Origin of the sequence: Conchiformibius steedae (assembly GCF_014054725.1) — a bacterium.
GTDB lineage: Bacteria > Pseudomonadota > Gammaproteobacteria > Burkholderiales > Neisseriaceae > Conchiformibius > Conchiformibius steedae.
Genome location: NZ_CP059563.1, coordinates 456,452 through 512,523, shown reverse-complemented (window position 1 = coordinate 512,523; position 56,072 = coordinate 456,452). Strand labels below are relative to the sequence as shown.

59 protein-coding genes and 2 pseudogenes (1 of these 61 cut by a window edge) are annotated in these 56,072 nt (G+C 49.3%); 31 read left to right on the top strand and 30 right to left on the bottom strand.

Translation table 11 applies throughout. The features are described 5' to 3' along the window. Nucleotides 1–52: 52 nt before the first annotated feature. Nucleotides 53–499 (bottom strand): surface-adhesin E family protein, encoded by a 447-nt coding sequence (locus H3L98_RS02940; RefSeq protein WP_027022226.1) that lies wholly within the window; start codon nt 497–499, stop codon nt 53–55. Between the two features lie 254 nt (nt 500–753). On the opposite strand from H3L98_RS02940, the gene recQ reads away from it, so the two are divergent. Continuing rightward, nucleotides 754–2,574, top strand: coding sequence for a DNA helicase RecQ (gene recQ / locus H3L98_RS02935; RefSeq protein WP_034333670.1), 1,821 nt, complete (start codon nt 754–756; stop codon nt 2,572–2,574). A 1-nt stretch (nt 2,575) separates the two neighbouring features. Here recQ and H3L98_RS02930 read toward each other — a convergent pair whose 3' ends face one another. From H3L98_RS02930 to H3L98_RS02915, 4 genes are all read right to left on the bottom strand, one after another. After that, nucleotides 2,576–3,211: an arylesterase gene (locus H3L98_RS02930; protein ID WP_034333651.1), complete on the bottom strand. Its 636-nt coding sequence runs from the start codon at nt 3,209–3,211 to the stop codon at nt 2,576–2,578. Continuing rightward, nucleotides 3,211–4,278 (bottom strand): LPS export ABC transporter permease LptG, encoded by a 1,068-nt coding sequence (gene lptG, locus H3L98_RS02925; RefSeq protein WP_027022229.1) that lies wholly within the window; start codon nt 4,276–4,278, stop codon nt 3,211–3,213. Before lptG ends, H3L98_RS02930 begins: the two co-directional genes overlap by 1 nt. Further along, nucleotides 4,275–4,727, bottom strand: a complete 453-nt coding sequence (fabZ, locus tag H3L98_RS02920) for a 3-hydroxyacyl-ACP dehydratase FabZ (protein WP_027022230.1) — start codon at nt 4,725–4,727, stop codon at nt 4,275–4,277. The genes lptG and fabZ overlap by 4 nt, the downstream gene beginning before the upstream one ends. Nucleotides 4,728–4,844: 117 nt before the next feature. Continuing rightward, a complete protein-coding gene (locus H3L98_RS02915; protein WP_027022231.1) occupies nt 4,845–5,636 on the bottom strand; it encodes a phosphatidate cytidylyltransferase in 792 nt (263 codons plus the stop codon). A 393-nt stretch (nt 5,637–6,029) separates the two neighbouring features. On the opposite strand from H3L98_RS02915, the gene H3L98_RS02910 reads away from it, so the two are divergent. Beyond that, nucleotides 6,030–6,860: an N-acetylmuramoyl-L-alanine amidase family protein gene (locus H3L98_RS02910; RefSeq protein ID WP_027022232.1), complete on the top strand. Its 831-nt coding sequence runs from the start codon at nt 6,030–6,032 to the stop codon at nt 6,858–6,860. 117 nt (nt 6,861–6,977) lie between these two features. Beyond that, nucleotides 6,978–8,081 (top strand): LPS export ABC transporter permease LptF, encoded by a 1,104-nt coding sequence (gene lptF / locus H3L98_RS02905; protein ID WP_027022233.1) that lies wholly within the window; start codon nt 6,978–6,980, stop codon nt 8,079–8,081. Nucleotides 8,082–8,228: 147 nt separating this feature from the next. Here the strand turns inward: lptF and H3L98_RS02900 are convergent, their stop codons facing one another. Genes H3L98_RS02900 through amgK form a run of 3 tightly spaced genes read right to left on the bottom strand, consistent with a single transcriptional unit; the run spans nt 8,229 to nt 10,113 of the window. Continuing rightward, the gene (locus H3L98_RS02900; protein WP_027022234.1) at nt 8,229–8,564 is read right to left on the bottom strand and encodes a zinc ribbon domain-containing protein YjdM; all 336 of its coding nucleotides are present in this window, start codon (nt 8,562–8,564) and stop codon (nt 8,229–8,231) included. A gap of 24 nt (nt 8,565–8,588) precedes the next feature. After that, a complete protein-coding gene (locus tag H3L98_RS02895) occupies nt 8,589–9,047 on the bottom strand; it encodes a hypothetical protein (protein ID WP_027022235.1) in 459 nt (152 codons plus the stop codon). Between the two features lie 25 nt (nt 9,048–9,072). Continuing rightward, complete coding sequence (gene amgK / locus H3L98_RS02890) at nt 9,073–10,113, bottom strand: N-acetylmuramate/N-acetylglucosamine kinase AmgK (protein ID WP_027022236.1); 1,041 nt, start codon at nt 10,111–10,113, stop codon at nt 9,073–9,075. 107 nt (nt 10,114–10,220) lie between these two features. Here amgK and H3L98_RS02885 point away from each other — a divergent pair, with 107 nt between their 5' ends. The 9 genes from H3L98_RS02885 (at nt 10,221) to H3L98_RS02845 (ending at nt 22,966) form a co-directional block, all read left to right on the top strand. Next, on the top strand, nt 10,221–12,620 hold the full coding sequence (locus tag H3L98_RS02885; protein WP_246327835.1) for an LPS-assembly protein LptD: 2,400 nt from the start codon (nt 10,221–10,223) through the stop codon (nt 12,618–12,620). Continuing rightward, nucleotides 12,617–13,573, top strand: a complete 957-nt coding sequence (locus H3L98_RS02880) for a peptidylprolyl isomerase (protein ID WP_027022238.1) — start codon at nt 12,617–12,619, stop codon at nt 13,571–13,573. The genes H3L98_RS02885 and H3L98_RS02880 overlap by 4 nt, the downstream gene beginning before the upstream one ends. A 40-nt stretch (nt 13,574–13,613) precedes the next feature. After that, nucleotides 13,614–14,969: an RIP metalloprotease RseP gene (gene rseP, locus H3L98_RS02875; RefSeq protein WP_027022239.1), complete on the top strand. Its 1,356-nt coding sequence runs from the start codon at nt 13,614–13,616 to the stop codon at nt 14,967–14,969. Nucleotides 14,970–15,121: 152 nt separating this feature from the next. Beyond that, a complete protein-coding gene (gene bamA / locus H3L98_RS02870; protein WP_027022240.1) occupies nt 15,122–17,656 on the top strand; it encodes an outer membrane protein assembly factor BamA in 2,535 nt (844 codons plus the stop codon). A gap of 498 nt (nt 17,657–18,154) precedes the next feature. Continuing rightward, nucleotides 18,155–19,183 carry a UDP-3-O-(3-hydroxymyristoyl)glucosamine N-acyltransferase gene (gene lpxD / locus H3L98_RS02865; RefSeq protein ID WP_027022242.1) on the top strand — a complete coding sequence of 343 codons (1,029 nt, stop codon included), beginning with the start codon at nt 18,155–18,157 and terminating at the stop codon, nt 19,181–19,183. Between the two features lie 38 nt (nt 19,184–19,221). Continuing rightward, on the top strand, nt 19,222–19,797 hold the full coding sequence (locus H3L98_RS02860; RefSeq protein ID WP_027022243.1) for a porin family protein: 576 nt from the start codon (nt 19,222–19,224) through the stop codon (nt 19,795–19,797). Between the two features lie 222 nt (nt 19,798–20,019). Next, nucleotides 20,020–21,123 (top strand): ABC transporter ATP-binding protein, encoded by a 1,104-nt coding sequence (locus tag H3L98_RS02855; protein WP_027022244.1) that lies wholly within the window; start codon nt 20,020–20,022, stop codon nt 21,121–21,123. Between the two features lie 11 nt (nt 21,124–21,134). Further along, a complete protein-coding gene (locus H3L98_RS02850) occupies nt 21,135–22,100 on the top strand; it encodes an ABC transporter permease subunit (protein WP_156932309.1) in 966 nt (321 codons plus the stop codon). After that, nucleotides 22,100–22,966: an ABC transporter permease subunit gene (locus H3L98_RS02845; RefSeq protein ID WP_420838879.1), complete on the top strand. Its 867-nt coding sequence runs from the start codon at nt 22,100–22,102 to the stop codon at nt 22,964–22,966. The genes H3L98_RS02850 and H3L98_RS02845 overlap by 1 nt, the downstream gene beginning before the upstream one ends. Nucleotides 22,967–23,010: 44 nt before the next feature. On the opposite strand, the gene H3L98_RS02840 is transcribed toward H3L98_RS02845, so the two are convergent. The 4 genes from H3L98_RS02840 to H3L98_RS02825 form a co-directional block, all read right to left on the bottom strand. Further along, complete coding sequence (locus H3L98_RS02840; protein ID WP_027022247.1) at nt 23,011–23,496, bottom strand: DUF302 domain-containing protein; 486 nt, start codon at nt 23,494–23,496, stop codon at nt 23,011–23,013. Further along, complete coding sequence (locus tag H3L98_RS02835; protein ID WP_027022248.1) at nt 23,493–24,041, bottom strand: lipocalin family protein; 549 nt, start codon at nt 24,039–24,041, stop codon at nt 23,493–23,495. Before H3L98_RS02835 ends, H3L98_RS02840 begins: the two co-directional genes overlap by 4 nt. Nucleotides 24,042–24,132: 91 nt before the next feature. Next, nucleotides 24,133–24,741: a PAQR family membrane homeostasis protein TrhA gene (trhA, locus tag H3L98_RS02830; RefSeq protein ID WP_246327834.1), complete on the bottom strand. Its 609-nt coding sequence runs from the start codon at nt 24,739–24,741 to the stop codon at nt 24,133–24,135. A 141-nt stretch (nt 24,742–24,882) separates the two neighbouring features. Further along, the gene (locus H3L98_RS02825) at nt 24,883–25,353 is read right to left on the bottom strand and encodes a hypothetical protein (RefSeq protein ID WP_182078450.1); all 471 of its coding nucleotides are present in this window, start codon (nt 25,351–25,353) and stop codon (nt 24,883–24,885) included. A gap of 43 nt (nt 25,354–25,396) precedes the next feature. Here H3L98_RS02825 and H3L98_RS02820 point away from each other — a divergent pair, with 43 nt between their 5' ends. The 4 genes and pseudogenes from H3L98_RS02820 (at nt 25,397) to H3L98_RS10900 (ending at nt 27,273) form a co-directional block, all read left to right on the top strand. Next, nucleotides 25,397–26,137 (top strand): Fic family protein, encoded by a 741-nt coding sequence (locus H3L98_RS02820; RefSeq protein ID WP_182078449.1) that lies wholly within the window; start codon nt 25,397–25,399, stop codon nt 26,135–26,137. Nucleotides 26,138–26,184: 47 nt separating this feature from the next. Continuing rightward, nucleotides 26,185–26,433 carry a hypothetical protein gene (locus H3L98_RS02815; protein WP_182078423.1) on the top strand — a complete coding sequence of 83 codons (249 nt, stop codon included), beginning with the start codon at nt 26,185–26,187 and terminating at the stop codon, nt 26,431–26,433. A 440-nt stretch (nt 26,434–26,873) separates the two neighbouring features. After that, a pseudogene (locus H3L98_RS11045) lies at nt 26,874–27,047 on the top strand (hypothetical protein); the annotation flags it as partial. A 37-nt stretch (nt 27,048–27,084) separates the two neighbouring features. After that, nucleotides 27,085–27,273, top strand: coding sequence for a hypothetical protein (locus H3L98_RS10900; RefSeq protein ID WP_027022450.1), 189 nt, complete (start codon nt 27,085–27,087; stop codon nt 27,271–27,273). A 214-nt stretch (nt 27,274–27,487) separates the two neighbouring features. Here H3L98_RS10900 and H3L98_RS02805 read toward each other — a convergent pair whose 3' ends face one another. From H3L98_RS02805 to H3L98_RS02790, 4 genes and pseudogenes are all read right to left on the bottom strand, one after another. After that, nucleotides 27,488–27,805: a hypothetical protein gene (locus H3L98_RS02805; RefSeq protein ID WP_027022449.1), complete on the bottom strand. Its 318-nt coding sequence runs from the start codon at nt 27,803–27,805 to the stop codon at nt 27,488–27,490. After that, nucleotides 27,799–27,987, bottom strand: coding sequence for a hypothetical protein (locus H3L98_RS02800; protein WP_156932327.1), 189 nt, complete (start codon nt 27,985–27,987; stop codon nt 27,799–27,801). Before H3L98_RS02800 ends, H3L98_RS02805 begins: the two co-directional genes overlap by 7 nt. 273 nt (nt 27,988–28,260) lie before the next feature. Beyond that, nucleotides 28,261–28,626, bottom strand: coding sequence for a hypothetical protein (locus tag H3L98_RS02795; protein WP_027022448.1), 366 nt, complete (start codon nt 28,624–28,626; stop codon nt 28,261–28,263). Nucleotides 28,627–28,670: 44 nt separating this feature from the next. Further along, nucleotides 28,671–29,334 (bottom strand): annotated as a pseudogene (locus H3L98_RS02790) (IS1595 family transposase). A gap of 61 nt (nt 29,335–29,395) precedes the next feature. Between H3L98_RS02790 and H3L98_RS02785 the strand changes: the two are divergent. Continuing rightward, complete coding sequence (locus H3L98_RS02785; protein ID WP_051532128.1) at nt 29,396–29,668, top strand: nitroreductase family protein; 273 nt, start codon at nt 29,396–29,398, stop codon at nt 29,666–29,668. A 24-nt stretch (nt 29,669–29,692) separates the two neighbouring features. Further along, nucleotides 29,693–30,682: a zinc-dependent alcohol dehydrogenase family protein gene (locus H3L98_RS02780; protein WP_027022440.1), complete on the top strand. Its 990-nt coding sequence runs from the start codon at nt 29,693–29,695 to the stop codon at nt 30,680–30,682. 52 nt (nt 30,683–30,734) lie between these two features. Here the strand turns inward: H3L98_RS02780 and H3L98_RS11070 are convergent, their stop codons facing one another. The 3 genes from H3L98_RS11070 to H3L98_RS02765 form a co-directional block, all read right to left on the bottom strand. Next, nucleotides 30,735–30,854 carry an arsenical resistance-3 family transporter gene (locus tag H3L98_RS11070; RefSeq protein WP_123956071.1) on the bottom strand — a complete coding sequence of 40 codons (120 nt, stop codon included), beginning with the start codon at nt 30,852–30,854 and terminating at the stop codon, nt 30,735–30,737. A 69-nt stretch (nt 30,855–30,923) separates the two neighbouring features. Next, nucleotides 30,924–31,070: a hypothetical protein gene (locus tag H3L98_RS11065; RefSeq protein WP_021265396.1), complete on the bottom strand. Its 147-nt coding sequence runs from the start codon at nt 31,068–31,070 to the stop codon at nt 30,924–30,926. Nucleotides 31,071–31,108: 38 nt separating this feature from the next. Then, nucleotides 31,109–31,507, bottom strand: coding sequence for a Cd(II)/Pb(II)-responsive transcriptional regulator (locus H3L98_RS02765; protein ID WP_010907411.1), 399 nt, complete (start codon nt 31,505–31,507; stop codon nt 31,109–31,111). 71 nt (nt 31,508–31,578) lie between these two features. On the opposite strand from H3L98_RS02765, the gene H3L98_RS02760 reads away from it, so the two are divergent. Then, nucleotides 31,579–32,193: a cation diffusion facilitator family transporter gene (locus H3L98_RS02760; protein ID WP_010907412.1), complete on the top strand. Its 615-nt coding sequence runs from the start codon at nt 31,579–31,581 to the stop codon at nt 32,191–32,193. Nucleotides 32,194–32,276: 83 nt separating this feature from the next. On the opposite strand, the gene arsB is transcribed toward H3L98_RS02760, so the two are convergent. Continuing rightward, on the bottom strand, nt 32,277–33,026 hold the full coding sequence (arsB, locus tag H3L98_RS02755; protein WP_084481910.1) for an ACR3 family arsenite efflux transporter: 750 nt from the start codon (nt 33,024–33,026) through the stop codon (nt 32,277–32,279). Between the two features lie 48 nt (nt 33,027–33,074). Beyond that, nucleotides 33,075–33,464 carry a Cu(I)-responsive transcriptional regulator gene (gene cueR, locus H3L98_RS02750; RefSeq protein WP_027022439.1) on the bottom strand — a complete coding sequence of 130 codons (390 nt, stop codon included), beginning with the start codon at nt 33,462–33,464 and terminating at the stop codon, nt 33,075–33,077. Between the two features lie 392 nt (nt 33,465–33,856). Between cueR and copM the strand changes: the two genes are divergently transcribed. Further along, nucleotides 33,857–34,603 (top strand): CopM family metallochaperone, encoded by a 747-nt coding sequence (copM, locus tag H3L98_RS10985; RefSeq protein ID WP_027022438.1) that lies wholly within the window; start codon nt 33,857–33,859, stop codon nt 34,601–34,603. A gap of 306 nt (nt 34,604–34,909) precedes the next feature. Beyond that, on the top strand, nt 34,910–37,102 hold the full coding sequence (locus H3L98_RS02740) for a copper-transporting P-type ATPase (protein ID WP_425528222.1): 2,193 nt from the start codon (nt 34,910–34,912) through the stop codon (nt 37,100–37,102). Nucleotides 37,103–37,269: 167 nt separating this feature from the next. On the opposite strand, the gene H3L98_RS02735 is transcribed toward H3L98_RS02740, so the two are convergent. Together H3L98_RS02735 and H3L98_RS02730 are read right to left on the bottom strand one after the other, a co-directional pair. Further along, the gene (locus tag H3L98_RS02735; protein WP_027022436.1) at nt 37,270–37,593 is read right to left on the bottom strand and encodes a hypothetical protein; all 324 of its coding nucleotides are present in this window, start codon (nt 37,591–37,593) and stop codon (nt 37,270–37,272) included. Nucleotides 37,594–37,630: 37 nt separating this feature from the next. Then, entirely contained in the window at nt 37,631–38,281 is a 651-nt protein-coding gene (locus tag H3L98_RS02730) for an IS1595 family transposase (RefSeq protein ID WP_182078447.1), read from the bottom strand. A gap of 130 nt (nt 38,282–38,411) precedes the next feature. Between H3L98_RS02730 and H3L98_RS02725 the strand changes: the two genes are divergently transcribed. The 4 genes from H3L98_RS02725 (at nt 38,412) to H3L98_RS02710 (ending at nt 41,556) form a co-directional block, all read left to right on the top strand. After that, complete coding sequence (locus tag H3L98_RS02725; RefSeq protein ID WP_027022451.1) at nt 38,412–38,606, top strand: helix-turn-helix domain-containing protein; 195 nt, start codon at nt 38,412–38,414, stop codon at nt 38,604–38,606. A gap of 261 nt (nt 38,607–38,867) precedes the next feature. After that, on the top strand, nt 38,868–40,469 hold the full coding sequence (istA, locus tag H3L98_RS02720; protein WP_182078446.1) for an IS21 family transposase: 1,602 nt from the start codon (nt 38,868–38,870) through the stop codon (nt 40,467–40,469). Then, nucleotides 40,462–41,205 (top strand): IS21-like element helper ATPase IstB, encoded by a 744-nt coding sequence (gene istB, locus H3L98_RS02715; RefSeq protein ID WP_182078418.1) that lies wholly within the window; start codon nt 40,462–40,464, stop codon nt 41,203–41,205. The genes istA and istB overlap by 8 nt, the downstream gene beginning before the upstream one ends. A 123-nt stretch (nt 41,206–41,328) precedes the next feature. Then, on the top strand, nt 41,329–41,556 hold the full coding sequence (locus tag H3L98_RS02710) for a hypothetical protein (protein WP_156932315.1): 228 nt from the start codon (nt 41,329–41,331) through the stop codon (nt 41,554–41,556). A gap of 162 nt (nt 41,557–41,718) precedes the next feature. Here the strand turns inward: H3L98_RS02710 and H3L98_RS02705 are convergent, their stop codons facing one another. The 3 genes from H3L98_RS02705 to H3L98_RS02695 all read right to left on the bottom strand — a co-directional run bounded on the left by H3L98_RS02705 (nt 41,719) and on the right by H3L98_RS02695 (nt 44,616). Continuing rightward, complete coding sequence (locus H3L98_RS02705; RefSeq protein WP_027022285.1) at nt 41,719–42,321, bottom strand: class I SAM-dependent methyltransferase; 603 nt, start codon at nt 42,319–42,321, stop codon at nt 41,719–41,721. A 172-nt stretch (nt 42,322–42,493) separates the two neighbouring features. Then, a complete protein-coding gene (locus H3L98_RS02700; RefSeq protein ID WP_027022286.1) occupies nt 42,494–43,105 on the bottom strand; it encodes a hypothetical protein in 612 nt (203 codons plus the stop codon). Between the two features lie 131 nt (nt 43,106–43,236). Then, nucleotides 43,237–44,616, bottom strand: coding sequence for an MATE family efflux transporter (locus H3L98_RS02695; protein ID WP_027022287.1), 1,380 nt, complete (start codon nt 44,614–44,616; stop codon nt 43,237–43,239). Nucleotides 44,617–44,742: 126 nt separating this feature from the next. Between H3L98_RS02695 and H3L98_RS02690 the strand changes: the two genes are divergently transcribed. Both H3L98_RS02690 and gcvP read left to right on the top strand, forming a co-directional pair. Next, nucleotides 44,743–45,312, top strand: a complete 570-nt coding sequence (locus H3L98_RS02690) for a gamma carbonic anhydrase family protein (RefSeq protein WP_211247106.1) — start codon at nt 44,743–44,745, stop codon at nt 45,310–45,312. A 21-nt stretch (nt 45,313–45,333) separates the two neighbouring features. After that, a complete protein-coding gene (gene gcvP, locus H3L98_RS02685) occupies nt 45,334–48,183 on the top strand; it encodes an aminomethyl-transferring glycine dehydrogenase (protein WP_027022288.1) in 2,850 nt (949 codons plus the stop codon). A gap of 57 nt (nt 48,184–48,240) precedes the next feature. Here the strand turns inward: gcvP and H3L98_RS02680 are convergent, their stop codons facing one another. From H3L98_RS02680 to H3L98_RS02670, 3 genes are all read right to left on the bottom strand, one after another. Continuing rightward, nucleotides 48,241–49,077, bottom strand: coding sequence for a DUF72 domain-containing protein (locus H3L98_RS02680; RefSeq protein WP_027022289.1), 837 nt, complete (start codon nt 49,075–49,077; stop codon nt 48,241–48,243). Nucleotides 49,078–49,226: 149 nt separating this feature from the next. Continuing rightward, entirely contained in the window at nt 49,227–49,952 is a 726-nt protein-coding gene (locus H3L98_RS02675; RefSeq protein ID WP_084481897.1) for a tetratricopeptide repeat protein, read from the bottom strand. Between the two features lie 166 nt (nt 49,953–50,118). Further along, complete coding sequence (locus H3L98_RS02670) at nt 50,119–52,956, bottom strand: valine--tRNA ligase (protein ID WP_027022290.1); 2,838 nt, start codon at nt 52,954–52,956, stop codon at nt 50,119–50,121. Nucleotides 52,957–53,176: 220 nt separating this feature from the next. Between H3L98_RS02670 and H3L98_RS02665 the strand changes: the two genes are divergently transcribed. The 4 genes from H3L98_RS02665 (at nt 53,177) to H3L98_RS02650 (ending at nt 55,614) form a co-directional block, all read left to right on the top strand. Next, entirely contained in the window at nt 53,177–53,332 is a 156-nt protein-coding gene (locus tag H3L98_RS02665; RefSeq protein ID WP_169733472.1) for a hypothetical protein, read from the top strand. 67 nt (nt 53,333–53,399) lie between these two features. Further along, nucleotides 53,400–54,032, top strand: a complete 633-nt coding sequence (locus H3L98_RS02660; protein ID WP_027022291.1) for a helix-turn-helix domain-containing protein — start codon at nt 53,400–53,402, stop codon at nt 54,030–54,032. Between the two features lie 346 nt (nt 54,033–54,378). Beyond that, nucleotides 54,379–54,918, top strand: coding sequence for a DUF924 family protein (locus H3L98_RS02655; protein WP_027022292.1), 540 nt, complete (start codon nt 54,379–54,381; stop codon nt 54,916–54,918). A 27-nt stretch (nt 54,919–54,945) separates the two neighbouring features. Further along, on the top strand, nt 54,946–55,614 hold the full coding sequence (locus H3L98_RS02650; protein ID WP_027022293.1) for an HAD family hydrolase: 669 nt from the start codon (nt 54,946–54,948) through the stop codon (nt 55,612–55,614). A gap of 226 nt (nt 55,615–55,840) precedes the next feature. Here H3L98_RS02650 and sstT read toward each other — a convergent pair whose 3' ends face one another. Next, a protein-coding gene (sstT, locus tag H3L98_RS02645; protein ID WP_420838889.1) for a serine/threonine transporter SstT crosses the window boundary here: on the bottom strand, nt 55,841–56,072 show its 3' portion. The gene runs 1,022 nt beyond the window's last position; only the last 232 of its 1,254 coding nucleotides appear in the window; its start codon lies beyond the right edge, outside the window; its stop codon occupies nt 55,841–55,843.

The window sequence follows — 56,072 nt, the reverse complement described above, 5'->3', positions numbered from 1 at the left end:
AATTGTGCGTTTTGCATTGGCTGCGGACAAAAATTGTTGGGCAGCAGACACATTATTTACAGGCGATTTTAAACTGTTTTTCGGCTATCGTACCCACGGTAAGCGGCATGTGGCGGATGGCGGTGGCACTAAAACGGTCTTCGCGCAAATGCTTGCCGCTTTCGTCCAAATAACGCACCACGGCGATGCGGTAGCTGCGGTTTTTACAATGAAATTCCCAATCGCTTACCGCCACTTTATAACGCGGCGTGCCGATATAGGCTTCTTTGGCGGGATTGACCACGATTTTGCGGTCGCGCAAACGCGCTTGGTCGCCTGTGCGCTGCACGCTGCCCGTTTCGTACGCCACCACGATGTTGTTGTTGGCAATCGTGCCGATGTCTTTCCAAGTACCGCTCATGGCGGGCGCGGTGTAAGCAGGCATATTACTGCCCGCACAGGCAGACAGTAGCAAAACAGTAAACGCAACAGGCAGTAAACGGCTATTTTTTATCATCATCAAATCATTCCTTTTGATTGAAAACAGGAAAAACAGGATTGTAACCCAATTGCATTGCTGCTGCGCCCTTGACGGCGGTACAATCGCCGTTTTTCCCGAACACGTCCCGCCCCATCATGTTTCAACACACAGGGCAATCCATAAAGCACAGCCTTATGGGTTACCCTGATTCGGGTGGGGTAACACCCCGAACGAATAAAAAAGCTGATTTTACCGCCGTAAACAGCGGGGTTTCAAACCGAAAAGGAATTTTGATGAACGCTGCCCGCCATATTTTGCAAACCACTTTCGGCTATCCCGATTTTCGCGGCAATCAGGCGCAGATTGTGGAAACGGTGGCGGCAGGCGGCAATGCCATGGTGCTGATGCCCACAGGCGGCGGCAAATCCTTGTGTTATCAAATTCCCGCACTGCTGCGCGAAGGCGTGGCGGTGGTGGTGTCGCCGCTGATTGCGCTGATGGACGACCAAGTCGCCGCCTTGCGTTTGGCGGGGGTGGAAGCGGCGGCGGTACATTCAGGCGTACCGTCCGAACAGCTGCATCAGATTGCCGATGCCGTTCGTGTGGGGCGTTTGAAACTGCTGTACGTTGCCCCCGAACGAGCCGTATCAGAAAAATTTTTACGCTTTTTAGACCATCATTTGATTTCGCTGTTTGCCATAGACGAAGCCCACTGTGTGAGCCAGTGGGGACACGATTTCCGTCCCGAATACCGTCAATTGGGTTTGTTGGCGCAGCGTTATCCACATATTCCCCGCATTGCCCTCACCGCCACCGCCGACGCGCAAACCCGCGCCGACATTAAACATTATCTGCATTTGCAGGAAGCCGCCGAATTTACTGCCAGTTTCGACCGTCCCAATATCCATTACCAAATTGTTGAAAAAAACAACGGCAAAAAACAATTATTGGATTTTATTCAAAAACAGATGCGCGGACAAAGCGGGATTGTGTATTGTCTCAGCCGCAAAAGCGTGGAAGACGTGGCAGCGTTTTTGCGCGAAAACGGTTTAAACGCGCTGCCCTATCATGCGGGTTTGCCCAATGAAACACGCGCCGAACACCAGCGCCGCTTTACCCGCGAAGACCACATTATTATGGTGGCAACCGTGGCATTCGGCATGGGCATCGACAAGCCCGATGTGCGTTTTGTCGCGCATTTGGATATGCCGCAAAGCATTGAACATTTTTATCAGGAAAGCGGACGCGCAGGACGGGACGGACTACCCGCCCACAGCTGGCTGTGTTACGGCATGAACAATCTGATGCTGCTGCGCGAGCGCATCGCCCAAAGCGGCGCAGACGAAACACAAAAACAAATTGAATTGCAAAAACTCAATGCCGTATTTGACGTGTGCGAAACCGCAGGTTGTCGGCGTGTGCCGCTGCTGCGCCATTTTGGGGAAGCCTCTGAACCGTGCGGCAATTGCGACAACTGCCTCAATCCGCCCGTGCGTTTTGATGCCACCGAATCGGTACGCAAACTATTAAGCTGCGTGTACCGTGTCGGACAAAGTTTCGCGGCGGGTTATGTGATTAACGTATTGCGCGGCAAAGCCGATGATTGGATTGCCCGCAACCGCCACGACACATTATCTACCTTTGGCATCGGCGCAGATTTAAGCGAGAAAGACTGGCGCAGCATTACCCGCCAATGTATCGGTTTGGGTCTGCTGGACAGCGACCCTTATCATTTTCACGCCCTGCGTTTGACCGAAGCCGCCAAGCCCGTTTTAAAAGGCAGCGAAACCGTGTTGTTGCGCCCGCTCAAACGCGCCAAAGCCGCCGTACAAACCCCGCGCGGCGACTGGCTGCGTACCGAACGCGAAGAACGTTTGTGGCAGGCATTGCGGCAATGGCGCATCGGGCGTGCCAAAGCCGATAATGTGCCTGCCTATATTGTGTGCGGCGACCGCACCTTGCAGGACATTGTGCGCCGTATGCCTGAACAATTATCAGATTTGTCGGAAATTTACGGTTTGGGCGCAGCGAAAATCACCCAGTTTGGCGCAGAGATTGTGGCGGTATGCGCCCGTTTTGCCGCGCAACAGAATGATTTTGAAGAAATGGCGTGATTTATAAAAAACCCTGTTTTTTTAGAAATTTTGCCAAACGCTCGGCAAACAGGCGATAACCTGCGGCGTTGGCGTGAATGGCATCGGATTTCAAATCCTTATCCGCCAAAATATCGCTCCACGCATCGGCAAACAGCGGAATTTGATGCTGTTTTGCCAATTGTGCGTACAAGGGGTGGTCGTCCAAATTTCCAATCACCGCGCCCAAAGACGGTTTGGGCTGGGCAATCAATACCACAGGCACAGGGGCGCATTGCTCAATGATGCGGCTGATGTTGGCACGGGTTTGGTTTTCGGGGTAACGGCGCAAAAAGTCGTTACCGCCAATCCCGACTAAAACCAGCTTGGGCTGGTGTTCGCGCAACAGCGCAGGCAAACGCGCCAAAGCTTGTGCGGACGTGTCGCCCGATATACCGCCGTTATGCACGCGCCAACGGCTGATTTGGGCGAGTTGCGCGGGATAAGCGGCAGCGGGGTCTGCACCGTAACCGAAAGTCAGCGAATCGCCCAACGCCAACACCGATGCGCCTGCGGGCAATTTGGCATGGGTTTTGCCGCCACAGGCACTCAATACGGCAGCAGCCGCACAGCCCAACAACAGGTGGCGGCGCGAAAGGGAAACATTCTGATGGTGCATTAACGTTGTTCCTGTGCGCGTATGCGCCAAACCGCCCAAACCGCAAACGCAGCCGTAGGCAAAGTAGCAGAAATAAAAGCAGGTACGCCGTAAAGCTGGCTGGTAAAACCAAACAACCTGCCCGTAAAATAAAACAGCAGTCCCAAACACACCCCGCCAAACAGTTTCAAACCCATATTGGTGTGTCGTCCCGAAGTGGGCGTAAACGCCAATGCCAGCAATGCCATCACCGCCGCCGCAGCGGGATAAGTGAGTTTGTTCCACCACGCCACGCGGTAGGCTTGGGTTTGCTGACGGTTTTGTTCCAAATGGCGGATATAACGCCCCAAAGCAGCAAACGACATCTGTTCGGGTTTGATTTGCAAAATCGCCAACAAATCCGCGCCCACACCGCTGCGCCATAAACGTTGCGGCTGCGCGGTGGTGCGTACCTGTTCTGCTGCCAACACGCTGCTGCGGCTGTCAAACAGCAGCCATTGCCCGTTTTCCACCCGTGCGCGTGGCGCGTACACGGCTTCACGCAGTTTGAAATCGTCGCCATAATGCCAGATTTTGACACCGCTCAAGCTGTTGTCGGGCAATACCGAAGCGATATAAGTCATGCTGTGGGCTTCTTTAATCCACACCCCGTCCCGCGAAGCGGATACCTGCCCCGATTTGGCGGCGGCTTTTAAAGCATCGGCGCGGCGGCTGCTTTCGGGTGCAACCCATTCGCCCAGCAATACCGTTGCCAAGGCAAATATGCTGCCGAACACCAGCACCATGCGGATAATGTCCGCGTTACTCAAACCGCTGGTTTTCATCACTGCCCATTCGCTGTCGGCAGCCAAACGGTTCAGCGCAAACAATCCGCCCAACAGCACCGCCAAAGGCATTAACTGATAAGCACGGGACGGGGCTTGCAGCAAAATATATTGAAACGCGGTGGCGGTGGTGTAGCTGCCTTTACCGATATTGCCCACTTCGTTCAGCAAATCAAAAAAGCTGTACAACGCCGCCAATGCCAATAATGCTGCCAGTGCCGCCGTTCCCAAGCGGCGCACCACATAACGGGTTAATAGTTTCATACTTTACGCTTGGCGCACATGATTTCGGCTTCTACTGCCAATTCGCCTTCTACTAAAGCGGTGGCTTTAAATTTGCCGATGCCACGTTTGCTTTGCAACAACTCAATTTCAAATACCACACGGTCACCCGGAATCACTTGACGTTTAAAACGGGCGTTATCAATGCCTGCAAAAAAATAGATTTCATCGGGATTGCGTCCGCCTTCGCTCAAAATCGCCAACGCACCGCACGCCTGCGCCATGGCTTCAATCAGCAATACCCCCGGCATTACGGGAAAATCGGGGAAATGCCCTTGAAACTGCGGTTCGTTCATGCTGATGTTTTTTATTGCGGTTAGGCGTTTATCGGGTTCAAAGGCAGTTACGCGGTCCAGCAGCATAAAAGGATAACGGTGGGGAATCAGTTTTTGAATGTCTTTGGCTTCAATCGGCAGGGTGGGTGTGTTCATTTGTTATCGTCCTTTAAAAAATGTGCAAATCAAAAAAACGATTTTAGCAAGATTGCGCGGTAAAATCCCGTCTTTCAAACGCGGTGTTCAAAAGACGGGCAAGTAGGGGGATACACCCTAGCCAAACAGCACCCACAGCGCTGCATACGTGCTGACCACGGCAATCAGTCCGTCAATGCGGTCCAATACGCCGCCGTGTCCGGGCAACAGGTTGCTGCTGTCTTTCATGCCTGCGCCGCGTTTGAACCAGCTTTCCAACAAATCGCCGCCAATGCTCAACGCCACCATCACCGTTACCAGCAAAACCAGCAAGAACACGCTGCCTTCCGCCCCCCACACGCTGCGCGACAGCAAAATATAGCCCATTACCGCCACCAAACCGCCTGCCGCGCCTTCCCATGTTTTCCCCGGACTGACGGCAGGGGCAAGTTTGCGTTTGCCCCAGCGTTTACCCGCAAAATAGGCAAAAATATCCGCCACCCACACAATACCCATTACCCACAACAGCAATGCCGCGCTGCCTTCCAGCCGCAGCAGGCGCAGGGCAAACCAAAACGGTATCAGCATCATCAGTCCTGCCGCTGCGGTGCGCACATGCAGTCCGCGCCACGACCATTTTTTCCACAACCAAAACGGCATCAGCACCAGCCAGAACACCAGTACGCCCGCCCACGCCAAGGCGGGAAGCTGCCAGCCGCCCAAATACGCCGTCAGTAAAAACAGTGCTACCGACACGGTGTAAACCGTCTGCTGCTTAACCGTAAACCCGCACAGGCGCGAAAATTCCCACAATGCGGTCAGCACAATCACCCCCGCAAACGCCGCCCACACCGCCTCGCCTGCGGCAAACAGCATCAGCAACATCAGCGGCAGCAACACCAATGCCGTGATAATTCTCTGTTTCAGCATTATTTTTTCCTTTTTCAAAACAAACGACAGCCTTGTTGCCGCTTAAATAGGCAATATCAATCCCGCCATTATAATGGAAGCGGCAAAAACTGTGGCAAAGCTGTCTGAAAAAGCCGTCAAACCCGTGGTTTAAACTGCTTAATCAGCAAAAAATGCCGTATAATCGGAATCTTTACCATTCTCAAAAGGAGCATATTCCCCATTTCCCCACCCGCACCCGAAACGGTACATTTATCCCGAAAAGGAACGTTATAATGTTTCAACACACAGGACGACGCATCAAGCGCAGCCCGATGTGTTGTCCTGATTGGAACGTGCTTACGCCCCGCCCCGATAAAAGCGGATTTTACCGCGCCATGAACGGCAGGGGTTTCAAACCAAAAAGGAATTCTGATGAAACAATGGTTCAAACGCGCAGCCTGCGCAGCCGCCCTTGCCCTGCATTTGGGCAGTGCCGCCGCTGCCGATATTGTGATTGATGCGGGACACGGCGGCAAAGACCCCGGCGCCATCGGCACCTTGGGCAAACACGAGTTTAAGGAAAAAGACATTGCCTTGGACATGTCTTTGCAATTGGGTAAACAACTGAAGAAACAAGGTTTCAGCGTTGCCATGACCCGCAAGGACGATACTTTCCGCCCGCTCAGGCAGCGTTTGGCCTATGCGCGTAAACACTGCCGCAAGCTGTTTGCCTCGGTGCATGTCAATGCCGCCAAACACGCCCGCGCCCAAGGCGTACAGGTTTATGTTTCCCGTCAGGCCGATAAAACGGCAGTCGGCAAAAAAAGTCTGCAAATCGCCCAAAACGTCCAAAAAGCCTTTAATCCGAAAAAACCCGCAGTCCGCCGTGCTGGTTTTATGATGCTCAAAAACACCAACTGCCCCACCCTGCAATTGGAAATGTATTACATGAGCAACAAAAAGGATTTAAAAAAGCTGTCCGACAAACGCCAGCGCCGCGTGATTGCCGAACGTTTGGCAAAAGTGTTGGGTAAGAGCCTGCGTGCCAAAGGCTTTAAAACCAGCTTTAAGCCCGCAACCGAAACCGCCGTTAAAAAACCCGCCAAAGCAAGCGCGAAAACGGCAGCAGCCAAGGCAAAACCCGCACCCAAAGCCCGCCCCGCCGCAAAAGCAAAAGTTATTGCAAAGGCAAAAACGGTAAACCAAACCAAAAAAGCCCAAAGCAAAACCCGCACAGCGGCACGCGCCAAAGCCAAACGCTGATACCTTACCGCTTGTCCGCACCCTACCCGAAACCCGTCCCGACCCCGACGGTTTTCGGGTTTTTTCACACCGTGTTTTACGATACAATCAGCGCCCCTTTCGGGCAAAGCAAAACCCATGATTTATCAAAAACAGTTTTTTAAAGACACCACCACTGTTGCTGTAGGCACTTTTTTTATTTTAGTGGCGATTTTGGTGTTTACCCAAGGCATCAATCTGCTCGGACGCGCCGCCGACGGGCGCGTGGCCGCCGAAGCCGTTGCCGCACTTATCGGCTTTTGGACGCTGGGCATGACCCCGTTGCTGCTGGTACTGACTGCCTACATCAGCATCTTGACCGTGCTGGCACGCTATTGGCGCGACAGCGAAATGTCGGTATGGCTGGCAAGCGGTTTGGGATTGCGCCACTGGCTGCGCCCCGTGTTTGCCTTTACCCTGCCTTTGGCGGTGCTGGTGGCGGTGATGCAGTTGGCAGTATTGCCGTGGGCGGAATTGCGCAGCCGCGAATACGCCGAAATCTTAAAACAAAAACAAAATCTCTCACTGGTAGAAGCAGGCGTATTCCGCGAACTGGGACGCAAAAACGGGCGCATTTATTTTGTGGAAACCTTTAATCCCGACCAAGGACAGATGCGCAATCTGTTTTTACGCGAACAGCACCCCGACGGCAGCGACAGCGTAATTTTTGCCCAATCGGGGCATTTTGACCTAAACGACGGCACGCGCAAACTGGTGTTGGAACAAGGCTACCGCTACCGTGGCAGCGCGGGCAAAGGCGATTTTGAACAGATTTCCTTTGAACGGCTTAGCCTAGCCATCGCCACCGCACCCACGCTTACCGACCCCATTTCCCACCGCCGCACTTTGCCTACTTCTGCCCTGTTTGCCAACCCCGACCCCAAATACCGCGCCGAACTGATGTGGCGCATCTCGCTGCCGTTTACCGTGCTGCTGCTGGGCTGGCTTGCCGTGCCGCTGTCCTATACCAACCCCCGCAGTGGTGCGTCTTATCACGTTTTAACCGCCGCAGGCTTTTTTCTGCTCTATCAAAACGGACTGACCCTGCTGCGCGATGCCGTAGAAGACGGCAAAATTCCCTTTTGGGCAGGGCTGTTACCCATGCACCTGCTGATGGCTGCCTGCGCCGTGATACTGCTGCGGATGCGTACCATGCCCGCACAACCCTTTTTCCGCGCCTTAAAACAAGCCCTGCGCCCATAATTATAGTTGGTGAAAATAAAAACGAGACAAGGCGACAACGCCCGCCGTGTACGCATAGTACATCAGGGCGTTGGCAACGCCGTATCGTTGCGATTTTAAACAACTAAAAACCGCTGCATTTCGCAGCGGTTTTTCGTCAAACATACATCAGGCTTTTTTAACAAATTCCGATTTCAAATTCATGCCCGTACCGTTGATTTTGCAGGAAATATCGTGGTCGCCGTCTTGCAGGCGGATGTTTTTCACTTTTGTCCCCTGCTTAATCACGGTAGAGCTTCCTTTTACTTTCAAATCCTTAATCAACACCACCGTATCACCGTCTTGCAGCGGCGTACCGTTGGCATCGCGCACCTGATGCCCTGAAGCAGCGGCTTCAGCATTGCCCTCTTCCGTCCATTCATGGGCGCATTCGGGGCAAACCAACTGCGTACCGTCGTGGTAGGTCAGTTCGGAAGCACATTGCGGGCAAGCGGGAAAACTCATTTTTAATCCTTATCCATCAAAAAATTATAAACTTTCAAAAAAACCCCAATCGTTATCGGAAAATTCGGGCTTCAAATACATATGCACCTGTGCCGCGCCCGCTTTCAATGCCACATCGCGCAAGGTGTTGAGTTCGGCATCGGTAATGTCGTTTAAAAAACGGATTTGCGGACGAATAATCAAAATGGGGGCAGTGGGCGAAAAACGGCTTTGTGTCAAAACGTTTTTCAAAACTTCGGTGGCGGCGCGGCTGTTGGTAACGGGCGTGCGCGGATGGGCAAAAGGCAGGTGGTTGCGCCCATTGTTGCGCTGTTCGTCGTCCCAATCGCTGCGCCCGTTTGCCTGTGGCGGCAGCACCGCGCTACCGACAAAACTTTCACGGGTTTTGACTTTAACCAGCTCGATGCGGTCGTCGCACAATGCCACCAAAATCACCGAAGACAGGCGGTATTTGTGCAGGTTTTGCGGATTGATGCGTGCCATGTCCTGCCCCTTAAAAACGCTGTACTTAAAAGGTATAGCCCGTTTGCCGTTCTTCATCGCCCACCAAATCCACCAGCAAGGCATACAAAGGCTGTAATTCGGTATAACGGCGGCTGGTTCGGCGCAAATAATTCAGAAAACGCGGAATTTCAGGACGGTATTTGTCTTTGCCATCGCGATGCCACAAACGTGCAAAAATCCCCGCCACTTTCAAATGACGCTGCACACCCATCCATTCAAACCAACGGTAAAATTCGTCAAACTGCGCCGCCACAGGCAAACCCGCTGCGCGTACCTTTTCCCAATAGCGCACCAGCAAATCCAAAACAAATTCTTCATCCCATTCAATAAAGGCATCGCGCAGCAACGAAACAACATCATAGGTAATCGGACCGTAAAGCGCGTCTTGGAAATCCAAAATCCCCGGACGGTCGCGCGTCAGCATAATATTACGCACAATAAAATCGCGGTGGACGAATACTTTGGGCTGCTGCTCAATGGCGGGAAGCAGCACTTCTACGGTTTGTTGCCACAGTTGTTTTTGTTTGAAATTCAAGGCGTGGTCGCGGTTGGCTGCCTGTTCTGCTTCGCTACGCAGTTCTTTGGCAACAAACCATTCGGGAAACAGGTTCACTTCGCGCAACAAAACGCTGCGGTCGTACTCAGGCAAAACATGGGGACGACTGCTTTTTTGCAGGGCAATCAGTTCGTCCCATGCTTCCAAAATCAGGGCTTTGTGCGCGGCAGGATGGTTGTTTTCGGGCGCGGTCATGGCTTTTAAGTATTGCGTGTCGCCCAAATCGTTTAAGGTCAAAAAACCTTGCTCGCGGTTACAATCAATAATTTCGGGTACGTTTAACACGGGGGCGAACAGGTCTCGCACTTGAATATAGGGTTCAAGATTGATTTGTTCGGGGGGCGCGTCCATGCAAATCAGGGTGCTGCCGTCTTCAAACACGGCGCGTAAATAACGGCGGAAATCGGCATCTTGCGCGGCAAAATCCAAGCGGAACGTCCGTTGCGGATAGCGTTCCGAGAGCCAATTTTTTAATAATTGTTCACGCATTTGGTTAAATTCTTCCCGCTGTGTTAATAACTCTTTTCGTTGCATGGTAATTTTTTCGGTTAAAATAATTGCTATTGTAATGCAAATTTTCGGCAGGGTCGCTTATTTTGTCGCATGTCTCCAAACTCTTTTTTGCTGTAAAACCACGCATCAAGCGTGCTGCGCTTCGGGCTGCGCCTGCACCTGCAGCGGTGTTTTCGCGCCCGTTGAAGCAGTCGGGGGGCGTGTTTGCGTGCAAGCCTTTGGTGGTGGCGTTGGTGTGGGCATTTTGCAGCACCACGGCACAAGCCCAGCAGGCAGAAGTGTGCCACACCGATGATGTGGTATCGGCTGCTTCTGCACCTGCCGTTGATAATGTGCCTGTGGCAACACAGGATTTGCCTACTGATGCCGTGCGTATCCGTGCCAACAAAATCGCGGGACAAACGGGGGTACGCGCTTTGGCAGAAGGCGATGTGGTGGTGGAGCGCAATGCCGAAACCCTGCACGCCCAACGCATTGATTACGACCAGCCCGCCGACACCCTTACCGCCGAAGGGGGATTTACCCTAACCCGCGCCGATGGCGCACAAGTTCGCGGCGACACCCTGCAATACGATTTGGGCAAGCAAAGCGGACAGGTGCGCGATGCCGCGTTTGAAGCAGAACACGAAGGACGGCGTTTGCAAGGCACGGGCAGCGAACTGGTTTTGCACGACGGTAAGCGTTCATCTGCCAAGAAAGTGCGTTTTAACACCTGCGGACGCGGCGATAATCCGTGGTATATTGAAGCGGCAGAACTGCAAGCCGACCGCAACACCAATATCGGCACGGCAAAACACGCCAAGCTGGTGTTTAAAGGCGTACCGATTTTGTACACGCCTTGGGCGGATTTTCCTTTAAGCGGTGGGCGCAAAAGCGGTTTTCTTGTTCCCAGCGTGAAAATCGGCTCTAACGGCACAGAAGTGGAACTGCCGTATTATTTTAATGTTGCGCCCAACTACGATGCCACTTTCGCCCCTGGTGTGATTAGTGCACGCGGTTTAACCCTGCGCGGCGAAACCCGTTACCTGATGCCCGATTATCAAGGGCAGGTACAGGCACGTTATATGCCGCACGACCGCCGCAGCCGCCACGACCACCGTTATGAAGTGCAATGGCAACACCAGCACCGCCTCAATCCACAATGGCAAGGCGGGGTCAGTCTCAACCAAGTATCCGATGACGACTACTACCGCGATTTTTACGGGCGCAACGAAGTGGCGGAAAACGTGCAGTTAGACCGCCGCGCTTGGTTAAATTACGAAGGCAAAGCCTTTGGCGGCACACTCAACGCCCAAGCCCTTGCGCAAAAATACCAAACCTTAAGCGATGCACAAGGGCGCAAAGACAAACCTTATGCCCTGCTGCCGCGTGTATCCACGCAGTGGGACAGACAATTTGGCAGCATCAAAACCGCCGTCAGCAGCCAGTTTACCCGTTTTGAACATTCCGAACGGCAAGACGGCAGCCGTGCCGTGCTGTATCCGCAAGCACAATGGCAGCTAGACCGCGGCTGGTGGTATGCCCGTCCCAAAGTAGGCGTACACCTTACCCGCTATTGGCTTGACCGCTTTCGCGGCACGCCCTCACACACCGCCGACCGCATTCTGCCAATTGCCAACCTAGATACAGGCATGAATTTTGAACGGCACACCCGCCTGTTTGGACAAAATTTCATTCAAACGCTGGAACCGCGTTTGTTTTACAACTATATTCCCAAAAAATCGCAAAACGACTTGCCCAATTTTGATTCGTCCGAAAACAGCTTTAGTTACGCCCAGCTGTTCCGCGAAAACCTGTATTCGGGCAACGACCGCATCAACAGCAGCAACAGCCTGTCTTTCGGTTTACAAACGCGCCTGTTTGAAACACACAGCGGCGCAGAACGCTTCCGCGCAGGCATCGGACAAAAATTTTACTTTAATGCCGACAATGTGTTATTAAACGGCAATATCGCCCGTTTGCCACGCAATAAAAGCGACATCGCTGCCTTTGCGGGTGGGCGCGTGGCACAGCATTGGCACGCTGATGCCAAACTGCATTACAATCAAAACGCCCGCGCTTTGGAACGCGCCGATGCAGGCATCCGTTACCACCCCGAAGCGGGTAAGGTGTTGTCGGCGCGTTATAAATACGCCCGCCGTGAAGAAATTTATACGGGTCATTTTGACCGTTTGCGCCAGCTGGATTTGGCGTTTCAATGGCCCATACACAATAATCTGTATGCCATGGGACGTTTGAACTACGGGCTGTCGCCGCGCAAACCGCTGGAGCAGATGCTGGGCTTGGAATACCGCAGCCATTGCGGCTGCTGGAGCGCAAGCATGGCGGCACAACGCTACACCAGCGGGCAAGACAGCTACAAACACGCTCTGTTTTTTACCTTGCAGTTAAAAGATTTAAGCAGCTTGGGCAACAACCCCTTTAAAGCACTGCGTTTGGGCATTCCCAAGTACCACAAAACCAACGAGGTCATCAAAAAATGAAAACATCACGCATCAAACCTTTATTTTACGCTTTACTGATTGCCGCAGCGGGCAATAGTGCCGCCGCCGAAATCCGCACCCTAAACAGCATCGCCGCCGAAATCAACGGCAACATCATCACCTATGGCGACATCGCCCGCACCGCCACCGTGATGCACGAAAACGCAGGACGTGCCGATATTCCGCGCGAACAGGTTTTACAGGCAGCGCGTCAAAGCCTGATGGAACGCGCCCTGATGGTAGATGAAGCGCGTAACAAACAATTAAAAACCACCCCCGCCGAAATCGACAATGAAATCACCCGCCGCGCCAACCAAGCAGGCGTAAACACCGATAAAATTTATGCCGATGCCGCGCGTTTGGGTTGGAACCGCGAACAATACCGTTTGGAAGTGGCGAAAGATTTGCTGATTGAAAAAGTGATGGCGGATTTAACCGAAGGCATCAACATCACCCCCCATCAAATTGACCAATATATTGAATCCGCCGCCAAAGAAAACCGCACCCTGCCCGCAGGCGAACCTTATACCGTGTATCAAGTGCGCCGCATCCTGATTAAAATCAGCAAAAACAATACCGCTTCATCGGTTGGCAAACGCATGGATTTGATTGCCAACGCCGTGGTGCAGGGCAATGATTTTGGCGCATTGGCCAAACGCTATTCACAAGAACCTGCTGCCGCCCAAGGCGGTTTGCAAGACCTGACCGACCACAGCGAAGCCCCGAAAGTGGAAGCCCTGCTGCAGAAACTGTCGCCGGGGCAAACCGCTGCGCCCGTGCAAACCGCGCACAATTGGCAGATGCTGCAACTGGTGGGCAAACGCACCGAAACCGACCCCGAAAAAATCCGCCGCGAAGCGGTGCGCCGTCTGCTGCGCAGTCAGGAATTGGAAAAAGCCCATCAGCAGTTTGTCGAACGCCTGCAGCACAATGCCGTGGTGCGCGAATACTGATAGCCAATGAATTGAATAATATTTTTATAGGAAAACAATTTTGTCACTTCTTCAAACCCTTATCGCCTTTTTAGTTGCCATTTTGCTGCTGGTGAGCCTGCACGAGCTGGGACACCTGCTGGCAGCGCGTTGGTGCGGCATTAAAGTATTGCGTTTTTCGGTGGGCTTTGGCAAACCCTTTGTCAAAAAACAATGGCGCAATATTGAATGGTGTCTCGCCCCCATTCCCTTGGGCGGTTATGTCAAAATGGTGGATACCCGCGAAGGCAATGTTGCCGAAGCCGATTTGCCTTATGCCTTTGACAAACAACACCCGCTCAAACGCATTATCGTGGTGGCAGCAGGACCTTTGGTGAATCTGGTGCTGGCGGTACTGCTGTATTTTTGGCTGTTTGCCGCCGACGGCATCACCCAAATCAAACCCTATGTTGGCACGGTACACACCCCCTCTGTGGCGGCACAGGCAGGCTTTGTGTCAGGCGACCGCATTCTTTCGGTAAACGGTACTGCCGTTACCGATTTTAACGATGCCCGCACCCGCATGATTCTTAATTTGGACAGCGGCAAAGTCAATGTAAACGTACAAACCGCCGATGGAAAAAACGCCGTGCGCGTGATTGACGCTGCGGGCAGTCCCGAAGCCCAAGCCATTGCCAAGCGCATTGCCGATTTAGGCATTTCCCCCCACAAAAACAGCGATGCGATTGGGCGCGTGCTGCCCGACAGCCCCGCCGACAAAGCAGGCTTACGCAGCGGCGACCGCATTACCGCCATTGGCAACACCCCCACCCCCCACTGGCGCGATTGGCAAACCATTATCCGCGAAAACGCAGGCAGCAGGCTGAATGTTACCTACACCCGCGCAGGCAAATCTTACCAAACCCAAATTCTCACCAATGCCGTCGAGCTGCCCGACCGCAGCCAAATCATCGGACAAATCGGCGTAATGGCTGCCCCCGACAGCGCATGGCAAGCCCACATCATTCACCGCTACCGCCCCAGTGCAGGCGAAGCCCTCACTGCCGCATGGGACAAAACCGCCTCTTACGCCGTGATGACTGTGGATTTCTTCCGCAAACTGCTGTTTGGACAAGCCTCGCTGCACCATATTTCTGGACCTGTGGGCATTGCCGAAGTAGCAGGCAGCAGCGCATCCGCAGGCTGGCAGGCGTATTTAGAATTTCTCGCCGTGGTCAGCTTAAGTTTGGGCGTGATGAATTTACTGCCTATTCCCGTATTGGACGGCGGACATCTAGTTTACTATACTGCCGAACTCATTCGCGGCAAGCCCTTAAGCGAACAGGTGCAACAGCTTGGTTTACGCATTGGCATTACCCTGATGCTAACCATGATGCTGCTGGCGTTTTTTAACGACCTTACCCGCTTATTCGGCTAACCTTACTCAAAAAGGAATGTCGATGTTTCAACACACAGAACCACACTCCGGCACCCGTGTGGTTCTGATTAGGGGACGGACACCCCAAACCAACAAAATTTCATTTAACCGCCATCATGTATGGTGGGGCTTCAAACCAAAAAGGAATTTCGATGAACCTCAAAAAAATCACCCTCACACTGATTGCCATCGGCTTAATCAGTCCCGCGCTTGCCGACAATTTTAAAATTTCCGAGCTGCGCATTGAAGGCGAACAACACACATCTGAAGCCACCGTGCGCTCGCTGCTGCCGTTTAAAATGGGCGAAGAATACAGCGAAGCCTTGGGCGAAAGCATTATCCGCAGCCTGTATGCCAGCGGTTTTTACGAAAACGTCAGCCTTGAGCAAAACGGCAATATGCTGATTATTACGGTTAAAGAACGTCCCGTTATCAGCAATGTTACCGTAAAGGGCTCAAAAGTACTGCCCAATGATGCCGTATTAAAAAATCTGGCAGAAATGCGCGGCGACACCAATGGCGACATCGGCGATTTGGTCAATGACCCCAATGCCAAAGACCACGACCAAAAACTCAAAGATTTTGACAGCGGTGCCAATTACGACACCGAAAAAGCCCTTGCTTCCACAGGGCTTGCCAAAGGCGATTTTTTCAGCCAAGAAGCCTTGGTACGCGCCATGCGCGCGCTGGATGCCACCTACCGCGAGCAAGGCAAAAACAATGTCAAAATCACCCCCGAAGTGCAGGAATTGGCACGTAACCGCGTTGCCCTGACCATTAACGTGGAAGAAGGCAAAACCACCCGCGTACGCCAAATTGAATTTGAAGGCAATGAACATTTCAGCGATGCCCGTTTGGAACGCCAAATCGCCCTTACAGACGGTACGCTGTTTTCGTGGCTGACCAAAAGCAATGTGTTTTCTTGGGAAAAATTCGGGCAGGACAAAGCCCGTTTGGAAAGTTTTTACCGTACACGCGGCTTTTTTGATGCCGAAGTGGATTTGGACGACCGCGAATTAAACGAAGACAAAACGCGCGAAAAAGTCGTTATCAAAGTAAACGAAGGCAAGCGTTACCGCTGGGGCAATATCGGCATCAGCGGCGACAACAAAGAAGTGCCAAAAGAAAAGCTACTCAAGCGTTTGAGCAAGCTGAAAAAAGGCAATTGGAGTAATTACGAGCAATTGGAAGCGGCACTGGCGGGCATCCGCAGCGATTTGCAGTCGGCAGGTTATTTTTATGCCAACGCCAATGCCGAAGCCCAACGCAATCCCGACGGCAGCATTGATATTGATGTCCGTTTGGCACCGGGGGCGCGGATTGCGGTGCGCCAAATCAATATTTCGGGCAATACCAAAACCCGTGATGAAGTTATCCGCCGCGAATTCCGCCAAATGGAAGGCGCAGTGTACGACCAATCTAAAGTGGACCGTTCACGCCAACGCCTGATGCAGTTGGGTTATTTTGACGATGTGTCGATTGAAGGCAAGCCCACCGCCGAAAATGACCAGCAAATGGACGTATCCGTCAAAGTACAAGAACGCCATACGGGCAGTTTGAACGCTTCGGCGGGTTGGTCGCAAGACGATGGCTTGGTGATTGCAGGCAGCGTGGCGCAGGATAATCTGTTTGGTACGGGCAAATCGGCTTCTGCCAGCATTTCGCGCAGTAAAGTGCGTAAAAACGCCAGCATTTCCTTTACCGACCCCTATTTTACCCCCGACGGTGTGAGCATGACTTATTCGCTGTTCGGTTCGGATTACAACCCCTACAAACTCAACAACAGCCCGCGCAGCTACCGCATTAAAAAATACGGTGCAACTGCCATTATGGGCGTGCCGATTACCGAATACGACCGCGTAAACTTCGGTTTGGGTGCGGAACATTTAAATGTGGGGCTGTATCCGCAGTCGCCCACACGCTACCGCCGTTTTGTGGACAACAACGGCAATAAAAACTGGATTTACAAAGGCATTTTAAGCTGGTACCGCAACACCACTGATGATGCGTTCTGGCCCACACGCGGCTATCAGGCAAGCGTGGGCGCAGAAGCAGGACTCCCAGGAAGCGGTTTGCAGTATTACCAGCTTGACCACCAGCAAACATGGTATTTCCCCATCAACAAAACCTTTACCCTGATGTTGAACGGTCAGTTCGGCTACAGCGGCAACTACGGCAAAACCAAAGAACTGCCGTTTATGTATGCTCAAAGCGGCGGCGGTTTGGGTTCGGTGCGCGGTTATGAAACAGGTTCGCTCGGTCCGAAATTCTACGACTACGAATGCGATGAAAAAACAGGCAAATGCCTGAATTTAGGCACGGAATACTACGGCGGTAAATTTGCTGCCAATGTGAATGCCGAATTGCTGTTCCCCTTCCCCGGCGTAAAAGACAATAAAAGCGTGCGTTTAAGCCTGTTTGCCGATGCAGGCAGCGTGTGGGATGGTAAAACCTATACCCCTGGTATCTACCACCCTGTAAACAATCCCAATGCCCACAACAACTATTACGGCGAAAACACCGTGCATAAATCTTCGTTTAACAAAGAATTGCGTTATTCGGCAGGTGCGGCACTCACATGGATTTCGCCGATGGGTCCCATCAAACTCAGCTATGCCTATCCGCTGAAAAAGAAAAAAACCGACCAAGTGCAACGCTTCCAGTTCCAATTGGGTACGGTATTCTAAACCCCGATGTGTAAAACTGCGGGCATGGGCTGGGGACAACGCTGCTGTTCGTCTCCGTCCTGCCCGCAGATTTTTATTGCCAAAATGCCTTTTCCATTGAAGCCAAACAATTTTTGCGATACATTAAACCCTGTCTGCCAAAGTCGGCGAGCCAGCATGCGTGCGAGACACCGTCTCAAGGGTTCTGGACACTCGGGGCTTTGGCAGATTTCCACTTGCATCAAATAATCAGTCTGCTATACTAGCATTGCGCCCCGAGGTTGGTTGACCTTGTTTTTGTTGATTATCAACAAAGACAGGGAATGTTCCCATAGGGGCGTTTTTATTCCCGTTGTTTCCATCCCCTATTCTTTCATCAACATTCCGTGCGACAACGCCGTATCGTTGCGATTTTAATCAACTATCGTTTGAAGCCCCACTATAGACAGCAGTACAATAAACTTTTAAGTCCTTTCCCACCACCATAAATTATCGCCCCAGTTTAAAAGGATATTGTCCATGCTCACCCTTTCCCAAATCACCGCGCAATTAGGCGGCGAATGGCGCGGCGAAGACGTTGCCATACACGGTCTTGCCCCCGCTGCCGCTGCCACAGCCCAACACATTACCTTTCTTGCCAATCCCAAATACCGCGCCGATGTGCAAGCCAGCGCCGCCGCCGCCGTGATTGTTTCGCCAAAAGCAGCAGACAGTTTTCAAGGGCGCAATCTGATTGTCGCCGCCGACCCCTATTTGTATTTTGCCAAAATCGCCCGTCTGTTCCACCCACGCCCTGCTGCCCGCGCAGGCATACACCCCCGCGCCTGTATCGCCGACAATGCCCATGTGCCCGCATCCTGCGAAATCGGCGCAAATGTGGTGATTGAAGCAGGCGCAGTATTGGGCGAACACTGCCGCATTCTCGCGGGCAGCTTTATCGGTGCAGACTGTGTAATTGGCGCACATTCCGTGCTGCATCCCAATGTCAGCGTGTATCACGGCTGCCGTTTGGGCGAACGGGTGGAAATCCATTCGGGCGCGGTTATTGGTGCAGACGGCTTCGGTTTGGCATTTACGGGAACAGACTGGCTAAAAATCCCGCAAACGGGCGCAGTAGTTTTGGGCGACGACGTGGAAATCGGTGCCAACACCACCATTGACCGCGGTGCCATGGGCGATACCGTGATTGGTCGCGGCACCAAAATTGACAATCAAGTACAAATCGCCCACAACTGCCGCATTGGCGAACACACCGTTATCGCCGCCTGCACAGGCATTTCGGGCAGCACCCAAATTGGCAATTACTGCATGATTGGCGGCGCAGCCATGTTTGTCGGACACATTGAAATCGCCGATAAAACCGTGATTGGCGGTGGGACTGTCGTCACCCGCAGCATCACCAGCGCAGGACATTACGCTTCCTGCTACCCCCTGCAAAGCCAAAAAGAATGGACGAAAAACGCCGTCCACCTGCGCCACCTCAGCCAAATTAACCAAAGACTCAAAACCTTGGAAAAGCAATTTGATTCATCAGAACAAAATCCGTAGAATCGCCCCACCCCTTATCCAAGCAACAAGGAAACACCATGAAAAAACTTACCGTTTTACTGTTGGGCAGCGCCGCTTCCCTACCCGCTTTTGCCAACCAGCCTCAAGCCTTTACGGGTACGTCCGTAGGCATGGAAGTCGGTACTACCCGCTATAAATTTGACAAAGATTGGCCCCGCACCAAAAGCAGCACCGATATCAGCTTAAGCGCCAGCCATGCTTTTGAATTTGGCAACAGCCAATTGATTGGCGAAGTAGAAGGCAAAATCAAACCCATCGCTACCACCGTTGCCAAACAAGACGGCGTGCGTATTAAAGAAAAATCCCGCTACAGCGTGTCTTATCTGCAAGGCTACCGTTCGGGCAGCGATGTGATGCCCTATGCCAAAATTGGTTATAACGAAAGCCGTTTTGAAAACAAAGACAACAGCCAAAAAGCCAAAGCCCGTGGTTACAGCGTTGGTTTTGGTGCCAAATACGCCGTTGCCCCACATTTGGAAATGGGCGTGGAATACACCCACACCCGCTTAAAATCGGTTAAAAAAGCCTCAGACGGTTCACGTCCCACCCTGCGCGGCAATGGCTTGAGCACCAGCATTGCTTACCGTTTCTAAATTCCCCAATCCACTGACCAACAGGCTGTTCCCCACCATCGGACAGCCTGTTTTGCTTTTTTCCTTGCCCCTGCACGTTTGCTGCACTAAAATAATCGGTTTTTGATTTTTCTGCTGTCCACACGCCGTTAAACAGAAACCTTTTGCTGTCCAAAGCCGTCAAACAGCTTGTTTGCCACCCGTTGCGCCCGCAAGCGCAACCCATTCTGCGGAGTTCTGCCCATGAGCACACCCTATCTGCAAATCAAAGGCTTGGTTAAAAAATTTGGCGACAATACCGCCGTAAACGCCATTGACCTGGACATCAACCGACACGAAATTTTCGCCCTGCTGGGCAGTTCGGGCAGCGGTAAATCCACCCTGCTGCGTATGCTCGCGGGCATGGAAACCCCGTCCGGCGGACACATTATTCTGGACGGGCAGGACATCACCAAACTTGCCCCCTACGACCGCCCCATCAATATGATGTTCCAAAGCTACGCCCTGTTCCCACACATGACCGTAGAACAAAACATCGCCTTCGGCTTAAAACAAGACAAACTGCCCAAAGAAGAAATCAATGCCCGCGTAGAAGAAATGCTGCGCTTGGTGCAAATGCTCAAATACGCCAAACGCAAACCACACCAACTTTCAGGCGGTCAGCAACAGCGCGTTGCCTTGGCACGCTCGCTTGCCAAACGCCCCAAACTGCTGCTGTTAGACGAACCCTTGGGCGCATTGGACAAAAAACTGCGTCAGCAAACCCAGCTTGAACTGGTCAATACACTGGAAAAAGTGGGCGTAACCTGCATTATGGTGACCCACGACCAAGAAGAAGCCATGACCATGGCAACCCGTGTTGCCATTATGTCAGACGGCGAACTCAAACAAGTTGGCACGCCCAGCGATGTGTACGACTACCCCAATAGCCGCTTTACCGCCGAATTTATCGGCGAAACCAATATTTTTGAAGGCAAGCTGGTGCATAAAGACGATGAGCACGCCCTCATTGACTGTCCCGAACTGCCCGCCAAAGTTTATACCGACCAAAAATTTGAAGCCGACAACGGGCAAACCGTGTGGATTTCTATTCGTCCCGAAGACATTGACCTGCACAAAGAAAAACCCGCCCACCGCGACACCCACAACTGGGCAAAAGGCGTGGTCAAAGACATTGCCTATTTGGGCAGCTTTGCCATTTACCATGTGCAAATGCCCAACGGACGCATCATCAAAAGCCAAGTGCCCGCGCCCTACTGGTACACGCGCAACCTTACCCCGCCCACTTGGGACGAAGAAGTCTATCTGGATTGGCCTGAAAACCAACCCACCCCGCTCACCCGCTAAAGGAGCTTGCCATGTCTGTGAATATCAAGCGCCGTTTGCGTCCGGGGCGCAAACTCGTTATCGGCGTACCCTTTGTGTGGCTGCTGCTGCTGTTTTTAGTACCGTTTTTTATCGTATTAAAAATCAGTTTTGCCGAGCAGGACTTACGCATTCCCCCGTTTACCCCGCTGTTTGACGAACAAGGCAATCTGCACATCGTTTGGCAAAACTATAAAGACATGTTTGCCGATTTCGGTTCGTCTTTGGCAGCCATGCTCAATCCCTTTAGCGGCAGCAACGGCGAAAATATTTACCTGCTGACCTATTGGCTGTCCGTCAAAACCGCACTGCTGACCACCGTGATTTGTCTGCTGGTAGGCTATCCGATGGCTTACGCCATTGCCCGCGCCCACCCTTCCATCCGCAATACCCTGTTGCTGGCAATTATGCTGCCGTTTTGGACATCATTTTTGTTGCGTGTATATGCGTGGATGGGCTTGCTGGGACAAAACGGCATCATCAACAACTACATCACCCCCTATTTAATCCAATGGGGCATTGTGGATAAACCTTTGGATTTATTTTACAACAACTTTTCTTTGGTTTTGGTGATGGTGTATGCCTATTTGCCGTTTATGATTCTGCCCTTATACACCCAATTGGTAAAACTGGACGGGCGTTTGCTGGAAGCAGCGGCAGATTTGGGCGCACACCCCTTAAAAGCCTTTTTTACCATCACTTTGCCCCTGTCTAAAACAGGCATTATTGCAGGTTCTATGCTGGTGTTTATCCCCAGTGTGGGCGAATATGTGATTCCCGAACTGGTGGGCGGACCTGATAACCTGATGATTGGTAAAGTATTGTGGCAAGCATTCTTTGACCAAAACAACTGGCCTTTGGCTGCTGCCGTTGCCGTGGTTATGGTGCTGCTGCTGGTCGTACCGATGGCACTGTTTCAGCGTTACGAAGAGCGCGAACTGGAAGAAGGGAGCAAATAATGCAAACGAAAATGTCTTGGTTTTTAAAAACCATGTTGTTTCTGGGATTTGCATTTTTGTATATCCCACTGATTATTCTGGTTATCTATTCGTTTAACGATTCCAAGCTGGTAACGGTGTGGGGCGGATTTTCCACACGCTGGTATGGCGAACTGATGAAAGACGACCAGATTTTAGGCGCGGCTTGGCTGTCGCTGCGGATTGCAGCGGTGTCGTCGCTGGCAGCGGTGGCACTGGGTACGATGGCAGGCTATGCACTGGCACGGATTAAACGTTTTCGCGGCAGTACCTTGTTTGCGGGCATGGTGTCTGCGCCGATGGTGATGCCCGATGTGATTACGGGCTTGTCTATGCTGCTGCTGATTATTGAGGTGCAAACCCTGATTCAAGCCAGCTTTGGCGACACGGCTGCTGCTTGGCTTGACCGCGGATTTTTAACCATTTTCCTCGGACACACCACTTTGTGCATGGCGTATATTACGGTGGTTATCCGTTCGCGGCTGATGGAATTGGACCAATCATTAGAAGAAGCAGCAATGGATTTGGGCGCACGTCCGTTGAAAATCTTTTGGGTGATTACCCTGCCGCTGATTGCCCCTGCCATTGCTTCAGGCTTTTTGCTGGGGGTAACGCTGTCGCTAGATGATTTGGTGATTACTTCGTTCTTATCAGGACCTGGTTCGTCCACACTGCCGCAGCTGATTTTTTCCAAAGTGCGTTTGGGCTTAAACCCCGAAATGAACGTGTTGGCAACGATTATGATTGCCATTGTGGGTACGCTGGTGATTAGCTTGAATTATCTGATGTTGCGGCGCACGGCGCGTTTGGATAAGGAAATGCGTGAAGCGTTCCGCGCAAGCGAGTAAACAAAAAAAACCGTCCGAACAAGTTTCGGACGGTTTTGTTTTGCTTACTGCGCTGCCGATACGGTGGCACGAATCAGCCCTTCGGCTTTTGCCAAGGTATTTTCCACTTCAGCAGGGGCAATTTTACTGCCCAAAATCAGGTGTTGCGCGGGAACGTAAGACACTTGTACTTTGCCGTCTGTTTCGGTAATCAATACTTTAAGCGGCAGTTGCAGGGCAAAAGCGGGGTCTTTTACCATCAGCGGTGTGCCTGCTTTGGGGTTGCCGAAAATCAGCACGGTAGCAGGTTGCATTTGTAAGCCTGCTTTTTGTGCAGCGGCTTGGTGGTCAATCACGGCAAACACGGTCATGCCTTTACTTTCTATGGCTTGGCGGATTTTGGCGACAGTGTCGTTAAAATCATAAGCGCTGGGAATGGTGGTTTGATGTGCAGGCATGGTGTGAGATGAACTGTGATGATGGAAAGAAGGTAGGGCAGAGCAAGCTGCCAGCATCAGTGCGGCAAAGGCGGGGGCGAAATAGTGTTTCATGGTTTTTCCTGTTGGGAGTGGGTGGTTCGGATAATGTTAGACACATCATAACCTTGCGCTTGGGCTTGTGCCAAGTGTTTTTGATAGGTGGCTTCGTCCATTTGCGGGGTGCGCGATAATAACCATAGGTATTTACGGTCTGGCTGACCCACCATGGCATATTGATAATGGTCGTCCAATGCCATTACCCAATACGGCGACTGTCCAAATGGTAGCCAACGCAAGGCTTTTAGCAAGAAGGTCACACTTAAACGGCTGTTGGTGGTGTTTTGCGGACGCGCCAAGCCTTCGGCTTGTGACCAAGTACCGTCGGCACGTTGGCAGCGGTTGAGTACGGTAATGGTGTTGTCGGGATTCAGGCTGTATTGTGCGCTGACATTGGCGGCGCATTGTTTTTGAAACGGCATAGGCAAACGGGCAATTTCATACCATGTGCCTGCGTAGCGTTGTACATCTACTTGTGCCACAGTAGGCAAATCCTGCTGCGGTGTGGCAGCACAAGCAGCCAATAATACGGAAATTATAGAAAAATATAATTTTTTCATTGATTTAATCTCATTTTAATCAAACTGAACCATTAAAAAAACAGCCTGATATTGTAAGCAGCTTTCAATATGTAGAAAAATTTATTTTTCTTTATAAAACATAAAAATATACACTGACAAACTGCGACAGGCTACCACCGAGTACAAACAAATGCCAAATACCGTGTCCGTGGCGGATTTTTTCATCATTGATAAACCAATAAATGCCCGCGCTGTACAATACGCCGCCCAATGCGAGCCAAAACAGTCCCCACGCAGGCAGGTTTTTCACCAAAGGATACGCCGCCACCAACACCATCCAGCCCATCAGCACATACAAAATCATCGATAACTTGCGCGTGCGCCGCCCAAGCGTCAGCTCTTGCACAATACCGAACACGCACAACGACCACACCACCGCCAGCAGCGACCAACCCCACACTCCGCGCAAAGTTACCAAAGTAAACGGCGTATAACTTCCCGCAATCAAAAGATAAATCGCGCAATGGTCTATTTTCTGCAAAACGGCTTTGGCACGCGGCGGGCGCACGCTGTGGTAAACCGTTGAACCCAAATACAGCAGCACCAAACATGCCCCATACACCGCCGCGCCCGTAATGCGGTAGGCATCATTCTGCGGAACGGTGTGCCACAACATCAGCCCCAAACCCGATACTGCCAGCAGCGTACCCGCCAAATTGAGTATTCTCCCCCAATCCACCACCCATTCGCATAGGCTTGTCTACCACCACGCGCATGGGCAAATAGTCCACTTATTCTCATCATAATGCCCCCAACCGCACCAGTTCGCACATACGCCTCCAATTTACCCAAAAGCGCATGGTACTCCGCCACCAAAATCTTAATCACGGCTTAACGGGTTTCTTTGCTTCCACAATGTCAGCCTTTCCTGCTGTTGCGACCTTAAATGTGGTTCTGCTTGCCAAATTAAGGCATACACTGCCTGTTTGTCTGCAAAGCAGGGAAACCAATCGTCTAAAATCACACTTCTGATTGCGCCTTGCTGTAAAACCATCACATACAGCAAATCAAAACAGGCTCGCGGGTGGTCGGCGATAAAAACCGGTGTGTGTTCGGAAACAATGCCCATACGTTTCAGCCTTTGTGTGCCGTTAATCACACCGGCACTACCCAAAAGCGGATTGGTATTGTAGGGCTGGTTGTCGCCACACACATACAGATGCAGGAGCATAGGCTTGGCAAAAGTAGCAGCAGAATGCCAATCGCCCGTACCGTTGGGACTGTGAATGTTGAGCGCGACCATCAGGCTGATGTAACATTGTCGGCTGGTGGGTGGGATAATTAGGGACATTCTAAATTTCCCAGCAAAATACATATTTTACCATTCAGCCAATATGTGCCGTTCCGATTTAACTCCGTCAATGCTGTTTAATGTGGCAGAACAACAATACCTGCACCGATTAAGCCAGCGTCTGCCTTTATCCGTACTACTGTCTTCCGCACGCAATCAGGAAGAAATCGGTATGGATTTTGTTTACCACTCGGCACGACTGTCAGGCAGCCGCTACGACTGGCACGATACGCTTACCCTGTTGAAAAACGGGCGTACCGCCGCCAAACCGTTTGCCGATGCCGTTATGCTGTTAAACTTGTGGCGCAGCTATCAGTACCTGTTATCGTGCTTTGATGCTAAGCACACAAGCATTCAAGACTTTATTATCAACAGCCATGCTTTGATTACACAAGATTTGCCGCCGCATCAGCAGGACAAACCAGTTTCCCATCATTCAGCTTATCCGGCAGCAGAGTTAAACCGCTTAATGACCGAAGAACAAAAACTGCATAACCCGTTTGACAGAGCCTTGTATTGCTACAATTATCTGGCAGACGGCAACCGTTTCCCCTACGGCAGCAAACGCACTGCCCGTCATACCACAGCGTTTGTATTGATGAATGCGGGATTATTTCCCTGCGTATTTTGGGCAGACGGCAACCAAGATGATGCGGAAAGCTTTGGGTGCGATGTTGAAAACAACAATTCTTCAAACAGCAGAAATGCTTTTATCCATGCCTATAAACAAACCGTAGCACGTTATGAACCGAAACCTGCCCCCGAATGCAGACGGGCTGCCTGAACAATCAATACCGCCCATAACCCCAACACATTCAAGAGGACTAAAAAATGGCGACCATTATGGAAAAAGAAAGTCTGATTGACCTGATTGCTTATGCAACATCAATCGTTGCTTTAAGAATGGAAAACTCTGAACAATATGAAGAGTTAATGGACTTTTTGGCAGAAAAAAGACATTGGACTTATGCGACACCGCATGAAGAAATTGATTTGGATTCGGAAGTCAAGCCTCTTCAAGAGATGATTAAAAAATACAAGGAATTGCCCTTACTTCCCCAATTTCAAAAAAATGCTTAAGGGTATAACGATATTGAAAATAGAAATCCCCTAAACAGCAAAGATACTTTTCCTGATGAAGCCACCCCATCGGTCGCCGCACCGTAGCATCTACCCCAAGCATACCCCCGAATCCTTACTGCCCTTGCTTAATGAAGTGGACAAACTGCATGAACGCTTTATCCGCTACAAACACTGCGTTCCCGAACACTCGGATTTATGGCGGGTTACGCGGGGAAAAGCTACACGCTTTGTGGACCTAGCACAGCAATGCGATTGAAGGCTCAACACTAACTTTAAGCGATACGATTTTCTTTTTACAAGAAAGTTTAACCGTTCAGGGTAAACCGCTTCAGGATTTTTTGGCGGCTCAAAACCATGCCCAAACCGTTGATTATTTATTTGAAACGGTTTCAACACACAGCACGATAACGGGAGAGTTGATACAGCATATTAACGCAATGCTGCTATATGGTGTCTGCCCTGCGCCAATGTTTTTACCGACAAACCAAGCGTGTGAACAGCCTGAACACCTGACTGTTCAGATACGGGAACTAACAGACTATATCGCTCACGGTTCTGTCCACCCTGTACTGCTGGCGGCGGTGGTGCATTACAATATGGTTAGAATCCACCCTTTTGATGACGAACGGGCGCGGTGCAAGAATTTTGATGAATATTATTCTGATGAAAAACGGTTATCCGCCCGCAGTCGTCAAAAAAGAAGAAAAACATTTTTATCTGCAATATTTGAACGATGCGGACAATGGCGATATTCTGCCGTTTACACGCTTCATTGTCGACCAGTTGGCCGATACCCTGCGGCAGGTATTGGCGGATTGGGAACGTGTGGGGAATTGACTAATCCTGCCCCGGTTCTGTGCCTGCGGGTATATCCGTTGTCGGCAAATGTGCCGTATAAAATGGTGGTCGTATCAAAGAAATACAACCCCGACAAGGCACAAAACACCGATGCAGGGTGCATATTTGCTTTGGCGTATTGAAGCATCAGACGGTTTATCAGTCCCGTCAGATGGAAATTTCAGCTACGGGGGCTTGACGGGGAAGATGGTATCTACGCTTGCTTATATCCTTTATGTAAATATTTTTTACCTAAATAAAATAAAAAAGATGAGTAATTATTCTCAAGCATAATAGTTGGAAAATGATTGTTTTGGTAATAAAGATCCTGTAGGTATTCATCATTCTTAATTAAAAATAATTCTTTATTTATCTTCATCCATTCTAGCAGTTTCTCTCCTAATAAATCTATATTTTCAATAGATTGGTACCAGTTTAGCAAATCCTGAATTTCAATAAAGCTTGATATCCAAATATATTCTTCCGCACCATAATCAATTGATACCTTTACAATAATATTATTTTTTACCATTTTACACCACCTTCCTCACGAATAAAGTTATTGAGATATTCTGAAGTTCTTTTCGTATTTCTATCATTAGGAAACATTGTTCCTCCCATAGGATTTAATGGATCAATAATCAATATATCTTTTTTATCAGGAGATATATATATTGTTTTTCCTGAATTAACAAGAGTTTTTTGTCCTTGCATTACATATGAAATTTTTGTTTGTAACTGCAAATCCGTGAGATGCTTATATCTATCACTCCGTATGGTTTTAAGCTTTTCAAAAATTGACTAATCCTGCTTCCTGCCCCGGTTCTGTGCCTGCGGGTATATCCGTTGCCGGCAAATGTGCCGTATAAAATGTGCAGGCTGGTGCATACTTGCTTTGACATATTGAAGCATCAAACGGTTTATCAGTCCCGTCAGATGGAAATTTCAGCTACGGGGGCTTGACGGGAAAGATGGTATCTACACTTGCTATATGCTTATTATAATTGTATACAGTGGTTGGGGTGATTCCAATGTCCAATTAAATTCTTTTGCAACAATAGTTGCAAGATAACGAATATGCTGCCATTCACTTCCATCTAATTTCTCAGGATTGAGCCAAATATCTTGATATTCATGTCCACTTTTGCTTAAGATAAAATCATCTAATTGCTTTAATGCTATATTCTGTGAAGCTGACATATCTAGATGATCTGATTCAAAATAGCTTTCTATGGCATCAGAATAATATAAAATAAGTTCTTCCCCAACAATAGGACTGTTTTGTACGAGTTTCTTTTGGATATTTGATGGTTGAGCCAAAGCTTGTATAGCCAATCTCAATTCATTTTTCATATATATTTCCCTTAGCTTAATTTTTTTGGGGCTGCCCTAGATAACTAGGCTAAACTTCCCTTAACTAATTTTTTTAAAATGGAAATTTGACTTTTTAAGTCACTGTGATTAAAACGCCATTCACACTCTTTCAAATATAGCTCAAAATGGGCTTTGGGAATACCGTTAAACTTGCGTAAATGGCGTTTGACCTGGTTCCAAAAATTCTCAATTCCGTTGATGTGATTACGGCCTTCCGCAAAGTGTGTGCTGTGATTGATGCGAAAATGATGAAATTCACTCACATCCAATACATCATAACTTGTATAGCCATCAGTATAAACAATGCTGTCGGGCTTCACTTGCTCACGAATGATTGGCAACAAAGTTGTGGATTTCGTATTCGCTATACGCAACAGTGTAAACCTTGCCATTACGCTTAAGAAGCCCAAATACCGCAGTTTTGCCGTTTGCCCCACGACCCCGTTTGCCTTCCCGTTTGCCTTTGCGCTGACCACCAAAATAGCTCTCATCCGCTTCAACTTCTCCATCAAACATCTCCAGATGCAGGCTGTTTTGGTAAATCAGTAAGCGTAAACGATGAAAATAATAGGCAGCAGTGTTTTTATTAACGCCGACTAATTGCGCTGCTGTGCGTGCGGTAACACCTGCAATAAACAGTTCAATCAGTTTGTTTTGCTTGTACTGACTTAAACGACTTCTTCTCATAGGGATTATTCTAACCTGAAATTAGATTTCCCTAGTTATCTAGTACAGCCCCTTTTTCTTTATGCCAAAAATTGGCGACAACGTTTTTTCGGCAATGGACGTGGGTATGATTGTACAAACCTTTATGTTGTCTTTGACTGCTCGTGGCTTTGGTAGTGTGCCACAATTACTCTTGGCGATGTATCCTGATGTGGTACGAGAAGAATTTGGCGTATCTGATGATTATCAGTTGATGGTGGGCGTGTCTTTTGGTAAACCTGATAGCCAATCGCCAGCCAATGACATTCGTCAGCCCAGAGCCCCACAAGGCGAAACCGTGTTTTTCCACGATTAAATCCATTTTATTAAAGAGAAAAAAATGAGCAAACAAATCCAATTTACAAAAACAGGTTCGCCTGATGTCCTGCAAATCGTAGATGTAGAAATCCTCGCCCTAAAAGCAAATGAAGTACAAATCCAAATCCACGCCATTGGCTTAAACCGTGCCGAGATGATGTACCGTGAAGGGGCGTATGTGATTGAGCCTGTGTTTCCTGCGACTTTGGGCTATGAAGGGGCAGGCGTGGTCGTGGCGGTGGGCGAGGGCGTGAGCGAAGTTGCCATTGGCGATAAGGTGAGCATTATTCCGTCTTTTATGTTTACCGAATACGGCACTTACGGCGAGATTGTCAATATGCCCAAACACGCAGTCGTCAAACACCCTGACAATTTGTCAATGGAGCAGGCGGCGGCAAGCTGGATGCAGTTTGTTACCGCTTATGGCGGGCTGATTGAGTTTGGCAAAGTGCAAAAAGGAGATTTTGTGGTGCTGGGCGGTGCGACCAGTTCAGTCGGCTTGGCAAGCATTCAAATCGCCAGAATGCAAGGGGCAACCATGATTGCCTTGTCTCGCACGCATGCCAAAGGCGATGTGCTTTTGGAGAAAGGGGCGGATTTTGTGGTGGCGACAACCGAAGACGATGTAACCGCCAAACTCCTTGAAATCACAAACGGCAAAGGCGTGAATTTGGTGTTTGACCCTGTGGGCGGACAAGAAGCCGCCAAAATCATCAACTCCATGGCACAAGACGGCCGCTACATCATTTATGGGGCGTTAAGCCACGATGACATCGCCGTGCCTGTGTTCCCAATTTTAGGCAAACACTTAACCGTGCGAGGCTATGAATTGTTTGAAATCACTACCGTACCAGAAAAACTCGCTCAAGCGAAAAAATTCGTGTTTGACGGCTTAGCAAGCGGTCAATTAAAACCAGAAATTGACAAAGTTTTTGCTTTTGATGAAATGGCGGAAGCTCACCGTTATATGGAAAGCAATACACAGATTGGGAAGATTTTGGTAAAGGTTTGATTGTTTTAAGGTAAATATGCCGTCTGAAAAATAAGTTTCAGACGGCACATCGTTATTTTACCTGCCGATTAAGCCACCACACTAGCGAGAGCATCACAGGCACTTCCACCAGCACACCGACCACCGTTGCCAATGCCGCCCCCGAGTGCAAACCGAACAAAGAAATTGCCACCGCCAATTCAAAAAAATTACTCGTGCCAATCAAGCACGCAGGGGCGGAAATTTCGTGTGGTAATTTGAGCTATTTTGCCAAAACGTGAGCCAAGGCAAAAATGCCGTAAGTCTGTGCCAGCAAGGGAATGGCAATCAGCAAAATAATCAAGGGATTGGCAATAATGGTTTGGGTTTGAAAGGCAAACAGCAACACCACCGTCAAAATCAAACCCATAATGGAAAAAGGTTTCAGGCTGCCTGAAAAATATTCCGCTATTCTTTTTCTTTAATACCTTGAATAATCTGACACTTATCAACCGTTTTATTTTCACAACCCACAAATTGCATTAGAAAAGTTTTAACTTGTTGTAGTTCTGTGATTTGTTCGTCCAAATATGCCAAATGTTGCTCGGCAAGTGCATTGATTTCATTGCATTGTTTGTTAGGCGTTTGTTGTAATTGCAACAGCGTTTTGATGTTACTTAAAGAAAGACCGATATTACGGCAAGTTTTAATAAAGCGTAATTGTTCTAACTGATTTTCATCAAACACACGATAGCCGTTTTGTTGATGTGTAGGGGCGATTAAGCCTTGTTTTTCATAATAACGAATGGTTTCCAAATGTACGCCTGTTTGTTCACTGGCTTGTTTTATTTTAAAAAATTTTGACATTTTGGCTTGACCCTGTAATGACTACGGAGTTTATAGTATAGCAAATTTCATCTTAAAACAGGAGCAAAAAAATGGCGTGCCAAAATTGTTGTGGTTCAAATCAGCCCATTCATCAATCGCCCAAGTACAAAAAAGCCTTGTGGATTGTCTTGATATTAAATTTATCAATGTTTTTTGTGGAAATTGTGATGGGGGTTAAATCAGGTTCAACTTCGCTGTTGTCGGACAGTTTGGATTTCTTGGGCGACAGTGCCAATTATTTGATAAGTTTGATTGTTTTGCCAATGGCGTTAAGTTACCGAGCCAAAGCATCTATGGTTAAGGGGCTAACGATGGGCGGTTTTGGTTTATTTATTTTAATGACAACCATTTATCGTGTGTTTTATGGGGAAATGCCCAGTTATTCTGAAATGAGCATTGTGGGATTTTTGGCGTTATTGATCAATGTGTCGGCATTGTTGATATTATTAAAATTTCGTGATGGCGACAGCAATGTCCGCAGTGTGTGGGTGTGTTCCCGAAACGATGCGATTGGTAATGTGGCGGTAATTTTGGCGGGTATGGCAGTTTATTTTTTTCAATCAAAATATCCTGATTTAATTGTGGCGTTTGTTTTGGCATTTTTGGCATTACAAGCCAGTCAAGAAATCATCAAAAGGGCTTGGGCGGAATTAAAAGTCAGTTAATTTAAAACACCGTTTGGATTGATGTTCAAGCGGTGTTTTTATTTTTAAATTTTGCAAAATAACTTTCAGGCTGCCTGAAAAACCTACACCCCTTTATTCCCCAGCGATTTTCGGTTTATCCACCACACCAGCGAGAGCATCACAGGCACTTCCACCAGCACACCGACCACCGTTGCCAATGCCGCCCCCGAGTGCAAACCGAACAAAGAAATTGCCACCGCCACCGCCAATTCAAAAAAATTACTCGTGCCAATCAAGCACGCAGGGGCGGAAATTTCGTGTGGTAATTTGAGCCATTTTGCCAAAACGTGAGCCAAGGCAAAAATGCCGTAAGTCTGTGCCAGCAGGGGAATAGCAATCATCAGAATAATCAAAGGGTTGGCAATAATGGTTTGGGCTTGAAAGGCGAATAGCAACACCACCGTCAAAATCAAGCCCATCACGGAAAAGGGTTTTAGGCTGCCTGAAAATTGTGCCACCGATTTACCCGATTTTTGTAAATAAGAGCGGGTAAGCCAGCCTGCCAGCAAGGGCAACAGCACATACAAAACCGTGCTTAAAATCAAGGTATTCCACGGAATTTCTATGTCGCTTACGCCGAGCAATACGCCTGCAATCGGAGCATACGCCACAATCATAATCAAATCATTGACCGAAACCTGCACCAAAGTGTAATTGGGGTCGCCTTTGACCAGTTGCGACCACACAAACACCATTGCCGTACACGGTGCCACACCCAGCAAAATCATGCCGGCAATGTATTCTTGTGCCGACTGTGCGTCCACCCAACCTGCAAAAAACACCCGAAAAAACAACCAGCCCACAAGTGCCATCGTAAAAGGCTGTTATCAAGCTATGGCATTCATCTGCTTTGATGGTGGTTAAAAATCGCTCAAGCCTTTTAAGATGGGGCAGTCGGGATTGTCATCGCCCCCGCAGGCATCGCTCCACGCTTGCAAGGTGTGTTGCATTGATTTTAATTCTTTGATTTTATTGGATAAAAAATCAATATGACTGGCGATGAGCGTTTTGACCTGAGCACTTGTGCGGTGTGGATTGTCTTTCAGTGCCAAAAGCTCGCCAATCTGTGCAAGCGAAAAACCGACGCTGCGGGCTTTGGCGATGAATTTTAGCCGAGCGATGTCATTGGAGTTATAAATCCGATAACCTGCTTCACTGCGTGATGGGTTAATTAATAAGCCTGCTTTTTCATAATCACGGATTTGTTTGACGGAAAGTTGTGTAGATTTAGACGCTTGTCCGATGTTCATTGTTGCTCCTTATTGAGTGGTGTGTAAAAAAATGTTATCAAGTAAAAATAACCCTTGACCCTAACGTAAGGTTAGGGTTTATGATACGCACATCAAAACAAAAAAGCAATGCTTTTAATCGCTTAAAAGCACTTTGTTTTGATAATCAACCTTTAATTTGGAGAATTGTTATGAACGACATCATCAAAAACCCAAACGCCCACTGCGGTTGCCAATCTTGCACAGGGCAAAATTGCAATCCAAAATGCAACTGCCAAAATGGCGAGCCGTGCATTTGTCAAAACTGCACTTGTGGCGATTGTGATTGCAAGTAATTGATTAGCTAAAAAACATTGGGCGGACTTATGTTTGCCCAATGTTTGCCAAATCCCATTTTGATAAGGAAAACTGTAATGAAAATGTTTAAAAACCGTGCCGTACAATTATCTGCCCTTGCCCTTATTTTGGCGACTTTAACCGCTTGTGCCGACGGCAAAAACGAAGTGCCGACGCACTCGATGGTGGGCGACAATAACCACACCCAAACCACCCACGACAGCCCAAATAACCAAAACGGGCACGCAGAGATGAACCACGCCCATATGAACCACTCTGCTATGGCGATGGACACTCAAAATGCTCCGCCCCATACCCAAGCCTATCTTGCAATGATGAACAAGATGGGCGATGAGATGAGCAAAGCGGGCAATCTTGCCGATGCTGATACCGCTTTTGCCAAAGGTATGATTCCGCACCATATCGGAGCAGTTGAGATGGCAAAAGTACAGCTTGAATTTGGCAAAGACGAAACAATGAGAAAACTTGCCCAAGTGATTATTGATGGGCAACAAAGTGAAATCGACCTGATGAACGCTTGGCTGGCGGGTAAAGACACCGCAACCCAAAACCCGCAAGCCCCGCACGCCAAGGCCTATGCCGCAGACAAGGCGCACCACGAGGCGATGATGGCGGCAATCAATGAGCCAAACCCTGATGTTGCCTTTGCTAAAGCAATGATTCCGCATCATCAAGGGGCGGTCGAGATGGCAAAAGTGCAATTACAGTTCGGCAAAGACGAAAAAATGAAAAAGCTCGCTCAAGACATCATCAAAGCCCAAGAACCTGAAATCAAGCTGATGCAAGACTGGCTAAAACAGTAGGGGCAATAAGGCAAAAACACCGCTTTTGATAAAGCGGTGTTTTTGAGGTCGTCTGAAAACAGGTTTAAGGCTTTTTCAGACGGCATTTGGGGTTTTCAGGCAGCCTTTAAAACAAGCCCCAAGGAAATGATGATGCCGACTTGTCGGACACATCGGCAAGCGATGTTCTGAACCTTCTGCTTTTTCAGACGGCATCGGTATTTGCAGGCAGCCTGAAAAAACCGTCATTCTGACCGGCCCAATCCGTACCTGCTTTTTCGGTAAACGACCGGTGATGACCCTATGAACCCAACAGGAGAAATTGTGATGAAGCAAGAAACACACAAACCGCCCAAACACCACGAGTGCCGACACGGACACGGACAGCACCGCCCTGTGCAGACACCGTCCGATGCAGCGGCTGCTTCGGGCTACACCTGCCCGATGCATCCGGAAATCCGGCAAGACCGCCCCGGCAACTGCCCTCTTTGCGGTATGGCATTGGAGCCGCTGATGCCTGAATTGGACGACGACAATCCGGAGCTGCGTGATTTTTCCCGACGCTTTTGGTACACGCTGCCCCTGACGGCGGCAGTGCTGGTGCTGGCGATGTTCGGCGAGCGTCTGAACCTGATGAATATGGCCGCACAAAGCTGGGTAGAGCTGGTGCTGTCGCTGCCGATCGTGCTGTGGGCGGGGCTGCCGTTTTTCTCACGGGGTTGGCAGTCGCTGGCAAACCGTAGTCCCAATATGTGGACGCTGATTGCACTGGGAACGGGTGCAGCCTTCGTTTACAGCGTTGTTGCCACCGCTGCACCCGGCATCTTTCCGGCATCGTTTGTATCGATGGGGCGGGTCGGCGTGTATTTTGAGGCGGTGGCCGTCATCATCTCGCTGACCTTGCTCGGCCAGATGCTCGAACTCAAAGCCCGGTCGCAGACTTCGGCGGCAATCAAGACCCTGCTCGGACTGGCGCCCAAAACCGCACGGCGTATCGGCCCGGGCGGTGCTGAAGAAGATGTGCCGCTCAGCCACATCCACATCGGCGACCTTCTGCGTGTGCGCCCCGGCGAAAAAGTGCCTGTCGATGGCGTGGTGGTTGAGGGCGCAAGCTCGGTAGATGAATCGATACTGACCGGCGAGCCGCTGCCGGTGCGCAAAGCCACCGGCGACAAAGTCATCGGCGCCACGCTCAACACCGGCGGTGCGCTCGTCATCCGCTCCGAGCGCATCGGTTCGGAAACCGTGCTTTCGCAGATTGTCCAGATGGTGGCCCAGGCGCAGCGCTCCAAAGCACCGATGCAGCGTATGGCCGACGGGGTGGCAGGCTATTTCGTACTGGCGGTTGTCGCCGTCGCCGTTGCCACTTTCTTTGTCTGGGGCGTGTTCGGCCCGCAACCGTCTTGGGTGTTCGGGTTGATCAACGCCGTTGCGGTCTTGATTATCGCCTGCCCCTGTGCACTGGGACTAGCCACGCCGATGTCGGTGATGGTCGCCACAGGACGCGGGGCAGGCAGGGGCATATTGTTCCGTGATGCCGCCGCTATCGAAAACTTGCGGCGAGTAGACACTTTGGTGATTGATAAAACCGGCACACTCACCGAAGGCCGACCCGCCTTTGACCGTGCCGTTGCGGCAGCAGGCTTTTCCGCCGAAGAAGTGCTGCGTTTGGCCGCCTGCTTGGATCAGGGCAGCGAACACCCGCTGGCCGACGCCATTGTGCAGGCCGCACGGGCACAACAGCTGAAGCTGAGCAAACCCGAACAGTTTGATTCAGGCAGCGGCATCGGCGTGAGCGGCGTGGTTGAAGGGCGTGCGCTGGCACTGGGCAACACGGCGTTTATGCAGCAGAACGGGCTTAGCGTCGAACCACTGATCGAGCAGGCCGAATCCCTGCGCAGTGAAGGTGCCAGCGTGATATATCTGGCTGCGGACGGACATCTTGCGGGACTGCTTGCCGTCTCCGATCCTGTAAAAGACAGCACCCCCGAAGCATTGGCCTCGCTCAAAGCAGCCGGCCTGCGCATCATTATGGCAACCGGCGACGGATTGACCACGGCAAACGCCGTGGGCGCAAAACTGGGCATCGACGAAGTGCACGGCGAAGTCAAGCCCGCCGACAAACTGGCACTGATCGAGCGGCTTCAGAACGAAGGGCGGGTGGTCGCAATGGCAGGCGACGGCATCAACGATGCCCCCGCACTGGCCAAAGCCGATGTCGGCATCGCAATGGGTACCGGCACCGATGTGGCAATGAGCAGTGCGCAAATCACGCTGGTCAAAGGCGATTTGCGGGGTATTGCCACCGCACGCAAATTGTCTGAGGCCACCGTGCGCAATATGAAGGAAAACCTGTTATTTTCCTTCTTATACAACGGTCTGGGGGTTCCCGTTGCCGCCGGCGTGCTGTACCCCTTTACCGGCTGGCTGCTCTCGCCGATGATTGCCGCACTGGCGATGAGCCTAAGCTCGGCATCCGTGGTCGGCAACGCACTGCGGCTGCGCAAAAGCAAGTTGTAGACAACAGCCCCGCAGGCTTCTTCCAATGACAAAACGACCTCAAAAACACCGCTTTTGATAAAGCGGTGTTTTTTATGCCGTCTGAAAAGGTCTTTAATACTTTTTCAGACGGCGATGACTAAGAGATACGGCAGAATAAATATCAATAAATTGAGTCCTACCTTTCATTAACACACTTTTTTTGTATTGATTACATTCTTTCGCTTTTTTACATTTATTCTCATATGTTGGATAAGAGATTCTAATTGGTTTTCTGTTAAGAGTACTTTGTTATGAATTAGATCACTAATAACAAGATTATTCTGTTTTTCCCAATTCATTATCCACTGTATAGTTCCCAGCTTATTTCTAATTGTGTTTACTGCGGATTGATTACGTAGTTCTACAGTTACCCATAAGGTTGAATAAAAATCAGGAATACCAGTTTTAACATTAACCAATATAGGAAAACGTTCTCCATTTGAAAAAAGGACTGTTTCTAATCTATGCATATCCATTTAATTTACAAAAAGGGGCTGTACTAGATAACTAGAATAAATTCTGCTTTACTAATTGTTTTAAAATGGAAAATTGAACTTTTATTTCACTGTGGTTAAAACGCCATTCACATTCCTTCAAATACAGTTCAAAATGCTCTTTGGGAATGCAGTTAAACTTCCGTAAGTGGCGTTTTGCCTGATTCCAAAAGTTCTCAATTCCGTTAATATGATTTTGTCGTTCAGCAAAATGTGTGCTGTGATTGATGCGAAAGTGGCTAAACTCACTCACATCAAGTACATCATAGCTTTTGTAACAATCAGTATAAACAATACTGTCAGGCTTTACCTGCTCACGTATTATCGGCAATAAAGTGGCAGTTTGTGTATTGGGCACAGCAACGGTGTAAACCTTGCCGTTGCGCTTCAGAAGCCCAAATACAGCGACTTTGCTGGCTGCCCCGCGACCGCGTTTGCCTTTGCGCTGTCCGCCAAAATAGCTTTCATCAACCTCTACTTCGCCATCAAACATTTCCAGATGCAGGCTGTTATGGAAAATCAGTAAGCGTAAACGATGAAAATAATAGGCAGCAGTGTTTTTATTAACGCCGACTAATTGCGCTGCTGTGCGTGCGATAACACCTGCAATAAACAGTTCAATCAGTTTGTTTTGCTTGTACTGACTTAAACGACTTCTTCTCATAGGGATTATTCTAACCTGAAATTAGATTTCCCTAGTTATCTAGTACAGCCCCTAATTTAAAATAGCCTTTGGCAAAATTTTCAAATATAATTGAAGATTTATCAAAGCATTTTTGATTTGAATCAGGGCTATGAAAAGTTTAGAGCAAGTCAGAAAAGACCTTGACAGACAAGGGATTACCATGGTTGATTGGGCAAAGAAACACGGCTATTCCTATCAATCCGTACAAAGGGTATTGAGCGGACATGCTGCGTGCAAACGGGGTCAAACACATGATATTGCCGTTCTTTTAGGCTTAAAAGAAGGGGAGGTCATTATGAAATAGCAGCTTTGCCAAAAATATTTTGGTGCCGAATATAAAACTTCAATTTTGTATTTTATCTTAAAAATTGAGTTTTGTATATTTTTAAGCATGGAAAAAAGGTTAGCAAAGCGCCAACTTCGCTAACCCTTTAGAGATGTTCTAAACTTAAGCAAGTGTCAGAACGTCTTGATTTTCCATGTTTTCTAAAACACTGTCAAGCATTTTTGTCTGACAGTGGGTTTCTCTGCACCTTGCAGGAAAGCCCGATACTAAAGGAAAACCATGAAGAAAATCTCATTAAAGACCATACAGGCAGTGCTGAACGCTTTGTATGTGCTGAATCTTTCTCAACGTGAAACGGCACACCGTTACGGTGTTTCCCGCGACATGGTGCGGAAATATTATCAACTGTATCAGGAAAGCGGCTTACCCTATCCGCCGAAACGCGAAGAAGATTGGGCGGCAGTATTTGCACAAAAGCCAGCGGCGACCGCACCGGCGCGGTTAAAAATTGATTTTGATGAAGTGCATGACACTCTGCAAAAATGCAAAAATGCCACCATCAGACAAGTATATGAAGAATGGGTACGGCAGCTCGGTCCGGACGAAACCATTATCAGTTATTCCCAATTCGCCAAACGCTACAGTTGCTATAAGAAATCTTTGCAAATCAGTATGCGCCACCATCATACGCCTGGCGAATGTGTGTTTGTGGATTATGCAGGCAGTACCGTTCCGATTATCAATCAAAAAACAGGCGAAATAACACAGGCACAAATCTTTGTCGGGGTATTGGGTTATTCCGGCTATACCTTTTGTGAAGCCACCGCTTCGCAAAGTAGTCAGGACTGGAACGCTTCGCATATCCGTATGTTTGAATTTTTTAAAGGTGTCCCGCAGTTTGTCGTACCGGACAATTTAAAGGCGGCGGTTATCAAAGCAGATAAATATTTTGCGCAAATCAATCAGAATTACAGCAAGTTGTGTGAACATTATGGTGTAGAGCCTTTTCCTGCCCGGGTACGCAAACCGAAAGATAAGGCTAAAGCCGAAGCCGGTGTGTTACTGGTACAGCGTTGGATTTTATTCAGGTTACGTAAGCAGCAATTTTTCAGCTTGAACGAATTGAACCGTGCGATTGTTCCGCTATTGGAACAGTTAAACCGAAAGCCGTTCCAAAAACAGCAGGGCAGCCGTTACAGTCGTTTTATGGAGACCGAGTGGCAATGTTTAAAACCGTTACCCGCACAAGCCTATGCCAATCCGTTTTGGGGACAGGCATACGCGGGTTTGGATTACCATGTATTGATTGACGGCACATATTACAGCGTGCCTTTTCATTTAAAATCCAAACAAGTGGAGTTTTGTCTGAAGCAGGATTCGGTCAGCTTATATCATGAACAGAAGTTGGTGGCGGCACATTTGAAAGGGGTTGCCGGTGCGGTTGTTACGCACCCTGACCATTTGGCTCCCACCCATCGGGCTGTTGTGGCAATCAATGCGGATACCGTACTGCAATGGGCAGCCAATTACGGGGCACAGACGGGGAAATATTTTACAGCCTTCTTTGAACGTTACGCCAACCGCAGTTTGTACTACCGTTTTTTTAAGGGGTTTAAGAAAATGGTCGGCGTGCGTCCTGCTGCGGAAGTGGAATATTTGTGCAGCCTGGCATTGGAAAAACAGGTATTTGATTCCCGTAAACTGAAGCAGCTATGGCTGGGTGTGCAGAAAAAGTTGCCGACAGGACGCTTGAGTTCTTTGCAGCACGTCCAAACTGCCGCACCAGAAGTATTGAACCAGCACGATAATTTACGCGGTGCAGACTATTACCGCCGACAAAGTGATGATACAGACCCAAAGGAAGCAGCAACAAATGAATGAAGAAATTTACCATATCTGTACCTTGCTGAAATTACGAGGTATGGCAGAAGAATACCAACGCCAAACAATGAGTGTGGAAAGCCGTGAAGCATCATTTGACAGCCGTTTTTTATCCATACTGCTGGCGGAACGCCATCACCAAGCCAACCGGCGGATACAGCGTTTGTTGAAACAGGCACACTTTAAGGTAAAAGCGGATATTCATCAGATTGATTATCATACCAGCCGTGGGGTGGACGCAACGGTGTTCGCCAACCTGACCGGTTTGGAATGGCTCAAAGCACATCAGAATATCTGCTTTACAGGTCCTTCCGGGGTAGGTAAAACATGGCTGGCTTGTGCCTTGGGGCATGAAGCGTGTATGCAGGGTATTCCGACTGTGTTTAAGAAAGTGAGCCTGTTATTGGAGGAACTAGTTATGGCACAGATAGCCGGCAATTTGGGTAAAGCCTTTAATGCCTTGGGACGGTTTCCTTTACTGATTTTAGATGACTGGGCATTGGAGGCCTACAAACCTGAAGAACAGAAACTGTTGTTTGAGTTGATTGACGAACGGCATAACAGCCATTCTACGATTATCACGTCTTTGCTGCCGATGAATCATTGGCATGATATGTTTGATAATAAAGGGCGTGCCGATTCTATGATGGACAGGCTGTTCAGCAATACGCACCGTATCAATTTGCAGGGAGCGTCAATGCGTAAGATGCAGCCGTTACGGACGGAAGCAGGATAATCGGTTTACGACAGGAGAAACAGCTGTCCGGTGTTTTTACCGGACAGCCGTTTTATTTTGTCAGCCTTTCCGGTTACTTTATCCGTTACAGTTCAGATTGTCTTTAACAAGGAGGCAGCATTGATGGGTAACTGTCCCAAATTTCTTAAACGGTCGGCGGGTAATTTGACAGGTCTGTCGATGATGGTGGGACATCATGCGCTTTCAGGCAAATTGGGGGCAGGTATGCGAACGGTTGTAGTGATGGCGTTATGGTGCGAACAGGTGGCAGACTTACCGATGCGTATGGTGGGGGAAAATAGACGCGCATGGTGGGGGATTTTTATGCGAATACTCACCAAATGGCTGTAGGCATTAAATTTTTCGCCTGCATACATAAAGAAAATCCTAAAAATCTGCTATTCTACGCGAAAAAATCTGCCTGAAACGGTTTTTTTCCATTTTAGGCAGGATAATTTGATTAAGAATTATTTTGTAAAACAATAAAATAACTTATAAAATAAAGTATTTAAACTATTTAGAACCGGGTTTGCGCCCCAGCAGATACACCACCGAACTTTCGCCTTGATGCAATTCCCCTTCGTTTAACACATGGCGGCGGTGCTCGGCGTGCAGCCATTCCAAATCGGGGAACATCGCCTGCCAGTCCGCCAAACTGCCTAAAAATTCAGGGTTAGACGGTCCGCCTGTGCCCAGCGCAAGCTGCTCGCTGTGGTAAAACACCGCTACCAACAAACCACCCTCCCGCAACGCATTCACCGCCCTGCGCCCCACTGCCAAACGCAGCGGCGGCGGCAGTTGGAAAAACACGCTGCTGACCACATCATAGCTGCCCTGCTGCCAATCGTGGCTGCATAAATCCGCCTGCACCAGCTCAAGGCGCACACCACGGCTTTCCGCCAAACGCTGTGCCTTTGCCAAGCCCACGCTTGAAGCATCGGCAGCCGTTACCGACAAACCGCGTTCCGCCAAAAAAACCGCATTGCGCCCTTCGCCTGCCGCCAAATCCAAAGCGCGTCCGCTGCCGGGCAGATGGTGGGCGATTTCTTGCAGAAAAATATTGGCTTGTGTGCCGTAAACATAGTTTTCGCTGTCGTAGCGTTCGTCCCAAAACATGGTGGATTCCTTGGTATGTTAAAAGTGCTCGCTTGGATTAGGTAATGCCGTAACCCAATGTCTTTTGTTGGGTTTACGCTGCGCTTCAACCCAACCTACGCTTACTTGCTTCAGCCAAATAAACGTAATCAGCCAAAAATTTATTTTTCATGATTAAAACTTCTTAAAAAAATTAGTTACGATTAGAATATTGTACAGCAATTTCATGAAATTTTTCACTTATATTACTTGAACATTCTATAAACGATAAATTTATACCCATGAAACTTTTGGAATAGCTAAACTCAATTTTTTTGAGTAACACATTTTGGGTAATTTTATCAACTAAAATATGAGATGCCATATGTACGCCATCAACTTTATCATAAAAATCATAATATAGTATACGGCCATTTTCTATATTTCCTGCGCGTATTTGACCTCTAGTGTATTTATATTTTTTATTATTAAATAATAAAGTATTATTATTATTGATAGCATATCGTTTATCAATTTCCGTATCCGTAAATGGTTTCAATTTTTTCCACTCTTCCTCCCTAATCTGTTTACGCCATTGTTCAGGCGTTATATATACTGTAATCCCAGCTTCTTTTTTGCATAAATAGCTCACTTTTGCTTGAATATACGCAAATTCAATCGCCCAATAAACAATCCAACCGCCCATTGTCAGCATAAATCCTGCAAACAAGCCTTTTTTCTTGGCAATTTTGTAGCCAATAGTCATGGCAATCAGCGTTACCACTATCCAAACCAATAATCCAAAAAGTATCGCCAAACCTAACATGGTTTTATCGCTTTCATTTTTGAAATAATCCTATTTTTTATTAGGCGTAAGCTGGGCTAATCAACCCAGCTTTTGCTTTTTCGGCTGTTGTGTGGTTGGGTTTATGCTGTGCTTTAATCTACTTACTGCCGCTATAAGGCGCGGTGGCGTGCTGCCCAGTCGCTGCAACGTGCCAAATACCACACCAGCGCCACAGCAGCAGCGGCTAAAGAACCAATCAGCGCTGTCCAAAAGCCGTAAATGCCCATATCTGCCACACCATACGCCAGCCACCACCCCGGCAGCAAACCCAATCCCCAAAAGGCTACGGCGTGAATCAGCATGGGTCCGCGGGTGATTTTGTAGCCGCGCAAGGCGTAAGAAGCGGCGCATTGGATAAAGTCAAACAATTGCATCACGGCACACAATACCAATAATTGCGCGGCAATTGCCATCACATCGGCATCGTTGGTGTAAAACTGCGGTAATACGCCGCGTAACAGCAACAATACCGCCATGCACACTGCCGCTGCACCCACCGATAATGCCAGTGTTACCCCCGATACATAACGCGCTTGTTCAAAACGGCGCAAACCCACGCAGTAGCCCACGCGCACGGTGGCGGCTGCGCCAATGGCAGAAGGCACCATATAGGTAATGCTGCCGATGTTTAAGGTAATTTGTTGTGCGGCTACAGTGTCTTCGCCCAAGCGGGCAATCAGCCACACGATAAAACTGAACAGACTGACTTCTAAAAAGTAGGAAAAACCAATCGGCCAACCCAGTTGCCAGATTTGTTTTAATACGGTTTTGTCGGGACGGGAAAAACGCGCCGTGAGCGCAAACGGGGCAAAAAAACGCGCTTTGGACACATACAGCCATAAGGCAGCGGCGTTAAACCAAAACACCAGCGCGGTTGCCACACCGCAGCCTGCACCACCCATTGCGGGCATACCCAGTTTGCCGTAAACAAACACATAATTAAACGGGATATTCAGCAGCAAAGCCGCCCAACTAATCCACATAATCGCTTGTGTTTTTCCCAAGCTGGACGCATAGGCATACAGGGCGCGGTAAAGCATGGCGGCAGGCAGTGCCAAAGCGGTGTAAAACACATAGTCGCCCAACATGGTTTCTACGGCTTCCGTCATATTCAAATAGGCTTGCAGCGGACGAATAGCCAGCCACATGCCTAACATTCCCGCCGTTCCCAATGCCAAACCAAACCACAAACCCTGTCGCGCCGTTTCGCCGATGTTTTCGCGTTCGCCTGCGCCGTATTGTTGGGCAATCATGGGGTTGAGGGCGTTCATAATGCCGATAAAGGTAACCAGCAGGGTAACAAATACCGATGTTCCTAAGGCAACGGCAGTCAAATCGTCTTTGCCTGCGCCGCCTGCCATGGCGGTATCCACCACGCCCACGCCCACCGCTGCAATCTGTGCCGACATCATCGGCAGTGCCAATGCCAGCAGCATGCGTGTTTCCTTACCGAAGCGGCGGCGCGAATAACGGTTTAAACCAAATAACATTTTGCTTTGCCAAAAGGCGTAAATTGTACCGTCAAATCCCCGCACAGGGGCGGAAATCTCGTTCGCACGGGGCAAAATTTGTTATGATACGTTCTTTTCGGCAACCCACTTTCGGAGCGGTATTTCATCATGGCATTGCGTTCCTATCTCAACACCTTTCCCCAAATCAGCGACGGCTGCTATATTGACGACAGCGCCGTGATTATCGGCGATGTGGCAATTGATGCCCAAGCATCGGTATGGCCCTGCGCGGTGATTCGCGGCGATGTAAACAGCATCCGCATTGGCAAGCGCAGCAATATTCAAGATTTGTCCATGCTGCACGTTTCCCACAAAAACGATGCCAAACCCGACGGCTCGCCGCTGATTATCGGCGACGATGTTACTGTGGGGCATCATGTGGTGCTGCACGGCTGTCAGGTGGGCAACCGCGTGTTAATCGGCATCGGCAGCACCGTGTTAGACGATGCCGTGATTGAAGACGATGTCATGATTGGTGCAGGCAGTCTCGTCCCCCCGCGCAAACACCTGCAAAGCGGTTGGCTGTATATGGGTGCGCCCGTGCGCCAAATCCGCCGCCTTACTGAAGACGAACTGGCATTTTTACGCTATTCCGCCAATCATTATGTGCTTTTGGCGGGCAACTACAACCGTGGCACGCCCGAAAGCGACCCCCCGCTTCCCGCATCTGTTTAAGTTAAACCAAGGTAAAAAAGTATGAACTTCCAAGACCTGTTCCACCCCAACGAATTCGCCGCCCGCCACATCAGCTTTGGCGACCAAGCCGCGCTGTTGGCAGCATTGGGCGAAAGCGATATGGACAGCTTTATCGCCAACACCGTTCCGCAAAGCATCCGCATGCCCAACGAACTGGATTTGCCCGAAGCCTTGAGCGAAGCCGATGCTTTGGCAAAAATCAAAGCCATTGCCGCCAAAAACACCGTTAATAAAAGCTATATTGGCTTGGGCTACTACCCCACCCGCCTGCCCAACGTAATTTTGCGTAATGTGCTGGAAAACCCTGGCTGGTACACCGCCTACACCCCCTATCAGGCAGAAATCGCGCAAGGACGTTTGCAAGCCCTGTTAAATTTCCAGCAAGTGTGTATTGATTTAACGGGTTTTGACGTGGCAGGCGCATCGCTGTTGGACGAAGCCACCGCCGCCGCCGAAGCCATGTCTATGGCAAAACGCGTCAGCAAATCCAAGTCCAATCAATTTTTTGTAGATGAACGCGTATTCCCGCAAACGCTGGACGTGATGCGTACCCGCGCCAAATATTTTGGTTTTGAATTGGTAACAGGCGATTTTGCCACCGCGCAAAACGGCGACTTTTTCGGCGCACTGTTCCAATATGTTGGTAAAGACGGCGATGTTGCCGATTTGACTGACGTGATTGCCGCACTGAAAGCCAAAGACACGGTGGTTGCCGTGGCTGCCGATGTGATGAGCTTGGTTTTACTGAAATCCCCCGCCGCTTTGGGCGCAGATATTGCCTTGGGTAACACACAACGCTTTGGCGTACCAATGGGCTTTGGCGGTCCACACGCAGCTTATTTTGCCTTTAAAGACGAGTTTAAACGTTCTGCACCGGGGCGCATTATCGGCGTATCCAAAGATGCGGCAGGCAAACCCGCGCTGCGTATGGCACTATCCACCCGCGAACAGCACATCCGCCGCGAAAAAGCCACATCCAATATCTGTACCGCGCAAGCCTTGTTAGCCAATTTAGCGGGCATGTATGCCGTTTATCACGGACCCGAAGGGGTAAAACGCATCGCCCAACGCATTCACGCCTTGGCAGCAGCGTTCGCACAAGCCGTTTCAGGCAGCTTGAAAGTGCTTCATGCTGTGTTTTTTGACACCGTTGCCGTGGATTGCGGCAGCGCGGAACAAGCAGAAAGCATTTACCAAAACGCCTTGGCAGCAGGCTACAACCTGCGCCGTGTCAGCGACACGGTGTTAGCCGTGGCGTTTCATGAAGAATCGTCTGCCGAAGATTTTGCCGATTTAAGCCGTTTGTTTACAGGTACGGCACACGCCTTGCCCGAACAGGCTGCCACCGTGTTGGCAGACCATCTGCTGCGCCAAGACGCGATTTTGACCCACGAAGTGTTCAACCGTTACCACACCGAACACGAAATGTTGCGCTACCTGAAAAAACTGGAAGAGCGCGATTTGGCAATGAACCGCAGCATGATTTCATTGGGCAGCTGCACCATGAAGCTGAACGCCACCGCAGAAATGTTGCCGATTACTTGGGCAGAATTTTCGCAAATCCATCCGTTTGCGCCGCGCGAACAGGTACAGGGCTATGCGCAACTGCTGCGCGATTTGCACACGCAGTTAAAAGCCATTACGGGCTTTGATGCCATTTGTATGCAGCCCAATTCGGGGGCACAGGGCGAATACACAGGCTTGTTGTCTATCCGCCGCTACCACGAAGCCAATGGCGCACCCGAGCGCAATGTGTGCTTGATTCCGCAATCGGCACACGGTACCAATCCCGCCACCGCGCAAATGTTGGGCATGAAAGTGGTGGTGGTAAAGACCGACGAACAAGGCAATGTGGATATTGACGATTTGAAAGCCAAAGCCGCCGAACATCAGGCGAATTTGGGCGCATTGATGATTACCTATCCCTCTACCCACGGCGTGTATGAAGAAGGCATCCGCGACATCTGCCACATTGTGCATGAGCACGGCGGACAAGTGTATATGGACGGCGCGAACATGAACGCACAAATCGGCATTATGCAGCCTGCGGAAGTAGGTGCAGACGTATTGCACATGAATCTGCACAAAACCTTCTGTATTCCGCATGGCGGCGGTGGACCGGGTATGGGACCCATCGGCTTAAAAGCCCATCTTGCCCCATTTACGCCCAGCCACAGCGTAATGCCTGTATGCGGTGCGACTGACGGCATGAGTGCCGTTGCTGCTGCGCCTTATGGCTCTGCCAGCATTTTGCCGATTACTTGGATGTACATCACCCTGATGGGCAAACAAGGCATGGAACAGGCCACCCGTTGGGCGTTGCTGAACGCCAACTATGTTGCCAATGCCCTGAGTGCCGATTATCCGATTTTGTACACAGGCAAAAACGGACGTGTGGCGCACGAATGTATTGTCGATTTGCGCCCGCTGAAAGCCGAAAGCGGCATTACCGAAACCGACATCGCCAAACGCCTGATGGATTACGGTTTTCACGCCCCCACCGTGTCTTTCCCCGTAGCAGGCACGCTGATGATTGAGCCTACCGAATCGGAAAGCAAAGCCGAATTGGACCGCTTTATCGCCGCGTTGAAAGCCATTAAGCAAGAAGTGCTGAACGTACAAAACGGCGTATGGCCCAAAGACGACAACCCGCTGGTCAATGCCCCACACACCGCCGCCGATGTGACCGCCGCCGAATGGACACACCCCTACAGCCGCGAACAAGCCGTGTTCCCACTGCCCTATGTGCGCGACAACAAATTCTGGCCCAGCGTGAAGCGTGTGGACGACGTTTACGGCGACCGCAACTTGGTTTGTTCCTGCCCGCCTATGCAAGCCTATGAAGATTAATCAAAAACCCTCATAAAAATAGGCTGTTTGAGTCCCGCTCAAACAGCCTTAATTTTTTTAAAACAAACCTTTTTGCTCGCCCACATACTCATCTACCGCCGTTTTTACCCGAAAACCCAATCCGTCCAAATACCGCTTCAACACAGGAATATTGTAAAACGCATGGCTGCGCGTGGTGTTTTGAAAATACAGATACAACACATCAAAATCATCACGTTGCGCGTGTAAAGCCCCTGCCAACTGCTGCAATTCCGCATCGGTGTAACGGTAATCGTGCCGTTCCGCCGCCGAACGCCCCACGTGCCAATGGCGGTTACGCCCGTGCCAACGCGCATACGCCGTGCGCCCCAAGGGACGAAAAGCCGATTCGGGCAAACCAATTTCAGGCGGATAATCCACGCTACACCAAATCAACTGCGGCTGTGTTGCAAAAAATTCAAATACTTGAGGAATATGCCAACTTGGGTGGCGAAACTCCATCGCCACAGGATAATCTTGAAACCACAACACCAACTCCGTCAAATAGCGGCGATTAGCAGGATTGCGTTCAAATGAAAAAGGAAACTGGATACAAAGATTTGCCAACCTGTCGCCCAAAGGCTTTAAGGCATGAAGAAAATCCCGCGCCTGCTGTGCGGTGGCGCGGCGGGTGTGGCTGAAATCCTGATGCAGCTTGACCGAAAAACGCAGCCTGCCTGCGGCTTTTTCCGCCATGCCCTGCACAGCGCGCGCCCCAATCGGCGCGTGAAACGTGCTGTTGATTTCCACCGTATCGTAATGGCAGGCGTAAATATTGAGAAAATCGGTTTTGGGCGTGCCGTGCGGATAGAGCGTGCCGATTAGGTCGGTATCGCTGTATCCGCCTGTGCCGATGTAGATGGTGGGCTGGGACATTGTTAGGCTGCCTGAAACGGAAAACGAATCATTTTACAGCAAAAAATACAGCAATAAGTTGGGTTAGGCGAAACCGTAACCCAACGTTTGACAAATACGCCGTACGCACTTTTTAGGCTGCCGTGTAGCTTGCTTGCTACTGAAATGTTTTACTGCCCGAGGGTTTTTAATAATATTTGCAATGCCTCCTTGGCATTTTCATCACCTTGAGCAGCGGCTTTTTCAAACCATTTTTGCGCGGTAGCAGAGTCTTGCTCTACACCGTCTCCGTTGCCATACAATACCCCCAGATTATATTGTGCATTGACGTGACCCTCTATGGCGGCTTTTTCATACCAGTATCGCGCTAAAACATAGTCTTGTTCCACACCTCGCCCAGTATCATACAGTAATCCAAGCCCGTATTGTGCAACAGTATGTCCTTGTTCTGCAGCTTTTTCATACCATTGCTTTGCGACACTATAATTTTTCTCCACTCCATATCCGTTTACATACACTAATGCTAACGCATTTTGTGCGAGAGCCTGCCCTTGCTCTGCAGCTTTTTCCCACCACTTTCGTGCTGTGGCATAATCCTGTGCCACACCTTTTGCGTAAAAATACAATGAGCCTAAATTGTATTGGGCATCGGCATACCCTTGTTCTGCAGCTTTTTCGTACCATTTTCTTGCGATAACATAATCTTGTTCTACCCCTTGTCCATGGTAATACAATAAACCCATATTGTATTGGGCACGGGCAGATGCGTTATCATTTAAGATTTCCATCTCCAATAACCGTTTGGCTTCGGCATAATCGCCCCTTATGTAGGCTGCATCAATAGGGTCGCTTACCTCATAGTCAGATTGGGGGGAATTGGTGGTAATTGTATCCATGGTGTTATCCTTGTTAAATCCATTTGAGTTCAAAAAAATAAGTCAATATAGGCAAATCTGTCACTCAAAGTTGTATAAAAATTTTGGGTTTATGCTGCGTTTCAACCTAATTATTGCTTATTCACAGGCAGGCTACCTGAAACCCCTTTCAGGTAGCCCGTTTATTTTATGCCAGTTTTGCCAGCGCGTCTTTTACTTTCGCCATTTTTTCATTTAAGGCAGCCAGTTCGCTGCGGTCTTTTTCCACCAAATGCGCGGGGGCTTTGTCGGTGTAGCCCGGTTTGGACAGCTTGGCGTTTAATTTGTCCAAAGCCTTTTGCAGCTTTTCCGCTTCCTTGTTCAGGCGTGCGGTTTCAGCGGCTTTGTCAATTTCCACCTTCAGCATCAAACGTGCGCCGTTGCACACGGCAACAGGCGCGTCTTCGCTTTCAGGCAGCGTGCTTACCTGCACCGCTTCGGTTAAACGCGCCATTGCAGGCAGATAGGTCAGCAGTTCTGCCAAATCCTGATGGCTTTCCACAAACAAGGGCGCTTTGATATTGGGGGCAATGCCCATTTCGCCGCGCAATACGCGCACCGCGCCGATTAAGTCCTGCAATGCCGCCATTTTGTCAAACGCGGCAGGGACGATTTTGTCGGGGTCGGGTTGGGGGAACGCCGCCAACATAATGCTGTCGCCGTGTTTGGCATGGGCAAGCGGGGCGATGTGTTGCCACAGCTCTTCGGTAATAAACGGAATAATCGGATGCAGCAGACGCAGCGCCACTTCCAATACGCGCACCAAAGTGCGGCGCGTGGTACGTTGGCGGCTGTCGCAGCCGTTTTGCAACTGCACTTTTGCCAATTCCACATACCAGTCGCAAAAATCGTTCCACACAAATTCATACAGGGTTTGCGCTGCCAAATCAAAACGGTAGCTTTCATAGGCTTCGGCGGCGGCGGCTTCGGTTTGCTGCAAACGTCCGATAATCCATTGGTCGGCAAAGCTGTATGCCAAAGGTTGGCTTTCGTCTTGTCCGCAGTCTTTGCCTTCGGTGTTCATCAGCACAAAATTGGTGGCGTTCCAGATTTTGTTACAGAAATTGCGGTAGCCTTCGGCGCGTTTAAAGTCAAAATTGATGCTGCGCCCCAAGCTGGCATAGCTTGCCATGGTAAAACGCAATGCGTCCGCGCCCATGGCGGGAATGCCTTCGGGGAACAGTTTTTCGGTGGCAGTGCGGACTTGCGGCGCGGTTTCAGGGCGGCGCAAGCCTGTGGTGCGTTTTTCCAGCAGTTCGGGCAGGGCGATGCCGTCAATCAAATCCACAGGGTCAATCACATTGCCTTCGGATTTGGACATTTTTTTGCCTTCGTGGTCGCGCACCATGCCGTGAATATACACGTCTTTAAACGGCACTTTGCCCGTGAAGTGGGTGGTCATCATAATCATCCGCGCCACCCAGAAAAAGATGATTTCGTAACCCGTTACCAGCACGGAAGACGGTAAAAAGGCTTTCAGTTCATCGGTATCCAAGCCATTATCTGTCCAGCCCAAAGTGGAAAACGGCACAAGCGCAGACGAAAACCATGTGTCCAACACGTCTTCATCACGGCGCAAAACGGCGTTTGCACCTGCTTTGGCTTGGGCTTCGGCTGCGTTGTGGGCAACGTAAATATTGCCGTTTTCGTCATACCATGCGGGAATTTGGTGTCCCCACCACAGCTGGCGCGAGATGCACCAGTCTTGCAGGTTGTTCATCCATTGGTTGTAGGTATTGACCCAGTTTTCGGGGATAAATTTGACTTGTCCGCTGTCTACGGCGTGTTTGGCTTTTTGTGCCAAGCTCATGCCTGTAAATTCGCTGTCGGGCTCGCCGTTTTGCGGCTGGGTGTGCATGGCAACAAACCATTGGTCGGTGAGCATGGGTTCAATCACGCTGCCTGTGCGGTCGCCTTTGGGGGTCATCAGCTTGTGGGCTTTGGTCTCGGCTAATAAGCCTTGTGCGTCCAAATCGGCAATGATTTGTTTACGCGCGGCAAAACGGTCCAAACCTGCATAGTTTTCAGGCAGCCTGAAACTGTCCAATACTTGGCTGCGGAAGTTAAACACTTGCGCTTCGGGCAGGATTTTGGCTTGTAAATCCAAGACGTTTACCAAGGGTGTGTCGTGGCGTTTGCCGACTTCATAGTCGTTGAAATCGTGGGCAGGGGTGATTTTGACGCAGCCTGTACCAAATTCTTTATCCACATATTCATCGGCAATCACGGGAATGGTGCGCCCGCACAAAGGCAGTTGCAGTTGTTTGCCAATCAGGTGTTGATAACGCTCGTCTTCGGGGTGAACGGCAACGGCAACGTCGCCGAGCAGGGTTTCGGGGCGGGTGGTGGCGACAATCAGGGCTTCATCGGGGGCATCGGCAAGCGGATAGCGGATGTGCCACATGTGTCCGTCGGTTTCCACGTTTTCCACTTCAAGGTCGGAAACCGCCGTGCCTAACACGGGGTCCCAGTTTACCAAGCGTTTGCCACGGTAAATCAAGCCCTGTTCGTGCAGTTTCACAAACACGCGGGTCACGGTGTCGGCACGGACTTCGTCCATGGTAAAGTATTCGCGCGACCAGTCGGCAGAACAACCGACACGGCGCATTTGGTCGGTAATCGTACCGCCCGATTGTTCTTTCCATTGCCACACTTTTTCTAAAAAGGCTTCGCGTCCCAAATCGTGGCGCGACACGCCTTGGGCGGCAAGCTGACGTTCCACCACAATTTGCGTGGCAATGCCTGCGTGGTCGGTACCCGGAATCCAGCAGGTATTGCGCCCTTTCATGCGGTAGTAACGCGCCAAACCGTCCATAATGGTTTGGTTAAAGGCATGCCCCATGTGCAGCGTACCCGTTACATTGGGCGGGGGAAGCTGAATGGCAAAGGCTTCGCCACGGCTGAAATCGGGCTGAAACGCGCCTGCTGCCTGCCAACGGGCATAATGTTTGGATTCAAGTTCGGCGGGGGAATATTTGGGTAACATGATTTTTTAGATTGTGAAAAAAGAATCGGCGATTATAGCATTGTGAAAAATCGGCGAAAATTATTCTTTAAGTTTTTCAAATTAAAAAATAAACCATTTGAAATCAATTTGGTATTTAATTATCAAAAATTATCAGATTTTATCAAAAAATCATCAGTTGTTCTGAATAATGCCATTGGATATCATGAGTGCATTACCAACAAGCAACTAGGAGTTTCTTATGAAACACAAGAACCAAAGTAATCATCGTGCCGATATTAGCAATCCTAACCATGGAACATCAGGAACGAATAAAACTTATTCCAGAAACCAAGGAAATCGTGGATGGCAAATGAATCCACAGAATCCTAATTATCAACCACCTAAAAAGAAATAAGTGTACAATATAGGAAGCAATATCTTTAAGAGATATTGCTTCCTGTTATACATAAAAGGAAAATTTAATGGAGTCAAATACCAAAACTAAAAAGAAGCCATTTAAACAAACTCGTGAATTGATAAGGCTGGCAATTAATAATGGTTGGACGCAAAAAGAAATTGCTGATAAGTGCCGCACCCAGCAATCTGTTGTAAGTGCTTGGTACAGAGGAGAGAAACTGGCTACAGAGCAACAGCTTAAACCATTGTTAGATTTATTTGGTCATAAATTAAGACGTAATACCTTTCGGCTTTACTGGGGTGTAGACGATAAAGATGAGAAAATTTTTATAAAGGTTGAAGGTAAAATTATTTTTAGCCTAATTTTCCAAGAAAAATCAAGTTTTTCATCTCAACAACCATATAAGGTAATTATTCACTACCAAGGAAATAATAAGTTTTTCCTAATTTGGCAACACAAAATTAGTACAAAAGACTTCAACAATTTAGAGGGTGCATTATGGCAAACGATATTTATCAAATCTTTTTTATTGAATGAATTGATTGATTATTTTGAAGAAATTTCTATTTGTGAGTTTAGTCAAGATTTAAATAAGTATAGTGAGCATTTATCTGCTTTACCTTTTTTGATTAGGCAAGCATTGTTAAATCATGGGTTTTCAATAGATGGCTTAACTGAATACCCTGCTTCATGGTAAAATTTTTACAAAACCCCCTAAGGTAGTAGAGCCAGCCTTAATAATGGCTCAATTCTATGGGTTATTTAACCCTGTTTTGTTGTTGTTTACCAGCTAAGCCTTGCAAAGTGCCTGTTGCACCTGCAATGCGATGACAAAGCAACTTTAAGGCTTAACAACTGTTGCTGTGAATGCAGCTAGAAGAAAGGGAAACCGAGTACTTGAAAAACCGTTGTTTAAGACTAAGGGCTAGGGGTGGGTAAAAACCAAGCCGTCAGTTTACTGACCGCTTGGTTTTCTATTGTCTAAAATTTGTTAAGTAGATAGTAAACAACATATAATCGCCGTTTTTCACAAGGGCAAACCCATGACCCCGCAAACCATTTTAGATTTCTGGTTTTCCCCCGACAACCAAGCGTTTTGGTTTAAAAAAAGCGATGAATTTGACGCCCAAATCCGCGCCCGTTTTTTCGCGCTGTGGCAACAAGCCGCACAAAGCGAGTTATACGGCTGGCGCGACAGCCTGCACGGGCGTTTGGCGGAAATTATTGTGTTGGACCAATTTTCGCGCAACCTGCACCGCAACAGCCCTTTGGCGTTTGCCCAAGACAATATGGCGGTGGCGCTGACACAAGAAGCCGTGAAACAAAACGGTTTCGCACAAATGAATGACAGCGAACGCCACATGATGCTGATGCCGCTGATGCACAGCGAAAGCCGCGCCGTTCACGCGCAGGCAGAAAAACTGTTTGCCGAATACACCACACCCTATGCCTTGGAATTTGAAATCAAACACAAAGTGATTATTGACCGTTTCGGGCGTTATCCCCACCGCAACGCCGTATTGGGGCGCGAAAGCACCGCCGAAGAAATTGCCTTTTTGCAAGAACCCGATTCGTCTTTTTAAGCTTTTTGTTTTAAAGAAAGTCAGCCAATGAGCAATCTTGCCATCTTTGATTTAGACCACACCCTCATCGCCACCGACAGCGACCGCGCCTTTACCGAGTTTTTGATTGAACAAGGTTTTTTAGATGCAGACGAAGCCGCTGCCCGCAACGAACAATTTTACCGCGACTACCAAAACGGCTGTTTGGACGTGCATGAATTTGTTGCCTTTCAAATGGGTGCAGTAACAAATGTGGCGCGCGCCGAATTGGATGCGCTGCATCCGCAGTTTGTACGCGACAAAATCGCCGCGTATATTTTGGCAGACGCACAGGCAACCGTGGCACAACACCGCAGCCAAGGCGATGAATTGCTGGTCATTTCTTCCACCAATGAATTTATTATTACGCCGATTTGCCATCTGTTTGGTATCACGGAAATTATCGGAACAGCATTGCAGACGGACGAAGCAGGACGTTTTAACGGCAAAATTCAAGGCACGCCCAGCTTGGGCGAGGGCAAAATCACCCGTTTGCAGCAATGGTTGCAGACGCGTGGCAAGCAGCGCAGCGATTACGGAAAAGTGGTGTTTTACAGCGATTCCAAAAACGATTTGCCGCTGCTGCGTTGGGCGAATGAAGCGGTGGCAGTGAATCCCGATGACACGCTGAAACAGGAAGCGCAGCAAAAGGGTTGGCGTATTGAATATTGGCGTTAAAATATAGTTGATAAAAATAAAAACGAGACAAGGCGACAACGCCCGCCGTGTACGAACAGTACATCAGGGCGTGGGTAACGCCGTATCGTTGCGATTTTAATCAACTATAGTAAATTAAAATTGCAACGATATGGCGTTGTCGCCTTGTCTCGTTTTTATTTTTATCCACTATAAAACGGCACGGTTGTGCTAACCGTGCCGTTTTTGATTATCCAATCATCAGATTTTAAGAGGCATCAGATTTGGGCGCATCTGCCGCCGCCACATTAATATTGGCACCCAAATCCGCCGCTGCAGTAAACAGCACATCGGTAGAAGAGTTTAACGCCGTTTCGGCAGAATCCTGAATCACACCGATAATCATGCCGATTGCCACCACATTCATGGCAACGTCGTTGGAAATATTAAACAAGCTGCACGCCAGCGGAATCAGTAGCAGCGAACCACCCGCCACACCC

Bases quoted from the DNA above. Each gene is read 5' to 3' on its own strand.
- H3L98_RS02835 (WP_027022248.1), bottom strand. From the start codon at position 24,041: ATGAAAAAATTATATTTTTCTATAATTTCCGTATTATTGGCTGCTTGT.
- H3L98_RS02650 (WP_027022293.1), top strand. From the start codon at position 54,946: ATGAGCAATCTTGCCATCTTTGATTTAGACCACACCCTCATCGCCACC.
- fabZ (WP_027022230.1), bottom strand. From the start codon at position 4,727: ATGAACACACCCACCCTGCCGATTGAAGCCAAAGACATTCAAAAACTG.
- H3L98_RS02665 (WP_169733472.1), top strand. From the start codon at position 53,177: ATGAAACACAAGAACCAAAGTAATCATCGTGCCGATATTAGCAATCCT.
- H3L98_RS02705 (WP_027022285.1), bottom strand. From the start codon at position 42,321: ATGTTTTGGGACGAACGCTACGACAGCGAAAACTATGTTTACGGCACA.
- H3L98_RS02840 (WP_027022247.1), bottom strand. From the start codon at position 23,496: ATGAAACACTATTTCGCCCCCGCCTTTGCCGCACTGATGCTGGCAGCT.
- arsB (WP_084481910.1), bottom strand. From the start codon at position 33,026: ATGGCACTTGTGGGCTGGTTGTTTTTTCGGGTGTTTTTTGCAGGTTGG.
- H3L98_RS02850 (WP_156932309.1), top strand. From the start codon at position 21,135: ATGTCTGTGAATATCAAGCGCCGTTTGCGTCCGGGGCGCAAACTCGTT.
- bamA (WP_027022240.1), top strand. From the start codon at position 15,122: ATGAACCTCAAAAAAATCACCCTCACACTGATTGCCATCGGCTTAATC.
- gcvP (WP_027022288.1), top strand. From the start codon at position 45,334: ATGAACTTCCAAGACCTGTTCCACCCCAACGAATTCGCCGCCCGCCAC.
- H3L98_RS02700 (WP_027022286.1), bottom strand. From the start codon at position 43,105: ATGTTAGGTTTGGCGATACTTTTTGGATTATTGGTTTGGATAGTGGTA.
- H3L98_RS02740 (WP_425528222.1), top strand. From the start codon at position 34,910: ATGAAGCAAGAAACACACAAACCGCCCAAACACCACGAGTGCCGACAC.
- H3L98_RS02710 (WP_156932315.1), top strand. From the start codon at position 41,329: ATGGGTAACTGTCCCAAATTTCTTAAACGGTCGGCGGGTAATTTGACA.
- H3L98_RS02805 (WP_027022449.1), bottom strand. From the start codon at position 27,805: ATGGTAAAAAATAATATTATTGTAAAGGTATCAATTGATTATGGTGCG.
- lptF (WP_027022233.1), top strand. From the start codon at position 6,978: ATGATTTATCAAAAACAGTTTTTTAAAGACACCACCACTGTTGCTGTA.
- H3L98_RS02785 (WP_051532128.1), top strand. From the start codon at position 29,396: ATGCCAAAAATTGGCGACAACGTTTTTTCGGCAATGGACGTGGGTATG.
- H3L98_RS02800 (WP_156932327.1), bottom strand. From the start codon at position 27,987: ATGCAAGGACAAAAAACTCTTGTTAATTCAGGAAAAACAATATATATA.
- H3L98_RS02660 (WP_027022291.1), top strand. From the start codon at position 53,400: ATGGAGTCAAATACCAAAACTAAAAAGAAGCCATTTAAACAAACTCGT.
- H3L98_RS10900 (WP_027022450.1), top strand. From the start codon at position 27,085: ATGAATATTATTCTGATGAAAAACGGTTATCCGCCCGCAGTCGTCAAA.
- H3L98_RS02730 (WP_182078447.1), bottom strand. From the start codon at position 38,281: ATGAGAAGAAGTCGTTTAAGTCAGTACAAGCAAAACAAACTGATTGAA.
- H3L98_RS02895 (WP_027022235.1), bottom strand. From the start codon at position 9,047: ATGGCACGCATCAATCCGCAAAACCTGCACAAATACCGCCTGTCTTCG.
- lpxD (WP_027022242.1), top strand. From the start codon at position 18,155: ATGCTCACCCTTTCCCAAATCACCGCGCAATTAGGCGGCGAATGGCGC.
- H3L98_RS02880 (WP_027022238.1), top strand. From the start codon at position 12,617: ATGAAAACATCACGCATCAAACCTTTATTTTACGCTTTACTGATTGCC.
- cueR (WP_027022439.1), bottom strand. From the start codon at position 33,464: ATGAACATCGGACAAGCGTCTAAATCTACACAACTTTCCGTCAAACAA.
- H3L98_RS02940 (WP_027022226.1), bottom strand. From the start codon at position 499: ATGATGATAAAAAATAGCCGTTTACTGCCTGTTGCGTTTACTGTTTTG.
- H3L98_RS02910 (WP_027022232.1), top strand. From the start codon at position 6,030: ATGAAACAATGGTTCAAACGCGCAGCCTGCGCAGCCGCCCTTGCCCTG.
- H3L98_RS02670 (WP_027022290.1), bottom strand. From the start codon at position 52,956: ATGTTACCCAAATATTCCCCCGCCGAACTTGAATCCAAACATTATGCC.
- amgK (WP_027022236.1), bottom strand. From the start codon at position 10,113: ATGCGTGAACAATTATTAAAAAATTGGCTCTCGGAACGCTATCCGCAA.
- H3L98_RS02725 (WP_027022451.1), top strand. From the start codon at position 38,412: ATGAAAAGTTTAGAGCAAGTCAGAAAAGACCTTGACAGACAAGGGATT.
- H3L98_RS02855 (WP_027022244.1), top strand. From the start codon at position 20,020: ATGAGCACACCCTATCTGCAAATCAAAGGCTTGGTTAAAAAATTTGGC.
- H3L98_RS02815 (WP_182078423.1), top strand. From the start codon at position 26,185: ATGGCGACCATTATGGAAAAAGAAAGTCTGATTGACCTGATTGCTTAT.
- H3L98_RS02795 (WP_027022448.1), bottom strand. From the start codon at position 28,626: ATGAAAAATGAATTGAGATTGGCTATACAAGCTTTGGCTCAACCATCA.
- H3L98_RS02735 (WP_027022436.1), bottom strand. From the start codon at position 37,593: ATGCATAGATTAGAAACAGTCCTTTTTTCAAATGGAGAACGTTTTCCT.
- H3L98_RS02900 (WP_027022234.1), bottom strand. From the start codon at position 8,564: ATGAGTTTTCCCGCTTGCCCGCAATGTGCTTCCGAACTGACCTACCAC.
- H3L98_RS02695 (WP_027022287.1), bottom strand. From the start codon at position 44,616: ATGTTATTTGGTTTAAACCGTTATTCGCGCCGCCGCTTCGGTAAGGAA.
- lptG (WP_027022229.1), bottom strand. From the start codon at position 4,278: ATGAAACTATTAACCCGTTATGTGGTGCGCCGCTTGGGAACGGCGGCA.
- H3L98_RS02655 (WP_027022292.1), top strand. From the start codon at position 54,379: ATGACCCCGCAAACCATTTTAGATTTCTGGTTTTCCCCCGACAACCAA.
- H3L98_RS02915 (WP_027022231.1), bottom strand. From the start codon at position 5,636: ATGCTGAAACAGAGAATTATCACGGCATTGGTGTTGCTGCCGCTGATG.
- H3L98_RS02760 (WP_010907412.1), top strand. From the start codon at position 31,579: ATGGCGTGCCAAAATTGTTGTGGTTCAAATCAGCCCATTCATCAATCG.
- H3L98_RS11065 (WP_021265396.1), bottom strand. From the start codon at position 31,070: ATGGGTTTGATTTTGACGGTGGTGTTGCTGTTTGCCTTTCAAACCCAA.
- istB (WP_182078418.1), top strand. From the start codon at position 40,462: ATGAATGAAGAAATTTACCATATCTGTACCTTGCTGAAATTACGAGGT.
- H3L98_RS02680 (WP_027022289.1), bottom strand. From the start codon at position 49,077: ATGTCCCAGCCCACCATCTACATCGGCACAGGCGGATACAGCGATACC.
- H3L98_RS02675 (WP_084481897.1), bottom strand. From the start codon at position 49,952: ATGGATACAATTACCACCAATTCCCCCCAATCTGACTATGAGGTAAGC.
- recQ (WP_034333670.1), top strand. From the start codon at position 754: ATGAACGCTGCCCGCCATATTTTGCAAACCACTTTCGGCTATCCCGAT.
- H3L98_RS02860 (WP_027022243.1), top strand. From the start codon at position 19,222: ATGAAAAAACTTACCGTTTTACTGTTGGGCAGCGCCGCTTCCCTACCC.
- H3L98_RS02930 (WP_034333651.1), bottom strand. From the start codon at position 3,211: ATGCACCATCAGAATGTTTCCCTTTCGCGCCGCCACCTGTTGTTGGGC.
- H3L98_RS02820 (WP_182078449.1), top strand. From the start codon at position 25,397: ATGTGCCGTTCCGATTTAACTCCGTCAATGCTGTTTAATGTGGCAGAA.
- copM (WP_027022438.1), top strand. From the start codon at position 33,857: ATGAAAATGTTTAAAAACCGTGCCGTACAATTATCTGCCCTTGCCCTT.
- H3L98_RS02825 (WP_182078450.1), bottom strand. From the start codon at position 25,353: ATGTCCCTAATTATCCCACCCACCAGCCGACAATGTTACATCAGCCTG.
- H3L98_RS02765 (WP_010907411.1), bottom strand. From the start codon at position 31,507: ATGTCAAAATTTTTTAAAATAAAACAAGCCAGTGAACAAACAGGCGTA.
- H3L98_RS02845 (WP_420838879.1), top strand. From the start codon at position 22,100: ATGCAAACGAAAATGTCTTGGTTTTTAAAAACCATGTTGTTTCTGGGA.
- H3L98_RS02780 (WP_027022440.1), top strand. From the start codon at position 29,693: ATGAGCAAACAAATCCAATTTACAAAAACAGGTTCGCCTGATGTCCTG.
- istA (WP_182078446.1), top strand. From the start codon at position 38,868: ATGAAGAAAATCTCATTAAAGACCATACAGGCAGTGCTGAACGCTTTG.